Source organism: Paenibacillus caseinilyticus (assembly GCF_027533645.1).
Lineage (GTDB): Bacteria > Bacillota > Bacilli > Paenibacillales > NBRC-103111 > Paenibacillus_G > Paenibacillus_G caseinilyticus.
The window spans coordinates 57672-114659 of the sequence record NZ_JAQAGY010000012.1; the positions used below are offsets into that span (position 1 = coordinate 57672).

The 56988-nt window shown below is 58.9% G+C and carries 55 protein-coding genes (1 of these 55 cut by a window edge); 50 read left to right on the top strand and 5 right to left on the bottom strand.

Annotated features, from left to right (window positions below; genetic code table 11):
* Positions 1-158 precede the first annotated feature (158 nt).
* The 20 genes from O9H32_RS18370 to tatA all read left to right on the top strand — a co-directional run bounded on the left by O9H32_RS18370 (position 159) and on the right by tatA (position 22402).
* Entirely contained in the window at positions 159-1181 is a 1023-nt protein-coding gene (locus O9H32_RS18370) for an ABC transporter substrate-binding protein (RefSeq protein WP_269867721.1), read from the top strand.
* Between the two features lie 111 nt (positions 1182-1292).
* The gene (locus O9H32_RS18375; protein WP_269867585.1) at positions 1293-2090 is read left to right on the top strand and encodes an ABC transporter ATP-binding protein; all 798 of its coding nucleotides are present in this window, start codon (positions 1293-1295) and stop codon (positions 2088-2090) included.
* Positions 2083-2943, top strand: a complete 861-nt coding sequence (locus tag O9H32_RS18380; RefSeq protein ID WP_269867586.1) for an ABC transporter permease — start codon at positions 2083-2085, stop codon at positions 2941-2943. Before O9H32_RS18375 ends, O9H32_RS18380 begins: the two co-directional genes overlap by 8 nt.
* A gap of 117 nt (positions 2944-3060) precedes the next feature.
* Positions 3061-3837 carry a hypothetical protein gene (locus tag O9H32_RS18385; protein ID WP_269867587.1) on the top strand — a complete coding sequence of 259 codons (777 nt, stop codon included), beginning with the start codon at positions 3061-3063 and terminating at the stop codon, positions 3835-3837.
* 5 nt (positions 3838-3842) lie between these two features.
* Positions 3843-4337 carry a hypothetical protein gene (locus tag O9H32_RS18390; RefSeq protein ID WP_269867588.1) on the top strand — a complete coding sequence of 165 codons (495 nt, stop codon included), beginning with the start codon at positions 3843-3845 and terminating at the stop codon, positions 4335-4337.
* Positions 4338-4466: 129 nt separating this feature from the next.
* Complete coding sequence (locus O9H32_RS18395; protein WP_269867589.1) at positions 4467-5432, top strand: aromatic acid exporter family protein; 966 nt, start codon at positions 4467-4469, stop codon at positions 5430-5432.
* 109 nt (positions 5433-5541) lie between these two features.
* Positions 5542-6105: an outer spore coat protein CotE gene (locus O9H32_RS18400; RefSeq protein ID WP_269867590.1), complete on the top strand. Its 564-nt coding sequence runs from the start codon at positions 5542-5544 to the stop codon at positions 6103-6105.
* Between the two features lie 248 nt (positions 6106-6353).
* Positions 6354-7838: a putative amidoligase domain-containing protein gene (locus O9H32_RS18405; protein WP_269867591.1), complete on the top strand. Its 1485-nt coding sequence runs from the start codon at positions 6354-6356 to the stop codon at positions 7836-7838.
* Between the two features lie 206 nt (positions 7839-8044).
* Entirely contained in the window at positions 8045-10819 is a 2775-nt protein-coding gene (mutS, locus tag O9H32_RS18410; RefSeq protein WP_269867592.1) for a DNA mismatch repair protein MutS, read from the top strand.
* A 95-nt stretch (positions 10820-10914) separates the two neighbouring features.
* Entirely contained in the window at positions 10915-12363 is a 1449-nt protein-coding gene (locus O9H32_RS18415; protein WP_269867593.1) for a S41 family peptidase, read from the top strand.
* 74 nt (positions 12364-12437) lie between these two features.
* Entirely contained in the window at positions 12438-14399 is a 1962-nt protein-coding gene (gene mutL, locus O9H32_RS18420) for a DNA mismatch repair endonuclease MutL (protein ID WP_269867594.1), read from the top strand.
* Positions 14399-15172: a class I SAM-dependent methyltransferase gene (locus O9H32_RS18425; RefSeq protein ID WP_269867595.1), complete on the top strand. Its 774-nt coding sequence runs from the start codon at positions 14399-14401 to the stop codon at positions 15170-15172. Before mutL ends, O9H32_RS18425 begins: the two co-directional genes overlap by 1 nt.
* Complete coding sequence (miaA, locus tag O9H32_RS18430; protein WP_269867596.1) at positions 15169-16134, top strand: tRNA (adenosine(37)-N6)-dimethylallyltransferase MiaA; 966 nt, start codon at positions 15169-15171, stop codon at positions 16132-16134. The genes O9H32_RS18425 and miaA overlap by 4 nt, the downstream gene beginning before the upstream one ends.
* A gap of 24 nt (positions 16135-16158) precedes the next feature.
* Positions 16159-16401 (top strand): RNA chaperone Hfq, encoded by a 243-nt coding sequence (hfq, locus tag O9H32_RS18435; RefSeq protein ID WP_269867597.1) that lies wholly within the window; start codon positions 16159-16161, stop codon positions 16399-16401.
* Positions 16402-16556: 155 nt separating this feature from the next.
* Complete coding sequence (locus tag O9H32_RS18440) at positions 16557-19322, top strand: transglycosylase domain-containing protein (protein WP_269867598.1); 2766 nt, start codon at positions 16557-16559, stop codon at positions 19320-19322.
* Between the two features lie 143 nt (positions 19323-19465).
* Complete coding sequence (locus tag O9H32_RS18445) at positions 19466-20170, top strand: peptidylprolyl isomerase (RefSeq protein WP_269867722.1); 705 nt, start codon at positions 19466-19468, stop codon at positions 20168-20170.
* A 146-nt stretch (positions 20171-20316) separates the two neighbouring features.
* A complete protein-coding gene (locus O9H32_RS18450) occupies positions 20317-21003 on the top strand; it encodes an alpha/beta hydrolase (protein ID WP_269867599.1) in 687 nt (228 codons plus the stop codon).
* 69 nt (positions 21004-21072) lie between these two features.
* Positions 21073-21468 (top strand): VOC family protein, encoded by a 396-nt coding sequence (locus tag O9H32_RS18455; RefSeq protein ID WP_269867600.1) that lies wholly within the window; start codon positions 21073-21075, stop codon positions 21466-21468.
* Complete coding sequence (locus O9H32_RS18460) at positions 21459-22130, top strand: YdcF family protein (RefSeq protein WP_269867601.1); 672 nt, start codon at positions 21459-21461, stop codon at positions 22128-22130. The genes O9H32_RS18455 and O9H32_RS18460 overlap by 10 nt, the downstream gene beginning before the upstream one ends.
* A gap of 74 nt (positions 22131-22204) precedes the next feature.
* Positions 22205-22402: a twin-arginine translocase TatA/TatE family subunit gene (tatA, locus tag O9H32_RS18465; protein WP_269867602.1), complete on the top strand. Its 198-nt coding sequence runs from the start codon at positions 22205-22207 to the stop codon at positions 22400-22402.
* A gap of 171 nt (positions 22403-22573) precedes the next feature.
* Here tatA and O9H32_RS18470 read toward each other — a convergent pair whose 3' ends face one another.
* A complete protein-coding gene (locus O9H32_RS18470; protein ID WP_269867603.1) occupies positions 22574-23431 on the bottom strand; it encodes an SDR family oxidoreductase in 858 nt (285 codons plus the stop codon).
* Positions 23432-23599: 168 nt separating this feature from the next.
* On the opposite strand from O9H32_RS18470, the gene O9H32_RS18475 reads away from it, so the two are divergent.
* The 7 genes from O9H32_RS18475 (at position 23600) to glnA (ending at position 30368) form a co-directional block, all read left to right on the top strand.
* Positions 23600-23821 carry a hypothetical protein gene (locus O9H32_RS18475; protein WP_269867604.1) on the top strand — a complete coding sequence of 74 codons (222 nt, stop codon included), beginning with the start codon at positions 23600-23602 and terminating at the stop codon, positions 23819-23821.
* A 169-nt stretch (positions 23822-23990) separates the two neighbouring features.
* Complete coding sequence (locus O9H32_RS18480) at positions 23991-24692, top strand: HAD family hydrolase (protein ID WP_269867605.1); 702 nt, start codon at positions 23991-23993, stop codon at positions 24690-24692.
* A 107-nt stretch (positions 24693-24799) separates the two neighbouring features.
* A complete protein-coding gene (locus tag O9H32_RS18485; RefSeq protein WP_269867606.1) occupies positions 24800-25795 on the top strand; it encodes an AAA family ATPase in 996 nt (331 codons plus the stop codon).
* Entirely contained in the window at positions 25792-27123 is a 1332-nt protein-coding gene (gene hflX / locus O9H32_RS18490; RefSeq protein ID WP_269867607.1) for a GTPase HflX, read from the top strand. The genes O9H32_RS18485 and hflX overlap by 4 nt, the downstream gene beginning before the upstream one ends.
* Entirely contained in the window at positions 27116-28372 is a 1257-nt protein-coding gene (locus tag O9H32_RS18495) for a methionine gamma-lyase family protein (RefSeq protein WP_269867608.1), read from the top strand. Before hflX ends, O9H32_RS18495 begins: the two co-directional genes overlap by 8 nt.
* 128 nt (positions 28373-28500) lie before the next feature.
* A complete protein-coding gene (locus O9H32_RS18500; RefSeq protein WP_013916631.1) occupies positions 28501-28914 on the top strand; it encodes a MerR family transcriptional regulator in 414 nt (137 codons plus the stop codon).
* A gap of 116 nt (positions 28915-29030) precedes the next feature.
* Complete coding sequence (glnA, locus tag O9H32_RS18505) at positions 29031-30368, top strand: type I glutamate--ammonia ligase (protein ID WP_269867609.1); 1338 nt, start codon at positions 29031-29033, stop codon at positions 30366-30368.
* Between the two features lie 173 nt (positions 30369-30541).
* On the opposite strand, the gene lexA is transcribed toward glnA, so the two are convergent.
* Positions 30542-31162: a transcriptional repressor LexA gene (lexA, locus tag O9H32_RS18510; RefSeq protein WP_269867610.1), complete on the bottom strand. Its 621-nt coding sequence runs from the start codon at positions 31160-31162 to the stop codon at positions 30542-30544.
* Positions 31163-31433: 271 nt separating this feature from the next.
* Here lexA and O9H32_RS18515 point away from each other — a divergent pair, with 271 nt between their 5' ends.
* From O9H32_RS18515 to O9H32_RS18535, 5 genes are all read left to right on the top strand, one after another.
* On the top strand, positions 31434-31703 hold the full coding sequence (locus O9H32_RS18515; protein WP_269867611.1) for a LysM peptidoglycan-binding domain-containing protein: 270 nt from the start codon (positions 31434-31436) through the stop codon (positions 31701-31703).
* Positions 31704-31820: 117 nt separating this feature from the next.
* The gene (locus tag O9H32_RS18520; protein WP_269867612.1) at positions 31821-32021 is read left to right on the top strand and encodes a DUF896 domain-containing protein; all 201 of its coding nucleotides are present in this window, start codon (positions 31821-31823) and stop codon (positions 32019-32021) included.
* Positions 32022-32036: 15 nt separating this feature from the next.
* Positions 32037-33038, top strand: a complete 1002-nt coding sequence (locus O9H32_RS18525) for an aldo/keto reductase (protein WP_269867613.1) — start codon at positions 32037-32039, stop codon at positions 33036-33038.
* Between the two features lie 11 nt (positions 33039-33049).
* Positions 33050-33565 carry a hypothetical protein gene (locus tag O9H32_RS18530; protein ID WP_269867614.1) on the top strand — a complete coding sequence of 172 codons (516 nt, stop codon included), beginning with the start codon at positions 33050-33052 and terminating at the stop codon, positions 33563-33565.
* A gap of 79 nt (positions 33566-33644) precedes the next feature.
* Complete coding sequence (locus tag O9H32_RS18535) at positions 33645-34436, top strand: HAD family hydrolase (RefSeq protein ID WP_269867615.1); 792 nt, start codon at positions 33645-33647, stop codon at positions 34434-34436.
* A 150-nt stretch (positions 34437-34586) separates the two neighbouring features.
* Here O9H32_RS18535 and O9H32_RS18540 read toward each other — a convergent pair whose 3' ends face one another.
* Positions 34587-35129: a 1,2-dihydroxy-3-keto-5-methylthiopentene dioxygenase gene (locus O9H32_RS18540; RefSeq protein WP_269867616.1), complete on the bottom strand. Its 543-nt coding sequence runs from the start codon at positions 35127-35129 to the stop codon at positions 34587-34589.
* Positions 35130-35437: 308 nt separating this feature from the next.
* Here O9H32_RS18540 and metH point away from each other — a divergent pair, with 308 nt between their 5' ends.
* Both metH and rnz read left to right on the top strand, forming a co-directional pair.
* Positions 35438-38872 carry a methionine synthase gene (gene metH / locus O9H32_RS18545; RefSeq protein WP_269867617.1) on the top strand — a complete coding sequence of 1145 codons (3435 nt, stop codon included), beginning with the start codon at positions 35438-35440 and terminating at the stop codon, positions 38870-38872.
* 129 nt (positions 38873-39001) lie between these two features.
* A complete protein-coding gene (gene rnz / locus O9H32_RS18550; RefSeq protein WP_269867618.1) occupies positions 39002-39946 on the top strand; it encodes a ribonuclease Z in 945 nt (314 codons plus the stop codon).
* Positions 39947-40054: 108 nt separating this feature from the next.
* On the opposite strand, the gene tlp is transcribed toward rnz, so the two are convergent.
* Entirely contained in the window at positions 40055-40282 is a 228-nt protein-coding gene (tlp, locus tag O9H32_RS18555; protein WP_269867619.1) for a small acid-soluble spore protein Tlp, read from the bottom strand.
* A gap of 132 nt (positions 40283-40414) precedes the next feature.
* Here tlp and O9H32_RS18560 point away from each other — a divergent pair, with 132 nt between their 5' ends.
* The 6 genes from O9H32_RS18560 (at position 40415) to O9H32_RS18585 (ending at position 44812) form a co-directional block, all read left to right on the top strand.
* Positions 40415-40774: a CidA/LrgA family protein gene (locus O9H32_RS18560; RefSeq protein WP_269867620.1), complete on the top strand. Its 360-nt coding sequence runs from the start codon at positions 40415-40417 to the stop codon at positions 40772-40774.
* The gene (locus tag O9H32_RS18565; RefSeq protein WP_269867621.1) at positions 40771-41463 is read left to right on the top strand and encodes an LrgB family protein; all 693 of its coding nucleotides are present in this window, start codon (positions 40771-40773) and stop codon (positions 41461-41463) included. The genes O9H32_RS18560 and O9H32_RS18565 overlap by 4 nt, the downstream gene beginning before the upstream one ends.
* 305 nt (positions 41464-41768) lie before the next feature.
* Positions 41769-42536, top strand: coding sequence for a GNAT family N-acetyltransferase (locus O9H32_RS18570; RefSeq protein ID WP_269867622.1), 768 nt, complete (start codon positions 41769-41771; stop codon positions 42534-42536).
* A gap of 36 nt (positions 42537-42572) precedes the next feature.
* Positions 42573-43517 carry a lysophospholipid acyltransferase family protein gene (locus tag O9H32_RS18575; protein WP_269867623.1) on the top strand — a complete coding sequence of 315 codons (945 nt, stop codon included), beginning with the start codon at positions 42573-42575 and terminating at the stop codon, positions 43515-43517.
* Between the two features lie 23 nt (positions 43518-43540).
* The gene (locus O9H32_RS18580; protein ID WP_269867624.1) at positions 43541-44509 is read left to right on the top strand and encodes a metal-dependent hydrolase; all 969 of its coding nucleotides are present in this window, start codon (positions 43541-43543) and stop codon (positions 44507-44509) included.
* A 96-nt stretch (positions 44510-44605) separates the two neighbouring features.
* Entirely contained in the window at positions 44606-44812 is a 207-nt protein-coding gene (locus tag O9H32_RS18585; RefSeq protein WP_269867625.1) for a hypothetical protein, read from the top strand.
* 246 nt (positions 44813-45058) lie between these two features.
* Here the strand turns inward: O9H32_RS18585 and O9H32_RS18590 are convergent, their stop codons facing one another.
* Positions 45059-45913, bottom strand: a complete 855-nt coding sequence (locus O9H32_RS18590) for a carotenoid biosynthesis protein (RefSeq protein ID WP_269867626.1) — start codon at positions 45911-45913, stop codon at positions 45059-45061.
* Between the two features lie 628 nt (positions 45914-46541).
* On the opposite strand from O9H32_RS18590, the gene O9H32_RS18595 reads away from it, so the two are divergent.
* The 10 genes from O9H32_RS18595 to O9H32_RS18640 form a co-directional block, all read left to right on the top strand.
* Positions 46542-48827, top strand: coding sequence for a DEAD/DEAH box helicase (locus O9H32_RS18595; RefSeq protein WP_269867627.1), 2286 nt, complete (start codon positions 46542-46544; stop codon positions 48825-48827).
* Positions 48824-50452 (top strand): ribonuclease H-like domain-containing protein, encoded by a 1629-nt coding sequence (locus O9H32_RS18600; RefSeq protein ID WP_269867628.1) that lies wholly within the window; start codon positions 48824-48826, stop codon positions 50450-50452. Before O9H32_RS18595 ends, O9H32_RS18600 begins: the two co-directional genes overlap by 4 nt.
* A 58-nt stretch (positions 50453-50510) precedes the next feature.
* Positions 50511-51320, top strand: coding sequence for an Fpg/Nei family DNA glycosylase (locus O9H32_RS18605; RefSeq protein WP_269867629.1), 810 nt, complete (start codon positions 50511-50513; stop codon positions 51318-51320).
* Between the two features lie 33 nt (positions 51321-51353).
* The gene (locus O9H32_RS18610; RefSeq protein WP_269867630.1) at positions 51354-52202 is read left to right on the top strand and encodes a deoxyribonuclease IV; all 849 of its coding nucleotides are present in this window, start codon (positions 51354-51356) and stop codon (positions 52200-52202) included.
* On the top strand, positions 52199-52540 hold the full coding sequence (locus O9H32_RS18615) for a cyclic-phosphate processing receiver domain-containing protein (protein WP_269867631.1): 342 nt from the start codon (positions 52199-52201) through the stop codon (positions 52538-52540). The genes O9H32_RS18610 and O9H32_RS18615 overlap by 4 nt, the downstream gene beginning before the upstream one ends.
* 9 nt (positions 52541-52549) lie before the next feature.
* Positions 52550-53326, top strand: coding sequence for an ABC transporter ATP-binding protein (locus O9H32_RS18620; protein ID WP_269867632.1), 777 nt, complete (start codon positions 52550-52552; stop codon positions 53324-53326).
* A complete protein-coding gene (locus O9H32_RS18625; RefSeq protein WP_269867633.1) occupies positions 53323-54363 on the top strand; it encodes an SAM-dependent methyltransferase in 1041 nt (346 codons plus the stop codon). The genes O9H32_RS18620 and O9H32_RS18625 overlap by 4 nt, the downstream gene beginning before the upstream one ends.
* A gap of 17 nt (positions 54364-54380) precedes the next feature.
* On the top strand, positions 54381-55007 hold the full coding sequence (locus tag O9H32_RS18630; RefSeq protein WP_269867634.1) for a class I SAM-dependent methyltransferase: 627 nt from the start codon (positions 54381-54383) through the stop codon (positions 55005-55007).
* Between the two features lie 354 nt (positions 55008-55361).
* Complete coding sequence (locus O9H32_RS18635) at positions 55362-56474, top strand: nucleotide-binding protein (RefSeq protein ID WP_269867635.1); 1113 nt, start codon at positions 55362-55364, stop codon at positions 56472-56474.
* On the top strand, positions 56474-56988 hold the 5' end (the start) of the coding sequence (locus tag O9H32_RS18640) for a CpaF family protein (RefSeq protein WP_269867636.1). Its footprint extends 766 nt past the window's final position; only the first 515 of its 1281 coding nucleotides appear in the window; its start codon is at positions 56474-56476; its stop codon lies beyond the right edge, outside the window. Before O9H32_RS18635 ends, O9H32_RS18640 begins: the two co-directional genes overlap by 1 nt.

Here is a 56988-nt window from a genome sequence, read left to right on the forward strand (position 1 = left end):
TCGCGGACTCTGCCCTTGTGAGGCGGGGGCCTTTTGCCGCTGCTGCGTGCTTCCCGGAAGCAGAAGGTGAGTCCGGCATGCACCTCCGTCTGGGCGGATGCATATGCTGGGATCATAACTCCAATGCTCAGGGAGCAGGCAGGAAGGGAACGGCAATGATGACTACAAGGTGGAAGCAAAGGACGGCGGCGCTGCTGGCGCTCGGGTTCACGGTGGCGGTTCTGCTGTCCGGCTGCGGGCCGAAGCCCGCGGAGAAGAATGTGGTAGTGCGGATCGGCGAAGTGACCCGTTCGATCTTCTACGCGCCGGAATATGTGGCGGTGAGCCAGGGGTTCTTCCAGGAACAGGGGCTGGATATCGAGCTGACGACAACGTTCGGGGGCGATAAGACGATGACGGCGCTGCTCACTGGCGGAATCGATGTCGCACTGGTAGGCTCGGAGACGTCGATCTATGTGGCCCAGCAGGGCAGCGGTGACCCAATCATGAACTTCGCCCAGCTGACGCAGACGGACGGCACGTTCCTCGTCTCGCGCAAGCCGCCGGAGGGCGTTTTTGATTGGAATGCGCTGAAGGGAAGCGTATTCCTCGGCCAGCGCCAAGGCGGCATGCCGCAGATGGCCGGCGAATTCACGCTGAAGAAGCACGGTATCACGCCGCAGAAGGATTTGAAGCTCATCCAGAATGTGGAGTTCGCGAATATCCCAACGGCCTTCGTGTCGGGAACCGGGGACTATGTGCAGCTCTTCGAGCCGCAGGCGACGATGTTCGAGAAGCAGGGTAAAGGCTACGTCATCGCCTCGTTCGGCGTGGAAAGCGGCCGTCTGCCTTACACGGTGTTCATGACCAAGAAAAGCTATATCGACAAGAACCCGGAGACGGTGCAGAAGTTCGCCAATGCGGTACAGAAAGCGCAGAACTGGGTCGCCCGGAGCTCGGTCGACGAGATTACGGAGAGCATCGCCTCGTACTTCCAGGATACCGACAAAGAGATTATCAAGAGTGTCGTCAAGCGGTATAAGGAGCAGGGATCCTTCGCGACGGACGGCATCGTAGATCTGGAGGAGTGGAACAACCTGCAGGACGTCATGGAGGCGGCCGGCGAGTTGAAGGCGAGAGTGGAGCACGGAAGCCTCGTTGACAACCGGTTCGCGGAGAAAGCCAAAGCCGAAGTGAAGTAGGAGGGAGAGCGCCGGGTTCTCTGCCTGCAGGCCGTCCCCGGCCTTCGGGCCGGAGGCCGGCGCTTCCTGCCGGCAAGGCGGCGTAAACTCCGGGAAGAAGGAGGAACTGCGATGGCAAGCGCGGTAAAGCTGGAGGAAATTACGCATGTGTATGTGAACGGCAGAGGAGCTTATCCTGCGCTTCAAGAGGTGAGCTTCACGGTGGAGCAGGGCGAATTCGTGTCCTTGATCGGGCCGAGCGGCTGCGGCAAGACGACGCTCCTGTCGCTGATCAGCGGACTGCTTACCCCGACGTCCGGCAGCCTGCAGGTGTTCGGCGAGCCCGTGCGGCAGGGCGGCGTGCCCCGGATCGGCTATATGCTGCAGCAGGATTATTTGTTCCCGTGGCGGACGATCGGGGCGAACGCGGCGCTCGGCCTGGAGCTCCTCGGGCGTCTGGACAGCCGGACTCAGCAGTACGTTGACGAGCTTCTGGCCGAGATGGGGCTGGAAGGGCAGGCGCACCGCTATCCCCATCAGCTGTCCGGCGGCATGCGCCAGCGGGTGGCCCTCGTGCGCACACTGGCGACCGACCCCGATGTACTCCTGCTGGACGAACCGTTCTCGGCGCTGGATTACCAGACGAAGCTGCAGCTCGAGGAACTCGTGGCCTGCACGCTCAAGTCGCGCGGCAAGACGGCGGTGCTCGTGACGCACGATATCACCGAGGCCGTGGCGATGAGCGACCGGGTCATCGTACTGCAGCCGAATCCGGGGAGGCTGCTTGCGGATCTGGCCGTGCCGGAGGCAATAAGGGAGACAACACCCTTGAAGGCTAGAGAGTCGGAAGGCTTCCACGAGCTGTTCCACCGCCTCTGGGGGCTGTTCGAGAGCATGGAGAAGAGAGGAGGGGGAGCGGCCCATGTCTGATGCGGACCGGAGTTCCGGCGGGGGCGGCCCCGCGGAAGAAAAGAGCCGGCGGATTGCGCTGGCGGATGAGGTCTACTCGGCGTACCGGAAGGATCAGCGGAAGCTGACGTTGTCCGTCCGGCTGACACAGCTGTCGCTGCTCGTGCTGTTCTTCGGGATGTGGGAGGCGGCGGCGCGGCTGAAGTGGATCGACGGGCTGCTGTTCAGTTCGCCGAGCCGGATCCTCGGGCTGCTCTCGGAGAAGCTCATGGATGGTACCCTGCTCGGCCACACCTGGGTGACCGTATGGGAAACCGTGGTGGGGTTCCTGCTCGGCACGCTGCTTGGCACGGCGGGGGCGGCCCTGATCTGGTTCTCCCCCTTTCTCTCCCGGGTACTCGACCCTTATATCGTCGTGCTGAACTCCCTGCCGAAGGTGGCGCTCGGACCGCTGTTTATCGTTGCGCTGGGACCGGGTGTGCTGTCGATTATCGCGACGACCCTGTCGCTGACCGTCATCATCACGATACTGGTTGTCTATAACGCGTTCCGGGAAGTGGATCCGAATCTCGTGAAGGTCGTTCGGATCTTCGGCGGCTCGACGGCCACCGTGTTTCGCAAGGTAGTGCTGCCCGCGTCGTATCCCTCCATCGTTTCGACCTTGAAGGTGAACGTGGGCCTGGCATGGGTCGGCGTGATTGTCGGCGAGTTCCTTGTCAGCAAGGCGGGACTCGGCTATCTCATCATTTACGGCTTCCAGGTCTTCAATTTCACCTTGGTCATCGGCGCGCTGTTCGTCATTGCCTTGGCCGCCGCCGTGATGTATCAGTTGGTAGCTTATGCGGAGAGCAGGCTGCTCGGAAGGGGCAAGTAACCGTACGGCCGGGAAGCCGGCCGGTCTCAGGGGGGGAGGGCTCCCTTGTATAAAGCAGGGAAGGCATGGTGAACACTAACGCCAAGATGTGCCACTACTGCCAAGGGGAGCGTACCTATGACCCGGACACCGACTTACCGACGATACCGAGCGCTGCTCTCCCCGTTCAATACGTCGCAGATGCACCGGAAGAATCCCTGGATTCCCGCCTTCTTTTCTTTCTCGTTCCCGGGATTCGGCCATCTGCTGCAGCACCGGTATGCGAAGGCGTTCACGCTGATCTCCTGGGAGATCTTCATCAATTCGCGGGCGCAGATCAACACGGGTATCATGTATTCGCTGCAGGGGCAGTTCGGGAGGGCCAAGGAGATCCTCAATCCGAATTGGCTTATGATCTATGTCGCGATCTATATGTTCGGGATCTGGGACAGCTACCGCTCCGCCGTCGAGATGAACAATCTCTATACACTGGCGGACCGCGAAGACGCGCCGATCCAGCCGATTGCTATGTCCACCTGGGACTTGAACTATCTCAACAAACGGGTCCCCTGGGTTGCTTCGGCTTGGTCCCTGCTCGCGCCAGGGCTTGGACACCTCTATCTCCATAAAGTGCTGCCCGGTTTTTTTCTGTTCGGCTGGACGATCGCCATCATGTATTTCTCCCATATCCCCATGGCCATGCTCCATACGGCGGCAGGCGAATTCCAGCGGGCCAAAGAGGTGCTGAATATGCAGTGGACATTGTATCTGCCGTCCATCTATTGCTTCGTCTTCTACGATTCCTACGTATCCGCAGTGGAGTATAACAAGTTGTTCGAGAAAGAGATGTCGAGGCACCTCCGTACGAACTACCAGGATACCCGGTTCCCCATGCCCCGTCTTCAGGAGGGATAGACGTCGTGTATATCTTCGCTACCTTCGAACTCTGCATCCAGATGGAACTGGTGCTGACCGCTCTGGAGATGGAAGGGATCGGCAAGCCCGGGTTGATGGCCGTGCCGCTAGACCAGAGGAGGGAGCCGCGCCGGCTGTTCGATACCTTGCACAGCTCCGACGGTTTTGCCATGATGGACTCCGCGGCGATTCTTGGCACCTGCGGCATGCTCTTCGGCTCCATCTACGGCTACCTGCTGTATTGGGGACCGATCATATGGGGGATTATCGGCGCCTTGTCGGGGATCGGGATCGGATTCCTGCTGAAGTGGATCTATTTGAAGCGTACAGGGTTCGAGAAGAGAAAGATTACTTCGGAGGTCGTCCTTCTTATCCTCTGCCCCGACCACAAAGCGGACGTGGTCGAACAGCTGTTGTGGGACCATCGTGCGATCGGGGTGGCGAAGCTGGGGCGGGGTGAAGCGGCCGTCACTGCGAACCTTCTGGGAGAGGAGAGCTGAGAAGCTCTTCTTTTTTTGGCGTCCGGGAGGCGGTTTGTCCCCGCAGGGGAAGAGGAGTACAATGGCTATACGCCAACCTGTGTGCTATCATAGGTTCCCGTATTTTATCTTGGAAGGAGGCAGTGCCTTATGGGCATCCGTGTGCTGAAAACCGCGATTGCGGTGATCGCCGCCATTTATATTTCATTAGCCGTGGGCCTCACCTCCCCGCTGTCTTCCGGATTGCTGGCCATTATGGGTGTGGATGTAACGATCAAAAAAGGACTGCGCACGTCGTTCCAGCGCATCGCGGCTTCCGTGATCGGGCTGTTCTTCGCTTCGGGGCTGTTCTGGGCGCTTGGATTTCACGTATGGGTCATCGGGGTCTTCGTGCTCGTGCTGTACCCGGTGCTGGCCCAGCTCGAGCTGCGGGACGGGATTATCACCTCTTCCGTCGTCATGCTGCATGTCTACGGCACGGGCGCGCTGAGCACGGATCTGCTCTTGAACGAGATTGCGCTGCTCGTCATCGGTCTCGGGACCGCCACGGTCATCAATATGCTCTATATGCCGAAGGAGAACAAGAACCTCCAGCTCTACCGGCTAAAGGTAGAAGAGCTGTTCTCTCGAATCTTTCTTGAAATCTCGCTACATCTGAGAAATAACGCTTATGTATGGAGCGGAGCCGAACTGCTCGAGGCGGAGGATACGCTGAGAGAAGCGATCCGGACGGCGGAACGAACCGACGAGAACAGCATCGTCAGCGGAGGACCGGCATGGACTGTTTACTTCTATATGCGCGACACTCAGCTGCTGGCCATCTCGCGCATGGCCCGGCTTGTCGCCCGTGTCTACCAGGCGCTGCCGCACGGCGAACTGCTTGCCTCCGTGTTCGATGAACTCCAGGAAGACGTGAAAGTCCCACATTATACGGGGCGCGGGGAGAAAAAGCTCGAGGAGCTTCAGGAGCAGTACAGGTTCATGCCGCTTCCGCAGACGCGGGAAGAGTTTGAGATCCGCGCCGCGCTGCTGCAGCTCGTGGAGGAGCTCAAGGCTTACTTGGACGTGGCGAAGAGGGAGAAGCGTCCCATCGAACGGGACAGGCAGGGGGCTTAATTCTTCAAATATCAAAAAAGGGTACCTCGTTATATAAAAAAAGTGTTCACACTAGACGAATGTCCTGCATACAAATGTAAGGAATGATTGTATGGAGGAGGTTAGAAGGATGTCATTAGATAAAGATTTGCAGTGCAGAGAGATCTATACGAAGGCTGTCTGTGGCAAAGGTCGCAAATTCTCGCAGGTAACGAACACGGTCACTCCGCCTTACGCTCCGACAAGTATATTGGGTGCTTGGATCATCAACAACCAATACGATGCGGTCAAATCGGGGGAGCACGTGGAAGTGGTAGGTACTTACGACATCAATATTTGGTATTCCTATGACCGGAATACCAAAACGGATGTTGCGAAAGAAACGGTTTCTTACGCCGAGATCGTGCCCCTGCACTATCTCGACAAGAAACATAAGCCGGGCACTGCCGAAGTGTCGGCCGTCGCTACCCAGGAACCCAACTGCGTGGAGGCCAGCATCTCCTCCAGCGGATCTTCGGTACTGATCCGCGTGGAGCGCGAGTTCAAGGTCGAGATGCTGGCCGAGACGAAGGTCTGCGTCGTCGTATGCGGCAGCGGCTGCGACGACTATGATGACAAACACGTCGACTTTGGCGGAGACGACGGGGATTACGAAGATCTCGATCCGGATCTACTGGATGAAGAACTCAACTAAAGCTGCATTCTTTTGCTTCCAGTATATGACTGGCGGCGGTTTTTTGGCAGAGGGCATTCGCCCTCTTTTTTGTTCAAATATAAGAACTTATATCTCACCTTCTACTAAACGCGCGTCGCCCCTTAAAGGACGGCGAAGCCGTTTGACTTGCGTACGGTTGTCCGCAGAGCAAATGGGCCTCTCTGCCGGAATGCGGTGAGCCACCAAGGGCATTCCGGCAGTCTGCAGGCCTGGGGAGGAATCGGAGTATGCGGGCCTTTCTGCTGCATTCGGGAGAAGAGAGACTACGGCCGCTGCTGGAGCGGCTGACGATCCCGCACGGCACGGCGCTGGAGCCGGAAGAAGCCGGCCGGCATTTCGTCATCCACTGGGGCAGCTACCATCCGGACCGGGGAGGAGCGGACGTGCTGCAGCCGGTCAGAGCGGTGGTGCTGGCCGCAAGCCCCCAGCGGGCGGGGGAGACGCTGAAGCTCCACGGGCTGGACAGCGCGCTGGGCGAGAACGGAGCGGAGAAGGCGGACAGACGCGGAGGGAAGGGACGGGAACGGGACGAAGGCGGAGATCGGCAGGCGTGGATTCATGACTTTCTCGTCCCCGTCTTCCATTTGGAAGCGTTAACCCTGTTCCACCGGGCTCCCGGCGTCTTCTATGGGGGACGAGCCCCGGCCGGTGTGCGTCTGCCGGAGGGGGCGGAGGTACGCGGATATGAAGAAGTAGGCTTGGATCTGCCTACTTACTATGGATCGAAGGCGCTTAGGGAAGCCGTTAAGGCGGTATATGCGCTGGGGCTCGATTACGGGGTCGTCCGGATCGGCGTCCGTACGGGAGGGACGCTGGCCGTCCGGCGCGTCGAGGCGGTGCCGGGGTTGACCCCGCGGCTGGCGGAGCTCTTCGCCGGTGCCATGAACCGTTACGGAACCCGGCTTGAAGAGCGGTCGGCAGCGGCCAGGCTGGAAGTGATGCTCGGTGCGGATCCCGAGTTTTTGCTGCTCAATGAGCGGGGCAAAGTCCGGTTCGCTTCGGCGTTCATGGAGAAGGACGGTCCCGTCGGCTGCGACGCGATCGTCCTTCCGAGCCGCCGCAAGGTGTACCCTCTGGCTGAGCTGCGGCCGCGGCCGAGCACGGAGGTGCGCGAGCTCATCGTCCAGCTGCACCGGACCCTGCAGCTCGCTGCACGGATCATCACCGAAGAAGAGCTGGTCTGGGTGGCCGGGGGGATGCCGGTGAGGGGATTCCCCCTCGGCGGGCATATCCACTTCTCCCGCGTGGAGCTCGAGAGCCGGCTGCTGCGCGTGCTCGACAATTACCTGGCGCTTCCGCTTACGCTCATCGAAGACGATACGACCGGGGGCCGCAAGCCCCAATACGGGTTCCTCGGCGATTTTCGGCGGCAGCGGCACGGGGGCTTCGAGTACCGCGTCCTGCCGAGCTGGATGGTGTCGCCGGCCGTCGCCAAGGGCGTGCTGGCGCTGGCCAAGCTGGCCGCCGAGCATTATGCGCAGCTGCGGCAGCGGCCGCTGTCCGATCCGGAAGTGGCGAGGGCCTACTACCGGGGGGATAAGGCCCGGATCCGTCCGCTGCTGCCCGCGCTGTGGCGGGATCTGGAGCGGCTGCCCGGCTATGCCAAGCTGGAGAGCTATCTGCTGCCTCTGCGGCGGATGATGGTGCAGATGCGGCCATGGAACGAGCGGGAGGATATACGTACGAAGTGGAAAATACGACCGTACTCCTGACGGTTGAGTGTTCCCCGGCGATTCATGGTATAATGAAAGAATGAATAGGGCATATCCTGCCGGGGCCATAGCGGCAGCGGAGAACGGGCCTTAGTCCACGCGCCTTGCTGCATGAGGCGTGGGCTAAGGCGTTGACCCGTGCTGCGGCGCGGCGGGGCATGCCGCCATGATGTCAGGAGAGCAAGGGTTGGGGGTTAGAGTAAGGCATGGCCAAATATACGCCGATGATCGAACAGTACCTCGCCGTGAAGGCGGAGGTGCCGGACGCTTTTTTGTTTTTCCGTTTGGGCGATTTCTATGAAATGTTTTTCGAAGATGCGGTGAATGCCTCCCGTGAGCTTGAGATTACGCTGACCGGGCGGGAAGGCGGCGGGGGCGCGCGCATCCCGATGTGCGGGGTTCCCTACCATTCCGCGGAGAACTATATTGCAAGATTGGTAGAGAAGGGGTTCAAAGTCGCCGTATGCGAACAGGTGGAGGATCCGGCGGACGCCAAGGGTGTCGTGCGCCGGGAGATTGTCCGGATCGTGACGCCGGGAACGGTGATGGATGCCAGATCCCTCAGCGAAACGGCCAACAATTATATCGTCTCGGTCACGGGAGCCGGCGGGGGCTACGCGCTCGCGGCTTGCGACATCTCGACGGGCGAATTCTATGTGACGCGGTCGGATGGTTCGTTCGAGCTGCTGCTCGACGAACTCAACGCCTACAGCCCGTCAGAGCTTCTAGGCGCCGGCCCGCTCCTGGAGCGCATCCGGGGCGCTGCGGCGGCTTGGCTGACGACTTCCGTGCTCACAACCCGGGAGCCTCTCGCCGTTTCAAGCGGCCTGTCGCCCGAAGGGCACTTCAGCGAATCGCAGCTTGCCGCCCTGCCGCAGGGTGGCCGGGAGGCTGTAGCGCTGCTCATGGGTTATCTGCAGGAGACGCAGAAGCGCTCCCTCGGACATATCAAACATATCCGGATCTACGAGCCGAGCCAGTATATGGTGATGGATCCGTTCACGCGGCGCAACTTGGAACTCGTGGAAACCGTAAGGGACCGGAGCAAGAAGGGCACGCTGCTCTGGCTGCTGGACAAGACCGTCACGGCTATGGGCGGACGCCTGCTGCGGCGCTGGATCGAGAAGCCGCTGATGAATGCGGCGGCGATCGACGCCCGGCTAGAAGCCGTGGAGCGGCTGTACCACCAGCTCATCCTGCGGGACGAGCTGAAGGGGGCGCTGCGCGAGGTATATGACCTCGAGCGGCTCACGGCCCGCATCGCTTACGGCAGCGCGAACGCCCGGGATCTGGTGGCGCTGAAGCTGTCGCTGATGCAGGTGCCGCAGCTGCGGGAGCTGCTCGCGGGCAGCGGCTCGCTGGCCCTCCAGGAACTGGCCGAGCGGATGGATCCATGCGGCGACGTCATGAGCCTTATCGAGGAAGCGGTGGTGGACGAGCCTCCGGTTTCGATCCGCGACGGCGGCATGATCCGGCCGGGCCTCAGCCCGCGCCTCGACGAACTGCGCGAAGCGAGCACGAACGGCAAGCAGTGGCTTGCCGAGCTCGAGCGTCAGGAGCGGGAGCGGACCGGCATCCGGTCGCTGAAGATCGGCTACAACAAGGTGTTCGGGTATTTCATCGAGATCTCGAAGGCGAATCTCGGCTCACTCGAAGAAGGGCGCTACGAGCGCAAGCAGACGCTGGCGAATGCGGAGCGCTTCGTTACGCCGGAGCTGAAGGAGAAGGAAGCACTCATCCTCGAAGCCCAGGAAGGCATGGTCGATCTGGAGTACGGCCTGTTCCTGGAGCTGCGGGATCGGGTGGCAGAGCACATCTCGAGACTCCAGGGGCTGGCGGAGCTCATTGCGACGGCCGACGTGTTCCAGTCGATCGCGCAGGTCAGCGCGGCGAACCGGTTCGTCCGCCCGGAGGTAGGGGAGTTCTATCCGCTCATGATCGAAGAAGGCCGTCATCCGGTGGTGGAGGCGGTGCTCGAAGACGGCGTGTTCATCGTCAACGATACCATGCTCTCCAAGGAAGAGGGCAGCACGATGCTCATCACCGGTCCGAACATGGCGGGGAAGAGCACGTACATGCGCCAGGTGGCCATGATCTGCCTCATGGCGCAGATCGGCTGCTTCGTTCCGGCCAAGAAGGCCAAGGTGCCGGTCACCGACCGGATCTTCACCCGGATCGGCGCGGCGGACGACCTCATCGGCGGCCAGAGCACGTTCATGGTTGAGATGATGGACATACAGGTTATGACGGAGAAGGCGACGCCGAAGTCGCTCGTCATCATCGATGAGCTAGGCCGCGGCACGTCCACCGGCGAAGGGATGGCGATCGCCCAGGCGGTCATCGAGTACCTGCACGACCGCATCGGCTGCAAGACGCTCGTATCCACGCACTTCCATGAGCTCGCCCACCTGGAGGAGAGCCTGAAGGATCTCCGCAACTACTGTATGGCCGTGAAGGAGAGCGGCCAGCAGGTGACGTTCCTGCGCAAGCTCGTGCGCGGTGCGGCCAGCACCTCGTATGGCATCTACTGCGCTCAGATCGCGGGTCTGCCCGAAAGCATCATCGGCAGGTCCTACGAGCTGCTGCATGCGTTCGAAGAGCGCTCGGGTGAGCTGCAGGAGCGGGTAGGTTCCGCTGCGATGGATTCCGGCCTGGTGCAGACTGCCGCAGCCGCGTGGCCGGATGCCGCTGCCACCGCAGCAGCCGAGACGGCCGCAAGCGCCGAAGGAGCGGCAAGCACGGGGAAGGCCGTGAGTATTGCAGCGGTCAAGGAAGCACCGGCTTCTCCCGCTTATGAAGCCGGAGGGATTGAGCAGCTGAGCTTGTTCGGCGCGGAGTCCGAAGAGAAGCGCGGCCGTCTGGCGAAGAAGGATGCGAAGCAGGAGAAAGTCCTGGAGCAGCTGCGCTCGCTGGATCTTATGAACATGACGCCGATGGCGGCGATGAATGTGCTCTATGAACTGAAGAAGCTGGTACCGTAATAGATTGCAGTGAATGTCAAAGCACCGTATCGTGGGCTTTGGCCCCTAGAGAGAGTAGAGAACCCACTACGATAGAGAGAAGAGGAACCGAGCTTATGACACGCAAGACTACAACCAAGATGCGGCGCGGTACGGCGGCTGCCCTGCTGTCGATGACGCTGCTGTTTCCTGCGGCGTCTCCCCTGCGTGCAGCCGCGTCCGGTGACCGGGTGCAGGAGGTTATGGAGCTGCTGCAGCAAAAGCACGTCAGCGCTCCGGCGCCGGACACCCTTTCGGATGCCGCGGTCGCTGCGATGGTGGAGGCGCTGAAAGACCCTTATACGCAGTATTTTACACCTGAAGAGCTCAAGCAGTTCGAAGCTGCGGTCGAGAACCAGTACGTGGGCATCGGGGTAAGGATCGGGCTTGAGGAGCAGGGCGTATACATCGCCGAAGTGTTCGAAGGTTCTCCGGCGAAGGAAGCAGGGCTCGCTGCAGGCGATCTGATCGTAAGCGTCGGGGGCACCTCCGCCGCCGGGAAGAAGACCGGCGACATCGCGCGACTGATTGCAGGTGAGCCGGGCACTGAGGTGACCGTCGGCGTGCAGCGCGGCAGCGAACCATTGGAATTCAAGGTGGCACGCAAGCAGGTGCAGATCCCTACGGTGGTCAGCCGGATCTTCCCCGGCCAGACCGGATACCTCCAAGTGACGAGTTTCTCCAGCGATGCCGACGAGCTGCTGGAGAAGGAGCTTGCCGCACTGAAGAACCAGGGAATCCGCTCGCTGGTCCTGGACCTTCGGGATAATCCCGGCGGTCTGCTGGAGTCGGCCAAGGGCATGATCCGCCAGTTCGTGAAGGAGGGGACGCTGATCCATACGCTGGACCGCAACCGGGTAGATGAGCCGGTGGCGTTCTCCGGCGGTACGACGCAATCCTTCCCGCTCTATGTGCTCGTCAACGAGAACAGCGCCTCGGCCTCTGAAGTGCTGACCGGCGCACTGCAGGATTACGGCGCTGCCGTGCACGTGATAGGGGCCCATACGTACGGCAAGGGCAGCGTGCAGAATGTATTCGAACTCAAAAGCGGCGGAGCCCTGAAGGTGACGATCGAAGAGTATCTTACGCCGAAGATGCGCAAAGTGAATCACGTCGGGCTGGATCCCGATGTGGCCGTGGAAGGCGGCTTTGCCCAGCTGGTCACGGCGCTCCGTCTGGCCGGTGCCGAGGCGCCAGCCATCACGGCGGATCCCCGAATCACGACGGTGGGCGGCGTGATGGTGCAGGATTCGCTTCCCGTCGTGCGGGAGAACGGCCAGACCTATGTGCCGGCCCGCGCGCTTGCCGCGTATCTCGGCGCGACTGTCCAGTGGAACGAAGCTTCGCGTTCGATCGTGCTCGTATCGGCCGACGGGAAGAGCACGCACACGCCTGCCGAAGGCGGCTTCCTGCTCAAGGACGGAACCGGCTTCGTCTCATTGAACGGTGTGTCGAAGGATGCCTTGGCAAGCGCGCTTCAGTGGAATGACGACGGCCGTAAGCTTACGATCGGTGCCGCACAGTAGAGGGCAGCGGCCGCTGCAGGAGACCCCGCGGCGGCCGTGCCTATGCCATCACGGGTAAGGAGTGCAGGGCCCTTATGGGAAAAATAACGATATTGGATGAACATATCGCCAACCAGATCGCCGCGGGCGAGGTGGTCGAGCGTCCCTCCTCGGTCGTCAAAGAGCTCGTGGAGAATGCGGTCGACGCCGGAAGTACGCGGGTGGATGTGTCGATCGAAGAAGGCGGCCTGCACCTCATCCGGGTTGCGGATGACGGCGGCGGCATGGATGCGGACGATGTCGAAGCGGCTTTCTTCCGGCATGCCACGAGCAAGATCGCGACGGCGCAGGATTTGTTCAGCATCCGCACGCTCGGCTTCCGGGGCGAGGCGCTTCCGAGTATAGCAGCTGTGAGCAAAGTGGAGTGTCTCACTTCACCGGGCAGCACGGGACTCGGCACACGTCTGAGGATTGAAGGAGGGACTGTGCGCGTCAAAGAAGACGCCGCGGCGCCTAGAGGCACGGATTTATCGGTGCGCGAGCTGTTTTACAACACGCCGGCGCGTCTAAAATATATGAAGACGGTTCAAACGGAGCTCGGGCATGTCACAGACTACATGTACCGTCTTGCCTTGGCGTATCCGGAGATCGCCTTCACGCTGAAGCATAACGGCCACACGCTGCTGCAGACGCTGGGCAGCGGGGATCTGCTGCAGTCCGTGGCCGCGGTCTACGGCTCCTCCCTGGCGAAAACCATGCTGAAGATCGAAGGGGAGACGCTGGATTACAAGCTCGAAGGGTTGATCTCGAAGCCCGAGCTGACGCGGGCGAACCGCGGCGGGATCACTACGGTCATCAACGGCCGCTATATCCGCAGCTTCCCGGTCAACCAGGCGCTGCTGCAGGGCTACCATACGCTGCTGCCGATCGGGCGCTTCCCGGTGGCGGTGCTGCACCTCACGATGGACCCGACCTTGGTCGATGTCAATGTGCATCCCGCGAAGCTGGAAGTGCGCTTCAGCAAGGAGCCCGAGCTCATGGCGCTCATCGAGCATGCCGTGCGCGAGACGCTCGGCCGCCAGCGGCTCATCCCGCAGGGCGGAGCTCCGGCGCCGGCCCGGGTGCGCGAGCAGCTCGTGCAGGAGCAGCTCGAGCTCCAGCGGCCGCAGGCTGCCGCGGCGGCTGAGCCGGCGGCCGCTCCGCCAGCGGGGCCGCGCAGCGAAGGACCCGCGCCGGGCGGCAGCGCCTGGAGCACGGCCCGCAGCGCGGCGGAGCCGGCGCCTTGGGCGCCGTCCCCGCGGGCGGACGGCACCGCAGCCGCCGCACCGCGCGTGCGCGAGTCCGCCGCGGCCTACGGAGAGCGGCCTGCGCCGCAGCAGCGCCCCGGCGAAGCCCGCGAGACCGCGGCCGCCAGCGGGGCGCTGCTGCGCGCGCTGGCGCAGACGGAGTCGGCCGCGCCTCCCGCGCTGCCGGCGTTCCCGAAGCTGACGCCGATCGGGCAATTGCACGGCACGTATATCGTCGCGCAGAACGAGGAGGGACTCTTCCTCGTCGACCAGCACGCGGCGCATGAGCGGATCAACTACGAGCATTACTTTGACCTGTTCGGCCGGCCGGCCGAAGCCAGCCAGGAGCTGCTGGTCCCGATGACGCTCGAATACACTTCGGTCGAGGCGCTGCGCCTCGCGGAGAAACTGCCGCAGCTCGAACAGGCCGGAGTGTACCTTGAGCCGTTCGGCGGCACGTCGTTCCTCGTGCGGGCCTACCCCCACTGGCTTCCCAAGGGGGAAGAGCAGGAGCTCGTCGAGGAGATGATCGACTGGCTGCTGCAGGAGAAAAAGGGAATAGACCTGGCCAAATTCCGCGAGAAAGCGGCGATCATGTGTTCCTGCAAGGCGTCGATCAAAGCAAACCAGAGCATGGGAACGCTGGAGATCGAAGTGCTGCTCGACCGTCTGGCCGCCTGCCGTAATCCGTATACTTGTCCTCATGGACGGCCGATTGTGGTGAGCTTCTCCACTTACGAATTAGAGAAAATGTTCAAAAGGGTGATGTAATGTTCGTCACGACTTCCTACGACCCGAATCTCTCCCAGCGCGAGGAGGCGCGGCGCCTGGCGGCCGAGCTCGGCGGACGGCCGATCGACCGCCGCCAGATGACGCTGGCACAGCTGCGCACCCGGTTCGGCGACGAGGATATTCTCCTGATCTCGAAGGAGCGCATCGAGTACCATCACGAACTGCGGCAGCCGCTGTTCTTCCATCCGAGCACGGCTGCGGTCCGTATCAAGCGGCTGATCAAGGGTGAGCCGGACAGCCTGCTGAACATCGCCGGAGTCCGGCCTGGCGACGTGATCGTCGACTGTACGGCCGGACTCGGCTCGGACGCGCTAGTCTTCTCCTACGGGGCGGGTGCCGCAGGCCGGGTTACGGCGCTGGAGAGCGCGCGCATCCCTTGTTTTCTGCTCAAGCAAGGGCTCAAGACCTACCATTCCGATGTGCCTGGTCTTAATGAAAGCATGCGGCGGATCGAGGTGCGGGGAGAAGATCACTTGACCTTCCTCCGGGGGCTTACGCCAGAGAGCGTGGATATCGTCTACTTCGACCCGATGTTCCGAAAGCCCATTACGGAATCGTCCTCAATCAAGGCGATCCGGGGCCTGGCGGACGACCGGGCGCTGTCTGAAGAAGCGGTCCGGCTGGCCGTGCAGGCGGCCCGCCGGACCGTTGTTCTGAAGGAGCACCGGGATAGCGGGGAGTTCGACCGCCTCGGCTTCAGCGAGGTTCACCGTTCGTCCACCAAAATTGCTTATGGAGTGATACGCAAGTGAAGGATACGTCTCAACGCAAGCGGCAGCTGCTGGTACTCGTCGGCCCGACCGCGGTCGGCAAGACGAAGCTCAGCCTGACGCTTGCCAAGGAATACAACGCAGAGATCATCTCGGGCGACTCCATGCAGGTATACCGCGGAATGGACATCGGCACGGCCAAGGCATCCGCCGAGGAACTCGCGCTGGTGCCCCATCATATGATCGATATTCATGATCCGGACCACCCCTTCTCCGTCGCGGAATTCCAGGAGCGCAGTACGGCGCTGATCGAGGAGATCAGCGGCCGGGGACGGCTGCCGTTCATCGTCGGGGGGACCGGCCTCTATGTAGAATCCGTATGCTATGACTACCGATTCAGCGAGAGCGGCTCCGACGAAGCGTTCCGGGAGGAGCAGCAGGCTTATGCGGATACATACGGCCCCGAAGCGCTTCACGAGCGGCTGCGTGCCGTCGACCCGGCCTCCGCCGACCGGCTTCATGCCAATGATGTGCGGCGCGTCATCCGGGCCCTGGAGATTTTCCATGTGACCGGCGAACGCTGGTCCGACCAGCTGGGGGCCCAGCGGCACCGGGAGTCCCCATACGAATTGTGCATCATCGGGTTGACAATGGATAGAGCTTTACTATATAAACGTATTGAAGAACGAATCGATACCATGATGCGGCAGGGTCTGCTTGAAGAGGTGCGCGGACTGCTGGAGCGCGGGTACGACGGGGCTGTAGTGTCCATGCAGGCGCTCGGCTATAAGGAAATCGTCGGCCATCTTCAAGGCCGTTATTCGCTTGAGGAAGCGGTTGAACTGCTCAAGCGGGATACGCGCCGCTTCGCCAAACGTCAGCTGTCCTGGTTCCGACATATGAAGGATATTGCATGGGTGGATGTGAGCAATTTGGCAGAATTTTCTACCCACCTGGACAAGATTCGTGATATAATATCAGCTAAGCTAACACTAGACCGTTAACTATTTTTTTGAGGGGGCCCCTTGATGAACAAGTCGATCAACATTCAGGACACGTTTCTAAATCAACTGCGCAAGGAAAACATCCCGGTCACCGTCTATTTGACCAACGGGTTTCAAATCCGCGGGGTGATTCGCGCATTCGACAACTTCACTATTATCATCGACAGTGAGGGACGCCAGCAGATGGTTTACAAGCATGCCATCTCGACCTTCACGCCGCAGCGCTCTGTTTCTCTGATGCCTCAGCCGGAGAACGCGGCCGAGTAATCCAGGCAGTACCACAGTTAACGGTGGGGTGAACAGCCGAAAGACAGCAACCGCAACATTTTGGTCCTCCCGAACGTCTAACAGAATACAATCCTAAAGTGAGCAACCCTGCCTGTCTTGGGTTGTTCTTTGTTTAATAGAAAGGAAGTCGGTGCATGGCGGATTCAGGCAGCAAGACACCAAGGAGACCCGCGGCGGAGAAGAAACCGGCGGCCGGAGCAGCGAAGAAGAGGAAGAAGCAGGGCTTTTCCGCCGGAAAAGTCATCTTTTGGATGCTCGCAGCGGCTGCTCTGGCGGCGGTCAGCGCGATGGGCGTCTATATTTTCGTTATTCTCAACGGGAACAAAATTCTGCAGCAGAACATCGGCAAGCTCGATTTCAGCGAAGCTTCTATGATCTATGACGCGAAAAAGAATGAAATCGGTGTGCTGAAAGTCGAAAACCGGATCAATGTCGAGCCGAGCGAAGTCCCTCCGCTCATGAAGCAGGCGTTCATTGCGACGGAGGACAAACGCTTCGAGGATCACACAGGCGTTGACTTCCTAGGGATCGGCCGGGCGCTGGTCAAGGACGTTGTGGCCCGCAGTATGGTTGAGGGCGGCAGCACGATCACCCAGCAGCTCGCAAAAAATGTGTTCTTGAACGCGGACAAAACGTTCTTCCGCAAAGCGACCGAAATGTCCATAGCGGTAGCGCTGGAACAGAACAAGACCAAGGATGAAATCTTGACGATGTATTTGAACTACATCTTCTTCGGTAATCAGGCTTACGGAGTCAAAGCGGCATCGAAGGTTTATTTTAATAAAGATCTGAGCGGGCTGGACCTCTGGGAAATCGCTACCCTGGCAGCGATTCCTAAAGCGCCGAGCCAGTACAATCCGATAAAAGACCCCGAGAGATCCAAGGAACGGCGCGGAGTCGTGCTGAAGCTGATGCAGGAGCAGGGCTACATTACGGAAGCCCAGCGTGCGGAGGCGGCTGCAAGGGATTATGACCCGCCTCCCAAAGCAGCCGGTGCGAACGGCCGCAATCAGGCATTCATCGATTACGTTATGAAAGAAGCGCAGGTCAATTTCGGACTCTCTGAGGATGAGATCAACCGGGGCGGCCTCAAGATCTATACCACGCTGGACTCGGATGCGCAGCAGATCATGGACCAGACCTACGCGAACGCGAAGTTCTTCCAGAAGAGCGGCGACGCCCAGATCATGCAGAGCTCCATGGTGATCCTCGACAACAAAGACGGAGGGATTGTGGCCATGGTCGGCGGGCGTGATTATGTCCGCGGAGGTCTCAACCGGGCCACGTCGGCCCCGAGGCAGCCGGGATCGTCCTTCAAGCCGCTGATCGCGTACGCTCCGGCCATCGAGACGGGCAAGTATACGCCTTACAGCATGCTGAAGGACGAGAAAGAAACGTACCCTGGCGGATACAGTCCGCGGAACTACGACGGGGTGTACCGAGGCCAGGTGACGATGACCGAAGCCGTCAAGAAATCGATCAACATGCCGGCGATCAATACGCTGAAGGAGATCGGCGTATCGAATGCGACCAAATTCGTCGCCAAGCTCGGCATTACGCTCGACGATCAAGACCGGAACCTGGCTATTGCCTTGGGGGGCCTTACGAAAGGAACGACCCCGCTGCAGATGGCCCAGGCCTACAGCGCCTTTGCCAATGCAGGAACACTGCACACAGCCCATGCCATCACGAAGATTGAAGAGAAAGATGGTTCGGTTAACGAGTATAAGGATCAGTCCAAAACCGTCATGAGCGCCAAGACCGCCTGGTACATGACCGAGATGATGCGCTCGGTCGTCGAGCCGGGAGGCACAGGGGCCGCCGCCAAGTTCGAGCGACCCGTGGCCGGCAAGACCGGCTCCACGCAGCTGGAGCTCAAGGGGCTGGAGAAGTACAACCGCGACCTCTGGTTCGTCGGCTACACGCCGGAGTGGACGGGAGCGGTCTGGATGGGCTTCGACAAGACGGACACGAAGCATTATGTGTCGATGAGCAGCGGCAGTGCCGGCGTCATCTTCAAGGAAGTGATGCAGAAGGCGCTGGCGAAGCGCCCGGTCACGCAGTTCAAGAAGCCTTCGGGCGTGCCGGATCTTCAGGAAGAGCTGCCTCCGAAGGGGGTTACGGATCTCAAGGCGGAGGTCAATCCGGAGACGGGCTTCGTGAATCTCAGCTGGAGCAGTGTCGGCGAAGGAGTCACTTATCAAGCTTTCCGCAAGGACAATACGATGGCGGACTATCCTGCCGAGCCTCTGTTCTCGACGCAGTCCACCTCTTACAAGGATCAGTCCGCTTATAATCCCGGCGCGACGTACCAGTATATTCTCGTCGCCTTGAAGCCGGAGAATGGGGCCCAGGGGGCCAAGTCGAATGAAGCTTCGGTCACGATTCCGGCCAAAGACGGGACGAACCAGGAGCCTAACGGAAAAGACCCCGATAAGAGCGATCCGGATGGAACGGGACCGGATGGAAATGAGACGGACCCGAAGAATCCGGACGGAACCGCGAAACCGGGGACGGAGGATGAGGGGACACAGAAGCCGGGCACAACCAAGCCGGGCACGGGCGGAACCCAGACTCCGGGGACCAGCAAGCCGGGAACCGGCAAACCGGGCACCGGTACGTCAACAGATACGGGCACGGGGAGCGGCACCGGCACGAAGCCGGGGACGGGAGCGACGGGCGGTACGGGAAGCGGAAGCTCCGGCACATCGACGGGCACCGGAGCAGACAGCAGTACAGGCGGGACTACCGGGTCCGGGGCTGGCACTGGCAAGACGCAGCCCGGCACGGGCAAGGAACCCGCTCAGACCGGCACCGGCGGCACGGGCACAAGTCCTGCCGACGCCGGAACGGAAGCCACAGACCCAGCCCCGAACAGCGTGATGCCGGACGGAACTTGAGCAGGCCATCCGCCAGCAGAGAGAAGGGGACGGCCTGCCGTCTCCTTCTTTTTTATTTTGCCGCAGGACGTAGTATAATAGGGTTGCAGGATTGGGACAGGCTTCCACACCAATAAGTAACGTAATGGAGTGAATGGATTGTGATGAACGCTAAACAGGTAAGCAGAACCACCTCCGTGCTGTGCGCGGCAGCTCTTCTAGCCGCTCTGGCGGCAGGCTGCGGCACCAAGCCGGCCGAGAATGCCCAAGGCGGAGCAGCAGCAGGCCAGACCCAGACGACAGGCGGAACGGATACCAAGAAGGAGGGTACGACGCGCAAGACTTATACGGCAGCGCCTCCCATGACGATTGACGCGTCCAAAAAGTACACGGCGGCCGTGACCACGTCGAAGGGTTCCTTTACCATTGAACTGTTCGCCAAGGATGCGCCGAAGACGGTTAATAATTTCGTGTTCCTGGCCCGGGAAGGCTTCTACAACGATATCACGTTCCACCGCATCATCAAGTCGTTCATGGTGCAGACCGGCGACCCGCTGGGCACAGGCATGGGCGGACCCGGTTACAAATTCGAAGACGAACTCAAATCCCCATATAAATACGAGCCGGGCATTATAGCCATGGCAAACTCCGGCAAAAACACAAATGGCAGCCAGTTCTTCATCTGCACCGGCGACGACAGCAAAGGCCTGAACTCGCAGCCGAATTACACCATTTTCGGCAAAGTGGTGGAAGGCATGGAGACGATTCAGAAGATTGCCGACACGCCGGTTGCTGCAGGCGGAGAGAGCAAGCCGAGCAAACCTACCGAGAAGGTTACGATCACGAAGATCGATATTACGGAGAAGTAACAGCAGGGGACAGCGCGGGGAGGAAATTTCCCAGCGCTTTTCTTTTTCCTGCGCAGCAGTGGGGAATGGTGTATAGCCGGATGTTTCGGAGGGAACCTGACGGCGTTCTATATCGTCTAATGAGATGCGGAGAGGTGAGGGGTTCTATGGATCAGGAGGCCGGGGGGTTCCCGCTTAGGCGGCGTTGTCTGCTCATCCACGGTTTCACCGGGGGACCCTACGAGGTGCAGCCGCTTGCGGATGACCTCGAACGGCACGGCTGCGAGTGCCATGTGCTGAGGCTGCCGGGCCATGATGATCAGCTGGAAGGGCTTCGCACTGTAACGTGGCAGGAGTGGATCGCGTCGGCTGAGCAGGAGATGGCTAGACTGACAGCGGACGGGGAGCCGGTCGATCTCATCGGCTTCTCCATGGGAGGCCTGATCTCGGCGTATCTCGCCAACCGGTATCCGGTCCGGCGTCTGGTTCTGCTGAGCGCGGCCGCCGTCTATCTCAGTCCGGTACGCTTCTTGAAGGACGTCGCCCTGCGCGCGCGGCAGCGGGATTGGGACTACTTGAAGCGGGGCAAAAACACTCCGCTTCGGGCCGCCGTGCAGTTCATGAAGCTGGCCCGATTCACCAAGCGGGAGGAGCTGCCGAGAGTGACGGTGCCTACACTGATCGCTCAGGGGCGGCGCGACCAGATCGTACATCCCCGAAGCGCGGAATATATTTATAAACGGCTGAAGGGAGAGAGGGAACTGCACTATTTCGACCATTCGCGCCATCTGATCTGTCTGGAACAGGATGCCCCGGAGCTGTTCACGGCCGTGCGCAGGTTTTTGCAGGGCTGACGACACCAGCCGATACCATAGAAGACGGCAGAACTTGGGGTGCAGAACGGGATGACGGAGGCATGGAGCATGAACGTAACAGGATTCAATCATTTGACGATCCGGGTCGAAAGTCTCTCCAGGTCGCTTCCGTTCTACGAAGATGTACTGGGCATGAAACGGATCCACCTGGGGCGTACGGATGCCTATCTGGCATGGGGCGCGGCCTGGATCTGCCTGGTGGAGCGTCCGCTTCAGGAGGGAATGCCCCATGCGGGGGCGTATGGCATGGATCATGCCGCCTTCACGATCGATGGGGCGGACTTCCCTCAGGCGGTGGACACACTCCGCAGGGCGGGCGTTCCTATCGTACGGGGACCTATAGAACGCGGCGGCGGTTTCAGCGTGAATTTCCTGGATCCGGACGGAACGCAGCTTGAATTGTTCACCGGAAGCCTGCAGGAGCGGATGAAAGCATGGAGTTGAGACAGGGGACGGCGGGTTCGCTTCGCAGGAGCACATCATTGAAGATCACCGGCATCTTGAAGCGGATCGTCCGTGGGTGCTTACTGTTGCTCCTCGCAGCTGCACTCTGGGCCGGCTGGATTCAGTACCGGATGGAAGCCCTGCCGGAGACGGGGGAGGAAAGCGGACAAGTCGGGATCGTACTGGGTGCGTCCTTGTGGGGGGAGTCTCCGAGTCCGGCGCTGAAGGAACGGCTGGACCGGGCCGTGGAGCTGTATAAGGCAGGCAGAGTGCCTTACCTCATCGTAAGCGGTGGGTATGACGTTCCCGCATCCAAGCTGACCGAAGCGGAGGGCATGCGCAACTATCTCGTCTCGAAGGGAGTGCCATCACGGCAGATCATTCTGGAGAATAAAGCGAGGAGCACTTACGAGAATTTGCTGTACAGCAAGCGGTTGATGGAAGAGCGGCACTGGACATCGGCCGTGATCATCACCCACCGATATCATGGTGTACGTGCAATGGATATGGCACGGTATCTGGATTACGAGGAACCTGCGGTTTCCCCCATGGATTCCCGGGTGCTCATGATGTCGTGGCACCGGGGCCGGGAGACGCTCGCGTTGACCAAATGGCAGTGGGACAAAATCGCCTTGTTGTTCGGTATCCAGCCGAAGAGCTGACTGCGTATCTTTTGGATAGAGCCTCTGGTATAATGGGTGTACATACCTATCATGTTCACAAGGAGGAGAGGACATTGCCATTCGGCAATATCGGGATCGGCGGGCTCCTGTTGATTCTGGTCGTCGTGCTCATCATGTTCGGACCGTCCAAGCTTCCGGAGCTCGGCAGGGCATTCGGACGTACGCTCAGCGAATTCAAGGATTCGACCCGGGGACTGATGTCGGGAGACAAGGATCAGGAAAACCAATCGGACGAGACGAAAAAATCGTAAATCCGTGAGAATAGGAATGGTAACAGAATGGATCCGTACCTCGCCCGGAATGGATCATTTTGTTCATTGGAACCTCAAGCCATAAAGGCGTAACCTCCCTTGTCCGGCATAATATGTCCGGAGGAAGGGAGGTTTTTGGTTATAAGCGTGCTGGCTTCGGGGATGGAACGATTACCCGTTCACGATCGTTCCGCCATTGACGTGCAGCACTTGACCTGTCATATAGGAGGAATCGCCGCAGCCCAGGAAGACGTAGCTCGGGGCAAGTTCCTCCGGCTGCCCCGCCCGCTTCATCGGCGTGTTGGAACCGAAGGAGGCGACCGTCTTCTCGTCGAAGGTGGAAGGAATGAGCGGTGTCCAGATTGGTCCGGGCGCTACTGCATTCACGCGGATGCCCCGGGAGACGAGCTGCTGCGAGAGCGAGCGGGTGAAGGTGACGATGGCCCCTTTGGTTGCCGAGTAATCCAGCAAGGTGGGGTTGCCCTCGTAGGCGGTAATGGATGCTGTATTGATGATCGCCGCGCCTTCCTTCAGATGGGGGAGTGCCGCCTGTGTCAGGTAGAAGAAAGAGAAAATATTCGTTCGGAAGGTACGTTCGAGCTGTTCGGGAGTGATGTCTTCTATCCTCTCCTGGGGGTGCTGTTCGGCAGCATTGTTAATGAGAAGGTCCAGCTTGCCGAAGCGGTGAATCGCCTCTTCCACGATCCTGCGGCAGAAGGCTGCATCTCCAATGTCACCGGCGAGAAGCTCGCATCTTCGGCCCTCGGCTTCCACCTGCTGCTTCGTTTCCTGGGCATCTTCATGCTCATTGAGATAAACGATCAGTACGTCCGCGCCTTCTTTGGCATAGGTGACCGCTACGGCCCGGCCGATCCCGCTGTCGCCGCCAGTGATGATCGCTGTCTTATCCTTGAGTTTTCCGGCCGCTTTGTACCTCGCGTCCTCATACACGGGTCTCGGGTTCATCCGGGATTCGATTCCCGGCTGCGTGTCTTCTTGATGCTGGGGAGGGAATGTCGCTGTCGTCATGGTGTTCTCCTCTCGGCAATCGTGGTGTCAAGCTCATCTCTTAGCATGCTGCATATGTTTCTTTGCCTGCCATGGGAGTTTGTGGTTCGCCGGCTGCCCGGCAGACCGGTACATAATCCGGCGGAGCACAAACCAACAATAGAGATAAAAAGAGGAGGCTGGTACGTCATGAACCAGAAAGAAGTGGAGCTTGAACTTGCTCAGAAGCTGTTCAACGGCGAATTCAAGAAAGAGGACAAGGACGAGGCGGCCCGGCGCAAGCTTCCCGTGAAAACGGAAATCCGGGTACAGTCGGATGTAGACCCGGTAGCGGAAGAAACGAAGCAGTACCGCAAGATGGCGAAGGAAGTGGATGACCGCTACGACAAGGTAGGCCGGCAGAATCCTTGAACCGGGGACAGACCAGAGGCCGTCGGACGGGTTATGTACTCCGTGCACCCCGGGCCTGAAGACCGATGAGGCACGCCTCATAAGGATTATAATGAAAAAATCACTATCCATTTCCTTCCGGCGTGGTGTACCATACAGTACATAGCAGGAAGGAAGGGAGGATGCCGCTATGATTCAGGGCATCGTGTTTGATTTTGACGGGTTGATTCTCGATACGGAGACCCCGGAATTCGAATCGTTCCAGGCTTTGTACCGCCGTCATGGGTGCGAGCTTACTCTTGAAGTGTGGGGAACCTGTATCGGTACGGGGCCTTCGGCTTTTGATCCATATCAGCATCTCGAGGATCTGTTCGGATCGCCGTACGACCGGGAGGAGGCCCGCGTGTGGCGCCGTTCGTACTTCGACGAGAGGATGGCCTCGGCCGAGCTGCGGCCCGGCGTGCTGGGCTACCTGCAGACCGCTCACGAAGAGGGTCTGCGTGTCGGGCTCGCATCGAGCTCCCCGAAGTCTTGGGTGACCGGTCACCTGGCCGCCAAGGGCATTCTGGATGCCTTCGAGTGCATCCGTACCGCGGATGACGTGGAGCAAGTGAAGCCCGACCCGGCGCTGTACCTGCTGGCCCTCGAAGGATTGGGCGTGTCTCCGGGTGCCGCCGTCGCTTTCGAGGACTCGCCTAACGGCGCGCTCGCCGCGAAGCGGGCCGGCATGTTCTGCGTGGCCGTTCCCAACGAGACGACGTCGAGTCTCCCTTTCGGGGAAGTGGATCTTCGAATCGGATCCATGTCGGAACGCTCCTTGCTTGACATCATTTCCATCTTGGAAGCCCGGGCTTGTGACGTTCGCAGACAGGGGAACCCGGATGCTTTTTGATTTCTGCTCCTGACGTATTACAATAGACACAAAGAATTAAGTCACAATCCGTCCCTCATGCGCGTATACATTAACACTTGAACCATGAAGATGGAGAGGTGAAGCGCATGAGCGGCCCAATGCAGCCAGGTTCGGACGGAATTCAGATCACGAAGAATGCGCGGCAAATCTCGGTCGTTCTGCGCAGCCCGGAGCAGGCGCCGGCGCTGGCGGCAGCCGCACCGAAGTTCAACGGCAAGCCGCTGACCCAGCAGGGGCAGTTCGGCGAGATCATGAAAGAGCTCGATAAGATGGTCGGGCTCGACCACGTCAAAGAGCTTGTCTTCGAAATCTACGCCCTTCTCCGCGTGGCGGGCATGCGGGCTGAAGTAGGCCTGTCTGCGAACACGCAGGTCTACCATATGGTGTTCCGGGGAAACCCGGGCACAGGCAAGACGACGGTTGCCCGCTTGATCGCTAAGCTCATGCAAACGATGGGAGTCCTGACCAAGGGCCATCTGATCGAAGTGGAGCGCGCCGACCTTGTAGGCGAGTATATCGGGCATACGGCGCTGAAGACCCGCGAGCTCGTCAAGAAAGCGATGGGCGGAATCTTGTTCATTGATGAAGCGTACAGCCTGGCCCGGGGCGGGGAGAAGGATTTCGGCAAAGAAGCCATCGACACGCTCGTCAAGGCGATGGAAGATCACAAAAACGGATTTATTTTGATTCTAGCCGGGTATTCAGAAGAGATGGAACTTTTCCTGCAAACCAATCCCGGCCTTCCCTCGCGATTCCCGATCCAGCTCGAATTCCCGGACTACACCGTGGATCAGCTGATGGAGATCGCCGAAGGGATGATCAACGAACGGGAATACTCCCTGACACCGGCTACGGAAGCCCGGATCCGGCAGCAGATCCTAAGCGAGAAGGGGCAAATGGAGACCGCATTCAGCAATGCGAGGTACGTCCGCAACCTGATCGAGAAGGCGCTGCGAAGCCATGCCGTGCGGCTGCTCAATCAGACGAACATGCAGCCGTCGAAGCAGGATTTGATGGTGATCCGGCCGGAGGATGTCAAAGTGGAGCGCAGGACAGCAAAGGAGAGTATGAGATTCCCATGAGACAATCAACACATGAAGTGACAACGGAATTGGACGATCGTGCGATCCTCGTATCCCTGGTCACACAGCAGTTAAAAAAGCAGGACGTTTACGATCCCGACTACTCGCTGGCGGAGCTTGTAGCTTTGGCTGAGACGGCCCAGGTTGCGGTGCTCGGCACGATGTCGCAAAATAAAGAATACGCCGACTCGAAGTGGTTCATCGGCAAAGGCAAGGCGGAAGAACTGAAGGAGATGCTGACGGAGACGGGAGCGAACACCGCCATCTTCGACCAGGAGCTGTCAGGTGCGCAGGTGCGCAACCTCGAGGCGTACCTCGACGTCAAAATCATTGACCGTACCCAGCTCATCCTGGATATTTTCGCGCAGCGCGCCCGTACGAGGGAAGGGATCATTCAAGTCGAGCTCGCACAGCTGAGCTACCTGCTCCCGCGGCTCTCCGGCCACGGCAAGAACCTGTCCCGGCTCGGTGGCGGCATCGGAACCCGGGGGCCCGGCGAATCCAAGCTGGAGACGGACCGCCGGCATATCCGGGACCGCATAGCGGAGCTCAAGCGGCAGCTGGGCGAGACGGTCCGACACCGCACGCTGCACCGGGAGCGGCGCAAGAAATCCGGTGTATTCCAAGTCGCGCTCGTCGGCTATACGAATGCGGGCAAGTCTACGCTGCTGCGCCAGCTCACCGCGGCCGACGTCTATGTGGAGAACCAGCTGTTCGCTACGCTGGACCCGACCTCGCGTTCGCTGAAGCTTCCTAGCGGTATCGAGATCGTGCTTACGGATACGGTCGGTTTCATCCAGAACCTGCCGCATGATCTGGTAGCGGCATTCCGTGCCACGCTGGAAGAAGCCAATGAAGCGGATCTCATCTTGCATGTCGTCGACAGCTCGGCGGAGATGATGCCGATTCAGATGAAGGTCGTGGATCAGGTGCTCGAAGAGCTCGGCGCGCACGGCAAGGAGCGGGTGACGATTTTCAACAAAATCGATCTGATCTCTCCGGCTCAAGCGGACATGCTGACGACCGAGGGCGAGTTCCTGCGGGTATCCTCCTACGTCGAAGCGGATTTGAAACGGGTGCTTGACACGCTGGAGGCGCATCTGGCCGGGGGAAGCAGAACGTACCGGATTCCGGCGGATAAAGGCGATGTCATCTCGCTCGTCTACCGGGTCGGGGAAGTGCTAGAGAACGACGTGGACGGCGACGATATGCTGATGACCGTACGGGTGAACAACAAGGAATACGATAAAATAGGCTATATGCTTGCCGCATACGATGAATCGCTGCAGGCACAGGGAGACAGAGGAGAGAATTCGGAGCATGTTTAAGGAGCAGGTGCTCCGCTTGATGGACCGGGCGGAGGAGCAGATTCAGGAGAAATTGAAAGAGATCGAAGGGATCATCGACCGCAACCAGTGGAAGGTGATCTCCGCTTTTCAAAAACACAAGGTCAGCGATTTCCATTTTGCCGGATCGACAGGCTATGGGTACAATGACAGGGGCCGCGAAGTGCTTGATCTCGTGTACGCCGACGTGTTCGGCGCCGAGGCGGCACTGGTGCGGCCGCACTTCGTTTCGGGGACGCACACCATCTCGACGGCGCTCTTCGGCGTGCTGAGGCCCGGCGACGGGCTGCTGATGATCACAGGACGGCCTTACGATACCCTGCATAAGGTTATCGGCCAGCCCGGCGACGGGCTCGGGTCCTTGCAGGACTTCGGGATCTCTTATGACGAGGTGCCGCTGCTGGAGGACGGCGCGGCGGACTTCGCGGAGATTGCGCGGCGGATCACCCCGACGACCAAAGTCATCGGTATCCAGCGTTCGCGGGGCTACTCTTGGCGGCCGTCGTTCACCGTGGAGCAGATCGGGGAGATGGTTCGGTTCGTCAAAGAGGTCCGTCCGGACCTCATCGTCTTCGTCGATAACTGCTACGGGGAGTTCACGGAGCTGGCGGAGCCGACCGAAGCGGGGGCGGACCTCATCGCCGGGTCGCTGATCAAGAATCCGGGAGGGGGCCTCGCCGCCTCCGGTGGATACATAGCCGGCAGACAGAAGTACGTGGAGCTGGCCTCTTACCGGTTAACAGCGCCGGGCATCGGCGGAGAAGTAGGAGCGATGCTGGGGACGACGCGCGCGATCTATCAAGGCTTGTTCCTGGCTCCGCATCTCGTAGGACAAGCCGTTAAGGGCTCCGTCTTCGCCGCAGCGGTATTCGAAAGCCTCGGTTTCGTCACGCATCCTCGCTGGCAGGATTCGCGTACGGATTTGATCCAGGCGATCCGCTTCGCAGGACCCCAGCACCTCATCGCCTTCGTACAGGGCATTCAGCAGGCGGCAGCCGTCGACTCCCATGTCGTGCCGGAGCCGTGGGATATGCCGGGCTACGAGCATCCGGTCATTATGGCGGCAGGCACGTTCATCTCGGGCGGATCGCTGGAGCTTTCGGCGGATGCGCCGATCAGGGAGCCCTACATCGCTTATATGCAGGGAGGGCTGACGTATTCCCACTGCAAGATGGGGGTGCTGACGGCCATCCAGAATATGATCGACCGGGGACTGCTCCCCGAAATTTGACACCTGGTCAAAAAAACGTTTTCTGTAATTTATGCTGACATATGGCACGAACCTAACATAACTTGACACGTTTCACTCCTAAGGTTACAATAACGGTAAGGTTCCTTCAGCGTTTAGGAGTGATGGGCATGACTGATGAAATACGCAGAAATATGGCACTTTTTCCGATCGGCATCGTAATGAAGCTGACGGATCTTACCGCAAGGCAGATTCGATATTATGAACAGCATGAACTAATTATTCCGGCACGCACCGGCGGCAATCAGAGGCTTTATTCCTTCAACGATGTCGAACGACTGCTGGAAATTAAAGACTTGATCGAGAAAGGCGTCAATATTGCCGGGATCAAACAGGTCCTTCTTCCTGTCGACAAGGATTCGGAGGATGCGACCATACTCAATGAGCAAACGGAAGTCAAGCGTCGGGAGCTCACCGACTCACAGCTTCACAAGATGCTGAAGCAGCAGCTGCTCGGCGGTGGCAAGCGTCCGAATCAAGTATCGCTTATCCAAGGCGAACTCTCGCGCTTTTTCCGTAAGTAAGAGCTTGGTCGGGGCACCTGTGGTACCGTTTTCTTGTCCTATTTGGCAAGGCAAGGGTACCCGGGTACTCCGTTAATATGCAGCAAGGCTACATAGTCTAAGGAGGAGATTTCACAGTGTCGGACAAAAATTATAGCAAAGAAGACATTCTGCGCATTGCCAAGGAAGAGAACGTCCGCTTCATCCGGCTTCAGTTCACCGATCTGCTCGGTACGATCAAGAATGTGGAGATTCCCGTAAGCCAGCTGGAGAAGGCGCTCGATAATAAAATGATGTTCGACGGTTCATCCATCGAAGGTTATGTGCGGATTGAAGAATCCGATATGTACTTATATCCCGATCTTTCTACTTGGGTCGTCTTTCCTTGGGTTACCACCGACCGCGTTGCACGCTTGATCTGCGATATCTACCTGCCGGACGGCCGTCCGTTCCCGGGCGACCCGCGCGGCATACTGAAGGCTGCACTGAAAGAAGCGGAGGAGATGGGCTACACGGCCATGAACGTCGGTCCGGAACCGGAGTTTTTCCTGTTCAAGACAGATGACAAAGGCAATCCTACGCTGGAGCTGAACGATCAGGGCGGTTACTTCGACTTGGCTCCTACGGACCTTGGCGAGAATTGTCGTCGCGAGATCGTGCTGACGCTCGAAGAGATGGGTTTCGAGATTGAAGCGTCCCATCATGAAGTGGCTCCAGGACAGCACGAGATCGATTTCAAATACGCCGATGCGATCAAAGCGGCCGACCAGATCCAAACCTTCAAGCTCGTGGTCAAAACCGTTGCTCGTCAGCACGGACTGCATGCCACATTCATGCCGAAGCCGCTGTTCGGCGTGAACGGCTCCGGGATGCACTGCCACCAGTCGTTGTTCCGCGGCAGCGAGAACGCGTTCTACGACGAGAGCGATAAGCTCGGCCTGAGTGCAACCGCACGTCAATACATGGCCGGTATTCTGAAGCATGCCCGTTCGTTCGCGGCCATCACCAATCCGACCGTAAACTCGTACAAGCGTCTGGTGCCAGGCTACGAAGCACCTTGTTATGTGGCTTGGTCGGCAAGCAACCGTTCGCCTATGATCCGGATTCCGGCATCCCGCGGCCTCAGCACCCGCGTCGAAGTCCGCAACCCGGACCCGGCAGCGAATCCTTACTTGGCGCTGGCTGTTATGCTTAAAGCAGGCCTTGACGGCATCAAGCATAAAATGCAGCTGCCGCCGCCAACCGACCGCAACATCTACGTGATGACGGAAGACGAGCGGGAAGAACAGGGCATTCCAAGCCTGCCGCTGAACCTCAAGCAGGCGCTCGATGAGATGCTACGCGATGATGTCATCTGCGACGCGCTCGGCGACCATGCGCTGGCACACTTCTTCGAGCTCAAAGAGATCGAGTGGGACATTTACCGCACCCAGGTTCACGCTTGGGAGCGCGAGCAGTATCTGACACTGTACTAGAATACAGCATAGTTTGGCCGTATTTTACCGGATTCCGGTGAAGTACGGCCTTTTTTTGTTGCTGCAGACGCCTGCCGGGTCTGTCAAACCCGGCAGGGTGTCTTAGGGTCAGGAGACGAAAAAAATCCGAATCGGCTTAGCCCGATTCGGAGTATAGGAGTTCGCAGGAGATCTTAATGAATATTGCGGAAGACACCAATGACTTTGCCGAGGATGGTTACATTCTTCAGACGTAGAGGCTCCATGGTAGGATTCTCCGGCTGGAGGCGAATGTGATCCCGCTCTTTATAGAAGGTCTTTACCGTAGCCTCATCTTCTTCGGTCATCGCTACGACAATCTCGCCGTTGCTGGCGGTTTGCTGCTGGCGGACAATGACGTAGTCACCGTTATGAATGCCCGCTTCGATCATACTCTCTCCGATAACGCTGAGCATGAACACATTGTTATCGCCTACAAAATGGGTCGGGAGAGGGAAATAATCTTCGATGTTCTCCGTAGCGGTAATCGGTATACCGGCGGTAACGCGTCCGATCAGCGGCACATGGGCGACCGATACGGAGTACGCACCGTCTCCCATCGTTCCGTCGAGGATCTCGATTGCCCGCGGTTTCGTCGGGTCGCGCCGGATCAGGCCCTTCTTCTCCAACCGTTCCAGATGGCCGTGAACGGTTGAGGAGGAGGCTAGACCTACTGCTTCCCCGATCTCCCTCACGGACGGTGGGTATCCCTTGTCTTTCACTTCGTTCTTGATAAACTCCAGTATCGCTTGCTGCCGGGAGGAGATCTTACTCATGCCATATCACTCCAATTGTTGGGAATCGATTAGGTCAAATTATAACATAGAACCGGAGTTCGTACAAACATTAGTTCGAGAAAACGGGTTGACACAAACGTTTGTTCGTGATAAATTTGGAACCAGAACAAATGAGAACAAATGTTTGGGGAGGATGTCGGTTATGGTTCAGAACACTGCACTGATCGGACAAGTTTCTAATGAGAGAACATATGGGAGAGGTCCACGGACACTCCGAACCAAACCTAATAATAAGCGAACATACGTACGATTGGCAATAGCGGGATTGATGCTCAGCGTTCTGTTCACGGTTTGCGGATTGATCTCCGCTGCGTTTGCAGGGCAGGACGTTTATGCTGCGGGAACGATTGCGGAGAAGCATGATTTCATATATATCCACCCCGGAGATACGCTCTGGGCCGTTGCATCCGAGTACGGTCCCGCGGATGAGGATGTCCGCGACTATATCGTAAGGCTCAAGAAACTGAACGGGATCAAGGGCAACGGACTGCAGGCGGGCCAAAAGCTGCTCCTTCCTTAGCCATGTGCCTGGCGATAGTGGCCGAGCCCTTCCGTACTCTTGACAATCCCTACTCGGAATGTCAAAGTATTATTGAAAAGAGCCGCTATGCGGCTTACCATTCTCGGGAGGAACGGCATGAGCGAATCGGAACATGATGTAAGGGTAAAACGCATTAACGAACTGGCCCGCAAAGCGAAAACGGAAGGCCTGACGGATGAAGAGATGGACGAGCGAAATGAGCTTCGCCGCAAGTATATCGATTCCTTCAAATCCAACCTGCGCACTCAACTGGAGAACATCAAATTTGTTGATGAAGAGGACGAAGGAAAGAACTGAGGGAGGGATGATGCGATGAAGTATCGCGTTCTCGGCAAGAGCGGCATTTTGGTATCCGAGCTTTGCCTTGGCACCATGACGTTCGGCAATGCAACGAGTGAAGAAGATTCGGTGGACATGATACACCGGTTTTTGGACCGCGGAGGGAACTTCATTGACACCGCCGATGTATATGTGAGCGGGAAGTCCGAAGAGATTGTCGGGAAAGCCATTCGCGAGAAACGCAGCGAAGTTATTCTGGCGACGAAAGTACGGTTTCCTACCAGTACGAATGTCAACCATGTAGGCTTGTCGCGCAAGCATCTGATCGATGGGGTAGAAGCCAGTCTCCGCCGGTTGAATACGGACTATATTGATCTCTATCAGCTTCATGTATGGGATCAAGTGACGCCAATCGAGGAGACCTTGCGAACGCTGGATGACCTGGTCACGTCTGGGAAAGTGCGTTATATCGGATGCTCGAATTTTCTGGCCTATCAATTGATGAAGTCTCTTTCATTGAGCGATTACAACCGGTATTGCCGTTTTATCTCCATCCAGCCTCAGTATAGTTTGGTCTGCCGGACGATGGATCGTGAGATGGTCCCATTATGTTTGGAAGAGAATGTGGGTATTATTCCGTGGGCGCCGCTTGGCGGTGGTTTCCTGACGGGAAGGTATGCCAGAGGAGAGGAACCTGTTCAGGGACGATTGTCGGCCAAGGCAGGAGAGAGCCGTTGGGAACTTCGCAATACGGAGAAGAACTTCCGGATTCTCGATGAAGTGCTGTCTGCCGCCACATCGTTAGAGAAAACGCCCGCACAGGTGGCTTTGAATTGGCTGCTCGCGCAGCCCGGTATTACTTCGCCGATCTTCGGAGCAAGCACCTTAGATCAATTCGAAGACAATATGGGTTCGACTGGATGGACGATGCCTTCAGAGATTTGGTCCAGGCTTGATGAGGTCAGCGCATTGGAAGAGGAATATCCGCAGCGGTTTATTGAGAAATTCCGGCGGAAGAGTACAGACGAGAGATAAGGGGTTCAACTATGTCACGTAAGTGGTCACGGATGGTTCGTAAGAACACGAAGGTAACGAACGTTCAGCGCAAGAAGAGCGGACAAGGACTCATATCGGAACAAGCATCATCCGATCATTCAGAGACATTCCGGGGCCGCAGCTGGGTACTCCCTATGCTGCTTGTGGCTACCGGTGTTTTTTGCTTTATCGCTTTCCGTGGCCAAGCAGGCAGCGATGATTTATATTGGGTCACCGGAGCGAGCTATATTTTCCTTGCTTTGTTGATGTTCTGGCTGCGCAGACCGTTCTTGAAGATCGGCAAGGATGCCATTACATCCCGCCGCTTCGGAGGCGACCGCAGTCTGAAGCCGGAAGACATCCAAGAAATTTCGGTGAACAAAGATGCGATTGTGATCACGATGAAGGGCAAGTCGGCCAGATGGGCCTTCTCCCGGATCTACCACCAGTTTCCAGTAGAAGCAGCCAGACCCAAACTTGTTGCCTTTGCACAGGAGCATCAGGTGCAGCTGCAGCAGGAAGCCTAAAGCTTCTGGCTTGATGCGAATGCTTCGCCGCCGCGAATGACCGGTTTTTAATACATATAGAGAAAAGAGGACTGGAGAAATGGCCATTAAAGCTGTTCTATTTGATTTGGACGATACGCTATTGTGGGATGACCGCAGTGTGCAGGAAGCCTTCCGGGCAACGTGCGAAGAAGCGTCCCGTGTCACGGGAGTAGATCCGGCCAAACTGGAGCAAGCCGTCCGTAAGGAAGCTAGAGCGCTCTACGAATCTTACGAAACCTATTCGTTCACGAAGATGATCGGGATCAACCCGTTCGAAGGGCTTTGGGCGAATTTTACCAGCGGGGAACAGGAAGAGTTCCGCAAGCTGGAGGCGCTGGCGCCTGGCTACCGGACCGCTTCTTGGACCCGGGGCCTACTGGCTCTCGGCATTGATGATCCGGAGCTTGGCTACCGTCTGGGCGAGTTGTTCCCTGCCGAGCGCCGCAGCCGTCCGATTGTCTATGAAGAGACCTTCGAGGTGCTGGATTCCCTGAAGGGGCGTTATCAGCTCCTGCTTTTGACCAATGGCTCTCCCGATCTGCAGAAGGAGAAGCTGGCGGGCGTACCGCAGCTGGCGCCATACTTCGAACACATCGTCATCTCAGGCGAATTCGGGCGGGGCAAACCGAATCCGGCGATCTTCGAGCATGCCGTCAGCCTGCTGGGCATTGCTCCCGAGGAAGGTTTGATGGTGGGGGATAAGTTGACGACCGACATCATGGGCTCGAATGCCATCGGAATGCGCAGCCTGTGGATCAACCGGCATGAAGCGGTTCGCACGGATGAGATCATTCCGGTACATGAGATTCGTTCCCTGCGCGACATCCAGCCCATCATTGATGGCATTTAGCTTCCTGCACTCCATAATGTATTCCTTCGAAGCTTCGCTCCTTTCCGGGGCGAGGCTTTTTCCAAGTAGATAAGAGTTTATATCTCGCCAAGAAAGCAGGCACGCAAAAAGCAGCCTCCCTGGCGGGAAGCTGCTTCATGGGTAAGGGTGTTATGCTTTTTGGAAGGATGGATCTTCATACGGATGGGCAATCCAGCCTTCTGTCTCGATGAAGAGGCGGACAGCCACAATCTGACGATTGTCCATCAGGGTAAAGAAGTGGGCTTTGTGCTCCGGTACGGAGATGACATCACCGGCTTCCAGTTCGACATCGAAGTAACCGACATCATCGGTGCCTTTGATAATGAAGATCCCCTTGCCGGCCGTGATGGCGCGGACTTCATCCTCTGTATGCGTATGGACGGATTCGAATTTCTTCAAGAGTTCATCCAAGTTCGGCGTAGCGTCGGAGAGGGCGATCAGGTCCCATGTCTTGTAGCCGCGCCGGCCGGCGAGGTCACGGATTTCTTCATCGAAGGTCGCAAGGATCTGGGACTTCTCCTCATCGCTGAGAACGAATTTCTCCTGCAGCTCAGCTGGAAGTTTGGCTGCATTCCAATGCTCATACAAGACCTCTTGTTTATCTAAGAACGCTCTTACCTTCTCTTCCCCGGAGATGCGCTCGTTCGTATTGCGTACGCGGATTTCTGCCATGGTTCATCCCTCTTTCTCATGTCATCTGAATTATCTGAAGTAAGGAAGTCTTCTCTCCCTGTATTATAGTGGAATCAGCCCGGTCTGTCGATGACAAAACCGCATAAATCCGATAGGATATGATGAAAAGTTCGTGAAGTCTGTGCATTCCTTCCTTTTCAATAGTTGCGCTTTCTGATAAACTATGGGTTAAACTATTCGTGAATGCCTGCAAATGGCGAAGCGGGTGCGATAAAACAGATGAAAGCAGGGCTGTCTGTCCGTGGATCGTGAAAAGGCAAGGGACGGCAGAGGGAAGGGGATCAGGAATGAACAAGCCATCACTGCAGGAGCAATTAAAGAAAAAGATTATGATTCTGGACGGTGCGATGGGCACCATGATCCAGCAGGAGAATCTCACGGAGGAAGACTTCGGCAGCGAGGATCTCGACGGATGTAATGAAATCCTCGTATCCACCCGTCCGGATATCATACAGAAAATCCACGAGGCGTATTTTGCTGCGGGCGCTGATATGGTCGAGACGAATACATTCGGCGCCACCAGCGTCGTTCTTGCCGAGTACGATCTGCAGGACCGGGCACGCGAGCTCAACCTGGCTGCAGCCAAGCTGGCGATCGCAGCGGCGGACAAGTACAGCACGCCGGAATGGCCGCGTTACGTAATTGGCGCCATGGGACCGACGACGAAGACGCTGTCCGTAACCGGCGGGGTCACCTTCGATGAACTGGTAGATTCTTACCAGGAGCAGGCGGAGGCGCTTATCGAGGCGGGTGTGGATGCACTTCTGCTTGAGACATCCCAAGATACGCTGAATGTCAAAGCTGGAAGCATCGGGATTCGCCAGGCCTTCGAGAAGACCGGTATAAAGCTTCCGCTCATGATCTCAGGGACGATCGAGCCAATGGGGACTACGCTGGCCGGCCAGAATATCGAGTCCTTCTATGTTTCCCTGGAGCATCTGGAGCCGATCTCCTTCGGACTCAACTGTGCGACCGGTCCGGAGTTCATGCGGGACCACATCCGTTCCCTTGCGGATATTGCCGCAACGGCCGTTTCCTGTTATCCGAATGCGGGTCTGCCCGATGAGAACGGCAAATACCATGAATCGCCCGAGTCGCTCGCCAAGAAGCTCGCAGGCTTCGCTGAGCAGGGCTGGCTCAACATTGCCGGGGGCTGCTGTGGAACCACACCGGATCACATCCGGGCCATGGCGGAGACGCTGGGCAAGTTCGAGCCGCGCAAGCAGGAGGGCGTACATCCGCCGGCGATCTCCGGCATCGAGACGGTGTATGTGGAGCCGGACAACCGGCCGATCATGGTCGGCGAGCGGACGAACATCTCCGGTTCGCGGAAGTTCAAGCGGCTGATCAAGGAAGAGAAGTTCGAGGAAGCGTCCGAGATCGCCAGAACCCAGGTGAAGAACGGCGCCCACGTCATCGACATCAACCTGCAGGATACGGATATCGACGAAGCTTATGCCATTAATAACTTCCTTCCGAATGTCGTCAAGAAAGTCAAAGTTCCGCTCATGATCGACTCGACCTACGATCACATCATCGAGCTCGGACTCAAATATTCGCAGGGCAAGGCGATCGTCAACTCGATTAACCTCGAGGACGGCGAGTCCAAGTTCGAAGCGATCGTGCCGCTGCTCCACAAGTACGGTGCGGCCGTTGTCATGATCCTGATCGATGAACGGGGCCAGGCCGTTTCGCGCCAAGCGAAGATGGAAGTGGCGGACCGCGCTTACGAACTGCTCACGAAGAAGTACGGTATGAAGCCGCAGGATATTATCTTCGATCCGAACATGTTCCCGGTGGGCTCCGGCGATCCGCAGTATATCGGCTCGGCGGTCGAGACGATTGAGGGCATCCGGATGATCAAGGAGAAGTATCCGGAGACGATGACGATTCTCGGACTGAGTAATATCTCCTTCGGTCTGCCGGATGCCGGGCGTGAGGTTCTCAACTCGGTCTATCTCTACCACTGTACGAAAGCAGGGCTCGACTACGCGATCGTCAACACCGAGAAGCTCGAGCGCTACGCTTCGATCCCGGAGGAAGAGCGCGCACTGGCCGAGGAGCTCATCTTCAATACCAATGACGAGACGCTGGCGAAGTTCGTCGCTTATTTCCGCGTCAAGAAAGTCGAGAAGATCGAGAAAATCTCGAATCTTACACTGGAAGAGCGTCTGGCTTCCTATGTGGTCGAAGGTACGAAGGAAGGCTTGATTCCCGATCTCGAGGAAGCACTGAAGAAGTATGCGCCTCTCGATATCATCAACGGGCCGCTGATGAAAGGGATGGAGCAGGTCGGCAAGCTCTTCAACAATAATGAGCTGATCGTAGCGGAGGTGCTGCAGAGCGCCGAAGTCATGAAAGCCTCCGTCGCCCATCTCGAGCAGTACATGGAGAAGGCGGAGAGCGCCGTCAAAGGCAAGATCATCCTTGCAACCGTCAAAGGTGACGTACACGATATCGGGAAAAACCTGGTCGAGATCATCTTGTCCAACAACGGATACAAGATCGTCAATCTGGGGATCAAGGTACCGCCAGAGCAGCTCATCGAAGCCTACCGCAGAGAAAAGCCGGATGCGATCGGTCTCTCGGGTCTCCTCGTGAAATCGGCCCAGCAGATGGTCATCACGGCGCAGGATATGAAGAATGCCGGCATCGATGTGCCGATTCTGGTCGGCGGTGCCGCGCTGACGCGCAAATTCACCAAGACACGGATCGCGCCCGAGTATGACGGCATGGTGCTGTACGCCAAGGATGCGATGGACGGGCTCGATATCGCCAACAAGCTCAGCGATCCGGCACAGCGCCAGATTCTAATCCGCGAGCTGCGGGAGAGCATCGAATCCAGCGTACTTGAAGCCGGCCGCAAAGAAGAAGGCATGCCAGCTCTCACCCGTGTCATGACGTCTACCGTAGACCGCACGCTGCCGGTCCAGGTACCGCCCGATCTCGAGCGCCGCGTACTGCGCGATTATCCGATTTCGCACCTCGTTCCTTACGTCAACATGCAAATGCTGCTCGGCCACCATCTCGGTCTGAAGGGCAAGGTCGAGAATCTGATCGCCGAGAAGGACCCGAAGGCACTGCAGCTCAAGGACACGGTGGACGGCATCCTGGCTGAAGCCCAAGGGGCAGGCATTATCAAGGCACAGGGGATGTACCGCTTCTTCCCGGCCCAGTCCGACGGCAACGATGTGCTGGTCTACGATCCGCAGAATCCGGGCAAGCTGCTGCAGAAGTTCACGTTCCCGCGGCAGGACAAAGAGCCGTATCTCTGTCTGGCCGATTACCTGAAGCCGGTAAGCAGCGGCGAGATGGACTACGTCGGTTTCCTGGTCGTCACGGCGGGACACGGCGTAAGCGAGCTGTCGGCCCAGTGGCGTGAGAAGGGAGACTACCTTCGTTCCCACGCCCTGCAGGCTGCGGCTCTGGAGCTCGCGGAAGGCTTCGCGGAACGCGTACATCAGATGATGCGCGATCAATGGGGCTTCCCGGATCCCGCCGAGATGACGATGGCCGAGCGGTTCGGTGCGAAGTACCGAGGGCAGCGCTTCTCCTTCGGCTATCCGGCTTGTCCGAACCTCGATGATCAGCAGCAGCTCTTCGCGCTGCTGCGTCCGGAGGACATCGGCGTCACCTTGACGGAAGGCAGCATGATGGAACCGGAGGCTTCCGTATCCGCGATTGTGTTTGCTCATCCGCAGGCCCGGTATTTTAACGTCTAGCCGGAGAGTCCATTATGATTCAAGCAAGAAGCAATTGGGGTATGCTACGTAGGGTGGGGCTTAGCGGCCCCACTCTTTTCCTTTGGGGTATACGCGTTCTTTGACTATGCTATGTAAACGAACGGAGAGATGAACGTGGAGCTGTATTTCTTGGGGACGGGGGCCGGCATGCCTTCCAAAGAGAGGAATGTGACCTCGATAATGCTGGGGATGCTGGCCGAGCGGGGCGTGTACTGGATGTTTGACTGCGGGGAAGGGACCCAGCATCAGATCCTGCGCGCCCCGGTCAAAATCGGCAAGCTGGAGAAGCTGTTTATTACACATCTGCATGGCGATCACTTGTATGGACTGCCGGGCCTCATGTCAAGCCGGTCCTACCAGGGCGGGGATACGCCCTTTACGATCTATGGTCCGAAGGGCGTTCGCGAATTCGTGGAAACGGCGCTTCGGGTAAGCGATTCGCATCTGGGATACCAAACGACGATCGTCGAGCTCGAACCGGGATGGGAAGGGGTGGTCTTCGAGGACGACCAATTCGTCGTCAGCGCGGCCCCTCTGGTCCACCGCATCGAGAGCTTTGGTTACCGCATAGCGGAGAAGCCGCAGAAGGGGAAGCTGGATGCGGAGAAGCTGAAGGCGCTGGGGCTGTCCTCAGGCCCGCTCTTTGGTAGAATCAAGAAAGGCGAAGATGTCGAGCTGCCGGACGGAACGAAGCTGAAGGCGGAAGAGTTCATCGGGCCGATGATCCCCGGCCGGATCCTCACGATCCTCGGCGATACACAGCCGTGCGGCCATGCGGTATCGCTCGCCAAGGATGCGGATGTGTTGGTTCACGAAGCGACCTTTGCGGAGCACCGCAAGGAGCTGGCCGTGATGTACGATCATTCGACGGCCATGGATGCAGCCAAGACTGCTCAAGCTGCAGGCGCAGGCACGCTGATTCTCACGCATATTTCGTCGCGGTACCAAGGGGACGAGGCGGAGCATTTGCAGGAGGAAGCCCGGACCATTCATGAGCAGACGTATCTCGCCCATGACCATTTCCGCTTCGATATTCCGAGTCGGACCCCTTAAGGGCCCAGCCTTTAGGGTGCTATTGCGCATAGGGTCAAGCCTCACAGAAGAAACCTCCTCCCTTGAGGACAAGGAAGGAGGTTTCTTCTGTGAGATCCTAAGGAGAGATTACGATTGGTCCCTGTGGTTGGCTTCGTCGCGAATTTCTTCGCGGAAAGACTGAAGGGACTGAAGACGGCGTTCGTTCTTGGCTTCAATGGCTTGGCGGTCCTGCGGAGAAATTTCATCGGCGTGCTCGGCCAAATATGCTTCCGCTTCATTGAAGTTCGAGATCGTGTGGTTGATGTTGAATTGAAGCTTTTCTACATTATCCGCGCGATTATCCGGTTTCGCCATAAGTCATCGCTCCCTCGCTTAGGTTGGCGGCTCCCGCAGGGATTCCTGCAGTGCCTCCTATACGTTGCCACGGGGGAGAATCGTTTATGCACGGTGCAGCTGTACTGCACCAATAGAGGGGTGAGGCTTTTTATGCGGGGTTTTGCCATTTTACTCGGATTTTATTTCTTGGGTGCCATCCTTCACGAATTCTTGGGTATTCCGCTTCCGGCCAATGTTATTGGACTGATCCTCTTCACGCTGTCGCTGTTCCTGGGCTGGATCCGGTTAGAGTGGGTGGAAGCGGCAAGCGGGTTCTTGATCAAGCATATGCTGCTCCTCTTCACTCCGTTCGTCGTCGGAACGATGGTATTCTTTGACCGCATCGGTCAAGAAGCGATCCCGCTGATTCTGACACTTGCGGGAAGCACGTTCGGTGTCCTTTTCATTACAGGCTGGACCGTACGTCTGGCAGGAGCCGCGGGCAAGCAGGAAGGCGGGGAAGCCTCATGACGATCCGCGAGTTCGCCGAGCAGCCTTTGTTCGGCGTGTCTTTGACAATCCTCTCTTATGCCGCGGCGCTCGGGCTGCAGCAGAGATGGAAGGGGCTGCACCCGCTTCTGACCTGTTCGCTCATGGTGATGGGGGTGCTCCTCCTGATGCATCTGCCCTACGAGGTTTACCGCAAGGGAGGAGAGTATATCGTGTTCCTTCTCGGCCCGGCTACTGTCGCGCTCGGTGTCCCCTTGTACAAGAACGCCCAGCGGATTCGCCGCAGTTTTCTTCCGATCCTCGCCGGGGTGTCCGCAGGTTCGCTAAGTTCCCTGCTCCTGGCCGCCGGGCTCGTGTGGGCTCTAGGGGGCAGTCGCGAGCTGCTGCTGTCGATGATGCCGAAGTCCGTCACCTCCCCGGTCGCGATCGAAATCTCTCGGCAGGCAGGGGGCTTCTACGAGCTTACGGCAGTGCTGACCGTCTTGACCGGGCTGCTCGGCAGCCTGTTCGGCCCGGCGTTCCTAAGACTCAGCGGCGTACATGGCGATATCGCCGTAGGCACGGCGATCGGAACGGCTTCGCACGGTATCGGGACGGCGCGGATTATCCGCGATTCGGAACTGGCCGGAAGCGTCAGCGGCTTCGCCATGGGAGCGGCGGCCATTATCACTTCGCTGCTGTTCATTCCGCTGTACGGCTGGCTGCGCTAAGAACCGGCGCCAGGGCGAAGTGGATGGTCAAGTGTTCTAAGAAGTGTTCTAAGAATGGATGTATGCCTGGGATGCAGGCCGGCCCCGTGCCGGCTTGTTTGGCGTTGCGGAGGGGGATCGCTGAGCGGAACTCACTCGCGAAAGCGTGGATCTTTCGGATGGAATGCCCCATCACTCCGGGACAAGCTTAACCACTTCTCACAAAAGCTTTACACCCCCCGAACCTTCGCTTAATAAACCTCTGCTACCCTTGAGAAAGAGTACAGCACGGCGCATCAACAAGCCTAGGGAAAGGTGTGTGTACGATGAGCAGAGAGGCAGGAGGAGCCGCGAGAGAGCAGGCCGCGCTTACGGTAAGACTGGCGGGGGAGCGGGAGAGGGAGCAGGCATACCGGCTGAGATACAACGTGTTCGTAGAAGAAGAGAAGAACATGCTGATGCGCACGGAGCATGGCCTCGAAATGGACGCCTACGACGCTTATTGCGATCATCTCGTTGTGGTAGACGAGACGGATGGCCAAGTGGTCGGTACTTACCGGCTGCTTCCCGGCAGGCAGGCGATGGACGGGATCGGATTCTATTCTGAAACCGAATTCGATCTGGGGGCGTTCACTCTAGACCGCACACAGACGCTGGAACTCGGCCGAAGTTGTATTCATCCGGATTACCGCAGCGGTCGGACTATCGGATTGCTGTGGGAAGGGATCGCTTCCTATATCATGCAGCATGGCTTGCTCTATCTGATCGGCTGTGCCAGTGTGCATATCCGCACAATCGAGGAAACGAACCTGATCTACACGATGTTGAAGCGCAAAGGCGTGCTGACAGATCATCTGGGCGTGACTCCCTTGGCATCGCACCGCATTCAGGGCCTGAGGACGGTCGAAACGGACCTTGGCGAGAGCGAAATCTTCCGGATGCTGCCCCCGCTGATGAAGGGATATCAGAGACTGGGAGCGGAGATCGGAGGCGATCCCGCGTACGATGCCGTGTTCGGGACGGTGGATTTTTTCATTGTTCTGCAAAAAGACCGGGTGACGCGCCGCTACCGGAGCCATTATTTTAAAGGCTGAGCGTAAGTAGGCTCCAAGGCCGAAGGGAGGCTTCCATTGTACGATTGGATTCGCAAGGTATCCACGAAAGAGGGCAAATGGGGCCAGTGGGTACGTCTTGTCACTCTCATTCCCCGTCCAGTAGTGCTGGCGTTCTGTCTAACGGCTGCATACGCGGCGGGATGGCTGACGGCGTCGGGACTCAGGGCGAAGGTGCACGCCAACATGCGGGATCTGCTGGGCCCCTGCACACTGCGGAAGCTCAAAGCTTACAGCCAGCGGTATCTCTTGAATGTGATTCTGGTTCTCTACGAAATTCTCGTGGAATCCTCCCGTCTGCAGGGAAGTGAGAAATGGCGCTTCCGCGTAGAAGGGGAGCAGCATCTGGCCGAAGCGCTGGAGCTGGGCCGGGGCGCTATCGTGTATACGCCGCACACGGGCAATTTTTTCTACTATTACTGGTACCTGTGCCAAACCTACGACTGCCTGACGGTGGCAACCGCTTCGAGCAGTGAGCTTCGTCCTTTGTATATGCGGTTCGCGGATCTGGGCTGCCGGGGTATGGACTATGACAGTACGCCGCCGCTCCAACTGATGCGCAGACTCCGCAGCCATCTGCAGCAGGGGGGCGTCGTCTTCCTGCTCGGTGACTTCTGGCGCCCTACCTTCCCGGCGGCGCAGTTCTTCGGCCGGAGCACCAGGACGCCCGAAGGCGCGGCGACGCTCTCGATCGAAGGCGGCGTCCCCGTCGTTCCTTTCGCCGGCTGGAGGGAGAAGGGGTTCGTTCACCGGCTCCGGTTCGAAGCTCCGCTGCACCTCGCTTCGTCGTTCAACCGGAGTTCGCGCAAGGAGGCGGCGGCGTTCCTGAATGGCTATATGGAGCGTGTCATCCGCGAACGGCCGCAGGAGTGGTTCTATTGGTTCAATGCCGAAGAAAGATGGGAAGCCGGGGAAGAGGCCTCAGCACAGGTTCCGGAGGGCGGAACGACAACAACGGCATGAGGCGGTAAGAAGGAGGAGAGCGTATGGATACGGGAAGCCATCTGTTATTTGGTGCGACGCTCGCGGGACTGGCCACGCTTCACTCTGGAGTCGCTCACGACGGTACATTGTTCGCCGCCGTCCTGACGGTGGCAATGATCGGGTCCCATGCTCCGGATTTCGATACCCTGGCCAGGATGAAGGGATACAACGCTTACATCCGCATCCACCGCGGGGTCACTCATTCTCTGCCGGCACTGGTGCTCTGGCCCCTGCTGCTGTCTTTACTTGCCGGATGGGGCTTCGGACTGTGGCCACATCTCCCGCTGCTGTTCCTGGTAGGCCTTGCGGCGGTAGGGCTACACGTGTTCCTCGATTGGCTCAACGCGTACGGGGTGCAGTGCTTGCGTCCCTTCTGCCGCAGGTGGCGCCATCTCGATGTGCTGCCGCTGTTCGACCCGGTCCTCTTCACCATGCACGGCGCCGGACTTCTGTACTGGGTGTGGGGGGGAGAACGGGCAGGCGCGGCCTTCCTGTGGATCTACGGGGCAACCGCTCTATATATTGTGTTCCGGATATTCCAGCAGCAGCAGGCTGTGCGCCATGTACGGAAGGAGCTGCTGCTGGAGGGTGCCTGTTATGTCGTGCCGGGACTTCATCCGCTGAGCTGGCAATTCGTAATGGAGACCGAGGAGGATTTTTATACGGGAACGGTTCGGGGCACGAAGGTGCGCATGCTGGACGTGTATCCCAAGGGCAGCGGCACGGCTGGCCCTGTCGTGCAGGCAACGATGACAACGGACGGCGTCAGGGCGTTCCTCGGATTCGCCCAGCGGGTGCACGTGCAGGCGGCTGCACTGGGGGACGGATATCTGGTGCAGTGGAGAGACATGCGGTTCTGGCATAACCACCAGCTGCCTTTCGGTGTGGATGTCCGGCTGGACAGCGATCTGAAGGTCGTCAGCCAGTCGCTCGGCTGGCGCAAGAAGGCTTGGGATCCTCCCTTCGTCTAAGGAACACGGATTGGTCGGACGCTGCGGTATGATCTTCCCTCCCCTGGGATAGAATAGTTGGGTAAAAAAAATGCAACCTTGGGGAGGGAGTGCGGCATGGATTTCACCAGTCAGGATATTGCGGTGATCGAACAGGCGCTTCAGCTGGCTCAGCGGACTTCGGACGGCTTGCAAGCCCGTCACTTTCAAGAGGTGCTGGCCAAGCTGCGGATGAACGCGGAGTCGGCGATGTCATCCCTTGCGCCGTCTGAAGCTATGGACGGATTTCGTTATGATTATGATGATTCATCCGACTTAAGCTAACAAGTGTTGGGGATTCAAGGGATGCCGGCAGATCGCTCGGATCGACATGTTCGGCTGCAGGCTGCTTTGGCGGAGTCAGCATCATGATATGATAATCAAAAGACCTGAACCGAAGCTAAGCTTTGGTCCAGGTCTTCTTTGTATGGGCAGCCTGCCGTAGGGAGATAAGGGGGATGGTCTGAGCCGCCCCCGGCAGGCTGCCGCATGGCAGGCATGAGGCCTTCCGACTGCGTACTGGAGCTGGAATCAAGTCCGCGGCTGCCGCTCCTTGGATCTCCACAGATAGAGGAGCAGGAGAAGGGCAACATTGAGACAGGCTGCCCACCACAGTCCGCTTTTCAAGGCGAGCGTCAGAAACAGCGATTCGAGCGTCAGCAGCAGGAGCATCGGCACAAAGGTGCCGGGACGGTCTCCGCCTCGGTGATCTTCGAAATATTCGTCGTGAAGGTAATTCACGGTATTCAAGATGAGCATGGAGGTAATCCACCAGCAGATAAAATTGCTGAGCGGGACCGAATAGAACGAGACGTTCCATGCGGCGTTCTTCGCATGCTCCCACGTCCAATACCGCTGCTGCACCGCCACAGGGTCCAGGAGAAGATCGATCGCCGTGACCATGCTCGCCGCCCATACGGCCGGCAGCCAAAAGCTGCGCCGCTTGCTGCGTCTTCGGGACTGCTTCAGCTCGCCCCTGCGGGGAGAGAGCGACTCTTCCAGCGTGAGTCCGCTCCAAGCTCCCGAAGCGGAGGGGACGGGCGCGAACGCCTTGGCTATGACGAGCAGCATGCACCAGGCGAACGGGATGGCCAGCGGTACGCCGAGCACCAGCGGGGCGAACGATAAGCCGAATTCATAGGTGCCGAACCAGTGGGAGGTGTGCACGCCGATCCATTCGGCCGCGTAAGAGACGCTGCCGCTGATGACGAAGAGCATGAGTGCCTGCCGGGCGCCGAACCGGCTGACATACCACACCAGGGCCGTGGCCCCGCCCAGTATGAGGTAGAAGCTGTTCGTCCACTCCAGCCAGGAGGGCAGAAGATCGGCGCTGACGAGGATATAGCCGCATAAGAACCAGACGGCGTATAAAAGCGTAATACGCATTAACCATTTGTTTACCATGTGTGCCGGTCTTCACCTGCCAGAGCTGCCCCGCCTTCATGCCAGGTAAGGACCTGAACCGGGCAGGGGAAGCAAGATATTTGTATTAAGTGATTCGGCACGTGCAGCTGCTGCCGGACCATTCCGTGATTTGCGAGCCGGCGAGAGCCGAAAGCAAGGTGCCTGTACATCGGCCCGGCGGTCATATGCTGCCCGCTATCCTCTCAACGCGGGGCGCAGGAACTGTGAAGGGCATTTCCGGTCAGGGCGAGAACGAACAGTGAACCGGGTACGGGTGTCTGCGAAGGATGCCCATACCTACAGCATATGCCGCAAAAGAGTACAAATTCATAAGAAAAAACTCTACGAATCCATGGAAGCGGGCGGGATCTCATTTCGGCATAAGGTGAAGCGGGGAGGCAACCATCGGTACACGATAACCCGGCAAGCGGCCAGTCGGCGGATACACTGCTCTGCTGTTCACCGAGGCTCCCCTTCTATGTATATAAAGATAGTGGACAAATGATACGGGAAATCGGGGAGCGGCTCTGCAGCGCAAAAAAGGATTGTCTGGCGAACATGTATTCGCTATAATGGAAGGTAATGCTCAGACCAAAGGAGCGTACTTCCCATGAATCCATTAACAGGCAAAGTGTCTTCCATAGATGAAATGCTTGATCTCATCCGTTCCACGCCGGAGATCATGAAGCAGGTATCGTACTGGCATACGATTCCTCCCCGGGAGGGGGCATACGAGCCTTTCCCGGACGAACTGCATCCACAGCTGGCGGATGCGCTGAGGGGCAAAGGCGTCTCGCGGCTCTATACGCACCAGGCCCAGTCGTTCCGCGAGGTCTCGCTGGGACGCCATGTCGTCACAGTGACGCCGACGGCCTCGGGCAAGACCTTATGCTACAACCTGCCGGTCGTGCAGGGAATACTGGCCGACGATAGCGCGAGGGCGCTCTATTTGTTTCCGACCAAGGCGCTGGCGCAGGACCAGGTGGCAGAGCTCCAGGAGCTTGCGAACGCCATGGGAGCCGATCTCAAGACCCATACGTATGACGGGGATACGCCGCCGGCGGTCCGAACGGCGATCCGCAATGCGGGCCATATCGTCGTAACGAATCCGGACATGCTCCATTCTGCGATTCTGCCCCATCATACGAAGTGGGTGAAACTGTTCGAGAACGTCAAATATATCGTCATTGACGAAGTGCATACGTACCGCGGGGTGTTCGGCAGCCATGTCGCCAATGTCATCCGCCGCCTGAAGCGCATCTGCCGCTTCTACGGCTCGAACCCCCGGTTCATCTGCGCCTCCGCGACGATCGATAACCCGAAGGAGCACACGGAGCGGCTGATCGGCGAAGCGGTCTCGCTGGTGGACAAGAACGGGGCGCCGTCGGGCGAGAAGCACTTTGTATTCTACAACCCGCCGGTGGTTAACCAGCAGCTCGGCATCCGCAAGAGCAGCGTGCTCGAGACGCGCCGGATTGCCGGCCTGCTCCTGAAGCAGGGCATCCAGACGATCGTGTTCGCGAGGAGCCGCGTGCGCGTAGAGATTCTGCTGACGTACCTGCAGGAGCTCGTGGTGAACGAGCTTGGCTCGAAGTCTATCCGCGGGTACCGCGGGGGTTATCTGCCGAAGCTGCGGCGGGAGATCGAGCGGGGACTGCGCAGCGGGGAGATCCGGGGGGTCGTCTCCACGAACGCCCTGGAGCTCGGCATCGATATCGGGCAGCTGCAGGCCTGCGTGCTTAACGGCTATCCCGGCACGATCGCATCGACGTGGCAGCAGTCGGGACGCGCCGGGCGACGGCAGGAGAGCTCCGTCACGTTCTTAGTGGCGAGCTCCAACCCGCTCGACCAGTATATGATCCAGAATCCGAAGTACTTTATCGAACGGCCGCCGGAGCGGGCGCTTATTGAGCCGGACAACCTCATCATTCTCGTCGACCATGTCAAGTGCGCAGCTTACGAGCTGCCCTTCGAGGCGGGCGAGACGTTCGGCGGCGAATCCCTGAAGGACATCCTGGAATTTCTGACGGAAGAACGCATTCTTCATTATGTCAAAGACCGTTGGCACTGGATGGAACAATCCTTCCCGGCGCACGATATCTCTCTGCGCTCGGCGGCGCAGGAGAATTTCATTATCATCGATATGACGAACGGGGCCAAGGTGATCGGCGAGGTCGACCGCTTCAGTGCGCCTACGATGATCCACGAAGAGGCGATCTACATTCACGAGGGCGTGCAGTTCCAAGTGGAGAAGCTCGATTACGAAGAGAAGAAGGCGTACATCCGGGAAGTGAACGTCGATTATTTCACCGATGCGTCTCTGGCCGTGCAGCTTAAGGTGCTCCATGTGCACCGTGAGGCGGTGGACCGCGGCCTCATGCGACAATTCGGTGAAGTGACAGTGAACGCCAAGGCGACGATCTTCAAGAAGATCAAGCTGCGGACCCACGAGAATATCGGTTCGGGTCCGATTCACCTGCCCGAGGAAGAGCTGCACACGAGTTCCTATTGGTTCACGTTCGACGAAGAAGTGGCTGCGCAGATGTCGGCGAATGATATGCAGTTCGCGCTGCTGGGGCTTGCCAACGTGCTCGTGCATATCGCCCCTCTCTACTTGATGTGCGACCCGCACGACATCCGGGTAGTGCCGCAGGTGAAGGCGGTGCACAACAAGCAGCCTACGATCTTCTTCTATGACCGCTATCCGGGCGGCATAGGACTCAGCGAGCGGCTCTACGAGGTGCACGGGCAGCTCATGGCCGAAGCGAAGAGAATCATCTCCGAGTGCGGCTGTCTCAGCGGCTGTCCGGCGTGCGTCGGCCCGATCGAGGAGGTCGGGCTGACCGGCAAGCAGCTCTCGATCGGTCTGCTGCAGCGGCTCGGAGGCTCGCGATGAGCTCGCTGCGGGAGAGGCTGCTGCGGCACAAGAAGCCAGGAGGCGGAGCGGGCGAGCCGCCGGCGGAGATGGAAGCGGGGGCAACGGATAGCCTTGGCGAAGAAGCCGCCGGAGGACGTGAAGAGGCCGTAGGATCGACGGACGCCGGCACAAGGAACCCCGCGGAGTCGGCGGGTGCGTCCCCGGAGCCGTGGCACGCGGTCGGCGCTGCGATGGCCGAGAGCGAGTGGGGCGAGTTCGTGCTGCGCCGCCGCACGTACAGTGCGGAGGACAAGCATGGGAGCGCTGAACTCGGAGCCCTGGCCGGACGTGCACGGATGCTCGAAGCGCTGCTGACGGAGGGGCCATGGAGCAGCGGAGCCATCGCGGAATCCGAAGCGCCGTGGCACGAGCAGTTCCTCTTCCTCGATACGGAGACGACCGGACTCGGTCACGGCGCGGGCAACGTGCCGTTCATGATCGGCATCGGCTTCTACGAAGGAGGCTCCTTCATCGTAGAACAGATGCTGATCCGCCATCCGGGCGAGGAAGCCGCGATGCTCGGGTACTTGCAGGACAAGCTCAAGGCCCGCCCGCTGCTCATCTCCTATAACGGCAAGTCATTCGACTGGCCGATAGTCCGCAACCGCTACATCATGAACCGGTTGAAGATGGACCAGGAGCCCGAGGCCCATCTGGACTTCCTGTACCCGTCCCGGCGGCTGTGGAAGCATACGCTGCCCTCCTGCCGGCTGGGGCTCGTGGAAGAGCAGCGGCTCGGCGTGCGCAGGGACGGGGACGTGCCGGGCGCGATGGCGCCGGTATTGTATTTCAGATACTTGGCGGAACGGGATCCGCTGGTGCTGCAGGGCGTCTTTCTGCACAATGAACTCGACGTGCTGTCGCTCGCCGGCCTGGCCGTGCTCTTCGCCCGGCTCCTCGAAGGCAGCCTGAACTGGAGCCACATCCGTGCTTACGGAAGGGAAGAGTGGTTCCGGCTCGGTTTGTGGCTGGAGAAGGCAGGCCTGCCGGGGAGAGCGGACGAAGCGCTCACGGCTTTGGCGGATGAGCTGCTGGAGTCGAGCGGCGAAGCCGAGAATGAAGAGGGAACGGGGGATGGCGGTGCCGAAGCGCCGTCCCCGCTGCTGCCCTTGGCACAGTACATGAAACGGAGAGGGCGCTTCGCGGAGGCATGCGCCTTATGGGAGACCTACATCCGGCTGAAGGGCGGACAGCGGACCGCCTCCCTCGAACCGTACATCGAATTGTCGATGTATCACGAGCATAAGACGAAGCGGCTGGATCTCGCTCTCCTGCATGCCCGGCAGGCGCAGGATCTATTATGGCGGCGTGGTGCCCTGAAGCGCAGCGGAAGCAGTGGACGGGACGCGCGTCGCAAGGGAGCAGCCGGAGCGGAAGCGGAGACGGAAGCGCTGGAGAAGCGGGTCGGCAGGCTGGAGCGCAAAGCGGCTCTGGCGGATGCGGGACGCCGCCCTTCGCCGCCCTCCCGCAAGAGACGGGCATCGGTGACCGGAGAAGAAAGCGGGATGACCGGGCACAAAGGCAAAGGGGCAAAGCAGACCGGGGCTCCGGGCGGCGAGCAGTTATCGCTTCGGCTTGAGGAGACCGGGGAAGGCGGCGTATAATTCGCGGCATTCCGGGCAATACAAGGGAAGATCTGCTCTTACGAAGGAGACCTGTTCCATGCCCGAGCTTCCCGAAATGGAAAATTACCGCATACTGCTCAGCGGCCGGATCACGGGCCGGACGATCACCGGTACCGAGGTCGACCGGGAGAAGTCCATCAATGTCACCCCGGAGCGGTTCCGCGAGGAACTGCTCGGGGCATCCGTCCGCCTCATCGAACGCCGTGCGAAGCACTTGTTGTTCCATCTGTCGACCGGAAATCTGCTCGTCTTGCATCTCATGATCGGCGGTATCCTTTATTACGGCAGGCTGGAAGATCGTCCGGACCGTACGGTACAGGTGCGCATCTCGTTTGGAGATGAGCATCTGTTTTTTATTGGCCTGCGGCTCGGCTATCTGCATCTGCATTCGCCGGAGGAGGCTTCGGAGCTCATGAAGAAGCTCGGACCCGACCCGTTCGACCCGGCTCTTACAGAAGAAGCCTTCGCGAACCGGCTGCGTACGCGCAAGGGGACGCTGAAGAGCAATCTCGTCGATCAGAGCGTTCTGGCCGGCATCGGCAACTGCTACAGCGACGAGATTTGTTACATCGCGGGCCTCCTGCCTGCCAGACGTCCCGCCACTTTGTCCGCAGAGGAGTATGGGAAGCTGCACAGTGCCATGCGGGAGGTGCTGACGGAAGCGACGCGGTACGGCGGGTATATGGAGATGCCCTTGTACCGGGGCGATGCCCTGACCGGTGGCTTCGATGCGAGGTGCCGTGTGTACGATGCCGAAGGGAAGCCGTGCCAGCGGTGCGGCCAGCCCATCGTCCGGCAGGAGGTGTCCTCGAAGAAGTCGTTCTGCTGCGTGCACTGCCAGCATTAATTCCCGTAGACCCAAAGGAGGCGAAGCCGAAGCATGAGGCTCGGCTGTCATATCAGTATCCGCGGAGGCTACGCCGAAGCGGCCCGGACCGCCCTGAAGCTGGGAGCCCGGTCCTATCAATATTTCCCGAAGAACCCCCGCAGCCTCGCGGTCAAGAGCTTCAACCGGCAGGATGCCGAGGCCTGTGCCCGGCTGTGCAGGGAGCACGGCCTATCGGCAATCGCCCATACGCCGTACCCGACGAATATGGCGGTGGACGAACCGGGCCTGCGGGAAGCCACTGTGGCATCGCTCCGCAACGATTTGGAGATCGCCGACGCATGCGGCTCGACCGGGATTATTGTCCATTTCGGCAAATATAAAAGCCCGGACCCGTTACAAGGCTACAAAAATATTATACAATGTGTGAATGACGTGCTTCACGGCTATAAGGGAGAAGCCCTATTCCTGATTGAAAACCAGGCGGGCGAAGGCTCGCGCATGGGAACCACGTTCGAGGAGCTCGTGCAGATCCGCTCCCTCTGCGCATATCCGGAGAAGGTGGGCTTCTGCCTCGATACGTGCCATGCCTTCGCCTCGGGCCTGTGGCCTTCCGGCGAAGAAGGGTGGCGGCGCCTGGAGGCGCACGCGCTGCGGACCGGATATTTGCCGCATCTGCACGCCGTTCATCTCAATGATTCGGTCTACCCGTGGGGGTCCGGCAAAGACCGGCATGCCATGATCGGCCGAGGCGAGATGGGCGAAGCGCGGTTCCGCGAGCTGCTGGCTTCGACTGAGCTCCGCAGCAGGAAGTCGCTGCCCCTCGTACTCGAAACCCCGGTCCCCCGGGGGCTCACCCATGCGCCCGAAATCCGCTATCTGGAGGAGCTGAGAGACTCATGATCCATGTGTATTTGGACGATTGGCGGGCTTGTCCGCCCGGCTTCGTGCTGGCAAGGAACCTGGAGGAGTGCCTGCTGCTCCTGAAGGAATGCGAAGTGGATATCCTGTCGCTGGATTATGACCTCGGCTGGGGGCAGCCGAGCGGAGGGGATCTCGTGCGTGTGATGATCACCTCCTCGCTGTATCCCCGGCGTATTTATTTACATTCGTCCAGTGCTGCCGGAAGGCAGCAGATGTACCAAGCGCTGTACGGTTCCAAACCGGAAAGCGTAGAACTATCCGCAGGGCCCGTTCCTCCCGAGCTGCTTCAGGCAGCAGCCGAATCCGCACTAGAATAGGTGGTTACTATGTCGCAAGTCGTGTCCTTATCCCATATTGTTTTTACAAGAGAGCAGCGCAGCATCTTACGCGACGTGTCCATGCACGTTCAAGAGGGGGAGCACTGGGTCATTCTGGGGCGCAACGGCTCCGGCAAAACGACGCTGTTCGAGCTGATGAACGGCTATCAATTCCCCACCTCCGGCAAAGTTGAAGTGTTGGGGCATACATATGGCGCGTGCGACGTCCGCGAAGTGCGCAAACGCATCGGGTATATCTCGCAGTCGCTCTACGAGAAGCTGAGCCCGTCCGACCCGGTCTGGGAGATCGTCGCTACAGGCGAGTACGGCTATCTGCGCTTCTACGAACAAATACCGGAAGGTGTCCGGGAGAAAGCGCTCGGCATGCTGGACTCCGTCGGTCTGAGACACCTCGACATGCAGCCGATGGCTACGCTCTCGCAGGGAGAGCGCCGGAAGGTCATGCTCGCCCGCGCCTTGATGACGGCGCCGTCCATCCTCATCATGGACGAGCCTTGCGCAGGTCTCGATCTCTACGAAAGAGAGCGGCTGCTCGCGAACATCCATGAGATGGCGCGGCAGGACATCACGGTGATTTACGTTACGCATCACATTGAAGAGATTATCCCGCTGTTCACCCATGTTCTCCTCCTGGAGGAAGGGCGTGTGCTGGCAGCCGGACCGAAGCAGGAAGTACTAACCGAACAAAATTTACAAAAGGCGTTCCGCGTCCCGCTGGCCATCGAGTGGGCGGGGGACCGGCCTTGGATTAAGGTGCAGCCATGAGCGAACAGCATATCGAATATTTAGGTACGGCCAACAGGGGATTCGCCCAGCAGGCGCAGGAGGAGATCCGGCGGCTGTTCGGCCAGCAGGTCAAATGCAAATGGGTCGTGCCCAACGAGGTGTTCTCCTTCGAACTTGGGCTGTCCCGCGAGGAAGCGGCAGGGAAGCTGCGGGAACAGGAGCCGGCCTTCTTACGGCACATTCAGCCGATCGACCGGCTGGTAGCCTGGGAGGGTACGACGGAAGAGGCGGTGCGGGAGCTTCAGTCCTATCTGGCGGAGGATGCGGAGCGTATCGCTGGCAGCACGATAGCCGTGCAGCTTCGCAAAGGCGAAGGCTCGGCGCTGCCGGCCTTCTCCATGCCGGAGCTGAAGTCGGCGGCAGAGGAGCTGCTCACCCGCGAGCATCATGCGGAGCCGGTCGCCCGCGGAGCCAGGCTCGTGCTCTCCGTGCTGGCCACGGATGCCGCACTGTACCTCGGGCTGTCCCGCCCCGAGGACAATTTGTCCGACTGGGCCGGCGGTGCGGTTCGTTTTCGCAGGGAGGAAGGACAGATTTCCCGCGCCAAGTTCAAGCTGCTCGAAGCCGAAGTGACATTCGGGCTCGAGTTATCGGCTTACCGCAGCGCGCTGGATGTCGGAGCGGCGCCCGGCGGCTGGACTTCGCTCCTGCTGGAGCGGGGGCTGGAGGTCACCGCGGTTGACCCTGCGAAGCTGGATGCATCGCTGCTGAAGCATCCCCGTCTGACGTACCTTAGCAAGAAAGCGGATCAAGTTCAGTTCGATGAAGGTCATTTTGATCTGCTCGTATGCGACATGAGCTGGAGCCACCGCCAGATGGCGCGGCTTGTGAACGGCCTGCTGTATTCGCTGCAGAGCGGCGGCACCGTGATCATCACCGTGAAGCTCATGCATAAGAAAGCCTTCCAGACGATCCGGGAAGTGGTGGAGGACTTGTCGGCTCAGCTCGATCTGCAGCAGGCGAAGCAGCTGTTCCATAACCGCGAAGAGCTCACCTTGTTTTTCATCAAAAAGTAGAAGGGTGGGAGCCGGCGATGCCGGAGCATTCCTACTGGGACGACATCTACGCTTCTCTGTTACCCGAACAGGTGAAGTATGATCTGTGGCTGGACCGGTTCGCACCGCAGCTGGAAGCTTCCCGCGAGATACCGGTCATCGACCTCGGATGCGGAGCAGGCAACGATTCGCTGTACTTGACCGAGCGGGGGTACCGCGTGATTGCTTGCGATGCCTCGGAGGAAGCGCTGAAGCGGGTGAGGGAGAGGGTGCCCGAAGCGCAGACGAGAAGGCTGGATCTGACGGATCCGCTCCCGTTCGCGGACGGGGCGGCGCAGGTCGTGATAGCCGATCTCAGCTTGCACTATTTTCCCTGGATCGTCACGGAGGGGATCGTACGGGAAATCGGACGTGTCCTGCGTCCGGGCGGCTGCTTGCTTTGCCGGGTGAATTCCGTGAGGGATACCGAGTACGTCGCGGGCAAGGGAAGAGAGCTCGAGCCGGCCTATTACGAATGGGAAGGCAAGCGTAAGCGTTTCTTTGACCGCCCTCACCTGGAAGAGCTCCTGAAGGATTGGGATGTGCTGAGCCTGGAAGAAGGCAACATGAACCGGTACCAGAAACCGAAGGTCGTCTGGACGGCGGCTGCAGCCAAGCGAGACTGACGTGTCTAGGACAAGGGTTGTACGGGCTGAACCTACGCAAGAGGGAGGTAGATCAGCTTGTATGGACAAATTCGAGCGGAGGGGAAGTCGGGCTTCTGCCCCTCGTTCGCTCTGGCTGAGGAGAGACAAGGGAGCCGCCTGCCAATCTCTCAAAAAAGTCTCTTGCAAAATCTAACAGGCATGCTATAATACGGATTATCAAATGAAAGACTACCTGATGAACAACGAGTGTTCGTTAGGTGTTCCATTGAATCAACCATCTGACAAGCGGAAGCACCGCTGTCCGGGACGGATTGTCCCGGCAGCGCGTGCTTTTTTTGCGTTTGGGTCGGCTGGTGGAAGGAGAGAAACCTTATGAGTTCCATGACCCTGGCGCTGCTGGATACCGATCCTTATTTCGGCGAGATGCTTTCGGCCTATATTCGCGGATCGGCTTTTGCCGACAGGTTCCTGCTCAAGCGCTTTACGACGAAGGAAGAAGGACTGCGGTACATGCAGGAGGAGGGGGGAGCGCGGATCCTGCTCGTCCATGACTCTTGGCTGCCGCTGCCGGAAGAGGTATTCGGCAGTCCGCAGGGGGCCGTGGTGCTCCTCAGCGAAACGGCAGCGGCAGGAGGAATCCTGGAATACCCGGTGCTGTGCAAGTATCAGCCTCTGGACCGCCTGATGGGTGCGATCTCGTCGCACTACAATGAATACAGTACCGGGAAGCCTCTTCTGGGAAGGAGAGGTACAAGGTCGGTCGTTCTGCATTCGGCCGTCGGCGGAGCCGGCAAGACGGTGACCGCGTTCCATACCGCACGGCTTCTGGCCCTTCGCGGGGAGCGGGTGCTGCTTCTGAATCTGGAACGGTATCCCTCGCTGCCTTGGTTCGCCGAAGAAGCCGGGGATACGGCGGAGAGCTTCTCGAGGCTCTTGTATTATGCCAAGTCGAATGCCGCGGGCGTAGCAGGCAAACTTGAAGGTCTGGTGCGGCGGCACGCTTACGGCAAGTTCGATTATGTGCCGCCCTCCGTGCATCCGCAGGAGATGGAGGAGCTGGCACCGGAGCATGCCCTGAAGCTGGTGGAAGGGATGGTTGCTGCCGGCCTCTACGATACGCTTATCATCGATACCGATTCGTATGCGCCGAAGCTTGCGGGAGCGCTGCTCGGTGCGGCGGACGAGATCCTATGGCTGGTCACCGACGACCTGGTGCAGCTGCACAAAACTTCACGTCTGCTCAAGAGCCTGCAGGGCAGTGATGCTCCGCGTTCCGCCTGGATGCCCAAGGTGCGCTTTGTGCTCAACCGCAGTACGGGCCAGATCTGGAATTCCTGGGAAGCGTACGGACTGAAGGTGCATGCGTTTTTGCCTTATGTTCCCGAGTGGAAGGCCGTAAGCCGGATTGAGCAGCTGCAGCATGCGCCCGCTTTTGAGGACGCAGCGGGAGGCCTGCTCGGAGCACAGGGAGGGGGTGCCGGGTGATGAGTGAACAGGATGAGCGCATGGCAGCCGGCGCGCCAGACCAAAAAATGATGCTCAAACGCCGCATACAGGAGAAGCTGGATTACGGGAATGCGCTATCCGACAGCGAACTCATGGAGCGGATTGAGGAAGAGGTGTTTGCGCTCTCCCGGGAGACCTTCCTGACATCCGGCCAGAAGCATCAGCTTGTCCAGGAGCTGTTCCATTCTTTTCGCGGCCTGGATGTCCTGCAGCCGCTCGTCGATGACAAGAGCATTACCGAGATCATGATCAATGCCCATGACCGGATTTTCATCGAGAAGCACGGAAAAGTGCTCGAGACCGACATCCGGTTCGAAAGCCGCGAGAAGCTGGAGGACGCCATCCAAGCGATTGTCGGGCGCGTCAACCGGATCGTCAATGAATCGAGTCCGATCGTCGACGCCAGGCTGGCGGACGGCTCGCGTGTCAATATCGTTCTCCCGCCGATCGCCCTTCAGGGGCCGGCCATGACGATTCGGAAGTTCCCGGAGCA

What these genes read in the sequence shown, in the direction of transcription:
- O9H32_RS18370 (WP_269867721.1), top strand. Translation starts at nt 159, where the DNA reads ATGACTACAAGGTGGAAGCAAAGGACGGCGGCGCTGCTGGCGCTCGGG.
- O9H32_RS18375 (WP_269867585.1), top strand. Translation starts at nt 1,293, where the DNA reads ATGGCAAGCGCGGTAAAGCTGGAGGAAATTACGCATGTGTATGTGAAC.
- O9H32_RS18380 (WP_269867586.1), top strand. Translation starts at nt 2,083, where the DNA reads ATGTCTGATGCGGACCGGAGTTCCGGCGGGGGCGGCCCCGCGGAAGAA.
- O9H32_RS18385 (WP_269867587.1), top strand. Translation starts at nt 3,061, where the DNA reads ATGACCCGGACACCGACTTACCGACGATACCGAGCGCTGCTCTCCCCG.
- O9H32_RS18395 (WP_269867589.1), top strand. Translation starts at nt 4,467, where the DNA reads ATGGGCATCCGTGTGCTGAAAACCGCGATTGCGGTGATCGCCGCCATT.
- O9H32_RS18400 (WP_269867590.1), top strand. Translation starts at nt 5,542, where the DNA reads ATGTCATTAGATAAAGATTTGCAGTGCAGAGAGATCTATACGAAGGCT.
- O9H32_RS18405 (WP_269867591.1), top strand. Translation starts at nt 6,354, where the DNA reads ATGCGGGCCTTTCTGCTGCATTCGGGAGAAGAGAGACTACGGCCGCTG.
- mutS (WP_269867592.1), top strand. Translation starts at nt 8,045, where the DNA reads ATGGCCAAATATACGCCGATGATCGAACAGTACCTCGCCGTGAAGGCG.
- O9H32_RS18415 (WP_269867593.1), top strand. Translation starts at nt 10,915, where the DNA reads ATGACACGCAAGACTACAACCAAGATGCGGCGCGGTACGGCGGCTGCC.
- mutL (WP_269867594.1), top strand. Translation starts at nt 12,438, where the DNA reads ATGGGAAAAATAACGATATTGGATGAACATATCGCCAACCAGATCGCC.
- O9H32_RS18425 (WP_269867595.1), top strand. Translation starts at nt 14,399, where the DNA reads ATGTTCGTCACGACTTCCTACGACCCGAATCTCTCCCAGCGCGAGGAG.
- hfq (WP_269867597.1), top strand. Translation starts at nt 16,159, where the DNA reads ATGAACAAGTCGATCAACATTCAGGACACGTTTCTAAATCAACTGCGC.
- O9H32_RS18440 (WP_269867598.1), top strand. Translation starts at nt 16,557, where the DNA reads ATGGCGGATTCAGGCAGCAAGACACCAAGGAGACCCGCGGCGGAGAAG.
- O9H32_RS18445 (WP_269867722.1), top strand. Translation starts at nt 19,466, where the DNA reads ATGAACGCTAAACAGGTAAGCAGAACCACCTCCGTGCTGTGCGCGGCA.
- O9H32_RS18450 (WP_269867599.1), top strand. Translation starts at nt 20,317, where the DNA reads ATGGATCAGGAGGCCGGGGGGTTCCCGCTTAGGCGGCGTTGTCTGCTC.
- O9H32_RS18455 (WP_269867600.1), top strand. Translation starts at nt 21,073, where the DNA reads ATGAACGTAACAGGATTCAATCATTTGACGATCCGGGTCGAAAGTCTC.
- O9H32_RS18460 (WP_269867601.1), top strand. Translation starts at nt 21,459, where the DNA reads ATGGAGTTGAGACAGGGGACGGCGGGTTCGCTTCGCAGGAGCACATCA.
- O9H32_RS18470 (WP_269867603.1), bottom strand. Translation starts at nt 23,431, where the DNA reads ATGACGACAGCGACATTCCCTCCCCAGCATCAAGAAGACACGCAGCCG.
- O9H32_RS18475 (WP_269867604.1), top strand. Translation starts at nt 23,600, where the DNA reads ATGAACCAGAAAGAAGTGGAGCTTGAACTTGCTCAGAAGCTGTTCAAC.
- O9H32_RS18480 (WP_269867605.1), top strand. Translation starts at nt 23,991, where the DNA reads ATGATTCAGGGCATCGTGTTTGATTTTGACGGGTTGATTCTCGATACG.
- O9H32_RS18485 (WP_269867606.1), top strand. Translation starts at nt 24,800, where the DNA reads ATGAGCGGCCCAATGCAGCCAGGTTCGGACGGAATTCAGATCACGAAG.
- hflX (WP_269867607.1), top strand. Translation starts at nt 25,792, where the DNA reads ATGAGACAATCAACACATGAAGTGACAACGGAATTGGACGATCGTGCG.
- O9H32_RS18495 (WP_269867608.1), top strand. Translation starts at nt 27,116, where the DNA reads ATGTTTAAGGAGCAGGTGCTCCGCTTGATGGACCGGGCGGAGGAGCAG.
- O9H32_RS18500 (WP_013916631.1), top strand. Translation starts at nt 28,501, where the DNA reads ATGACTGATGAAATACGCAGAAATATGGCACTTTTTCCGATCGGCATC.
- lexA (WP_269867610.1), bottom strand. Translation starts at nt 31,162, where the DNA reads ATGAGTAAGATCTCCTCCCGGCAGCAAGCGATACTGGAGTTTATCAAG.
- O9H32_RS18520 (WP_269867612.1), top strand. Translation starts at nt 31,821, where the DNA reads ATGAGCGAATCGGAACATGATGTAAGGGTAAAACGCATTAACGAACTG.
- O9H32_RS18525 (WP_269867613.1), top strand. Translation starts at nt 32,037, where the DNA reads ATGAAGTATCGCGTTCTCGGCAAGAGCGGCATTTTGGTATCCGAGCTT.
- O9H32_RS18530 (WP_269867614.1), top strand. Translation starts at nt 33,050, where the DNA reads ATGTCACGTAAGTGGTCACGGATGGTTCGTAAGAACACGAAGGTAACG.
- O9H32_RS18535 (WP_269867615.1), top strand. Translation starts at nt 33,645, where the DNA reads ATGGCCATTAAAGCTGTTCTATTTGATTTGGACGATACGCTATTGTGG.
- O9H32_RS18540 (WP_269867616.1), bottom strand. Translation starts at nt 35,129, where the DNA reads ATGGCAGAAATCCGCGTACGCAATACGAACGAGCGCATCTCCGGGGAA.
- metH (WP_269867617.1), top strand. Translation starts at nt 35,438, where the DNA reads ATGAACAAGCCATCACTGCAGGAGCAATTAAAGAAAAAGATTATGATT.
- rnz (WP_269867618.1), top strand. Translation starts at nt 39,002, where the DNA reads ATGAACGTGGAGCTGTATTTCTTGGGGACGGGGGCCGGCATGCCTTCC.
- tlp (WP_269867619.1), bottom strand. Translation starts at nt 40,282, where the DNA reads ATGGCGAAACCGGATAATCGCGCGGATAATGTAGAAAAGCTTCAATTC.
- O9H32_RS18560 (WP_269867620.1), top strand. Translation starts at nt 40,415, where the DNA reads ATGCGGGGTTTTGCCATTTTACTCGGATTTTATTTCTTGGGTGCCATC.
- O9H32_RS18565 (WP_269867621.1), top strand. Translation starts at nt 40,771, where the DNA reads ATGACGATCCGCGAGTTCGCCGAGCAGCCTTTGTTCGGCGTGTCTTTG.
- O9H32_RS18570 (WP_269867622.1), top strand. Translation starts at nt 41,769, where the DNA reads ATGAGCAGAGAGGCAGGAGGAGCCGCGAGAGAGCAGGCCGCGCTTACG.
- O9H32_RS18580 (WP_269867624.1), top strand. Translation starts at nt 43,541, where the DNA reads ATGGATACGGGAAGCCATCTGTTATTTGGTGCGACGCTCGCGGGACTG.
- O9H32_RS18585 (WP_269867625.1), top strand. Translation starts at nt 44,606, where the DNA reads ATGGATTTCACCAGTCAGGATATTGCGGTGATCGAACAGGCGCTTCAG.
- O9H32_RS18590 (WP_269867626.1), bottom strand. Translation starts at nt 45,913, where the DNA reads ATGCGTATTACGCTTTTATACGCCGTCTGGTTCTTATGCGGCTATATC.
- O9H32_RS18595 (WP_269867627.1), top strand. Translation starts at nt 46,542, where the DNA reads ATGAATCCATTAACAGGCAAAGTGTCTTCCATAGATGAAATGCTTGAT.
- O9H32_RS18600 (WP_269867628.1), top strand. Translation starts at nt 48,824, where the DNA reads ATGAGCTCGCTGCGGGAGAGGCTGCTGCGGCACAAGAAGCCAGGAGGC.
- O9H32_RS18605 (WP_269867629.1), top strand. Translation starts at nt 50,511, where the DNA reads ATGCCCGAGCTTCCCGAAATGGAAAATTACCGCATACTGCTCAGCGGC.
- O9H32_RS18610 (WP_269867630.1), top strand. Translation starts at nt 51,354, where the DNA reads ATGAGGCTCGGCTGTCATATCAGTATCCGCGGAGGCTACGCCGAAGCG.
- O9H32_RS18615 (WP_269867631.1), top strand. Translation starts at nt 52,199, where the DNA reads ATGATCCATGTGTATTTGGACGATTGGCGGGCTTGTCCGCCCGGCTTC.
- O9H32_RS18620 (WP_269867632.1), top strand. Translation starts at nt 52,550, where the DNA reads ATGTCGCAAGTCGTGTCCTTATCCCATATTGTTTTTACAAGAGAGCAG.
- O9H32_RS18625 (WP_269867633.1), top strand. Translation starts at nt 53,323, where the DNA reads ATGAGCGAACAGCATATCGAATATTTAGGTACGGCCAACAGGGGATTC.
- O9H32_RS18630 (WP_269867634.1), top strand. Translation starts at nt 54,381, where the DNA reads ATGCCGGAGCATTCCTACTGGGACGACATCTACGCTTCTCTGTTACCC.
- O9H32_RS18635 (WP_269867635.1), top strand. Translation starts at nt 55,362, where the DNA reads ATGAGTTCCATGACCCTGGCGCTGCTGGATACCGATCCTTATTTCGGC.